The 57,671-nt window shown below is 60.5% G+C and carries 41 protein-coding genes, 4 tRNA genes, 9 pseudogenes and 1 riboswitch (2 of these 55 only partly in view); of the genes and pseudogenes, 35 read left to right on the plus strand and 19 right to left on the minus strand.

Features of this window, described 5'->3' with window-relative positions; genetic code table 11:
- Positions 1–419, minus strand: the 5' end (the start) of a protein-coding gene (gene purM / locus LJU32_12700) for a phosphoribosylformylglycinamidine cyclo-ligase (GenBank protein WKV90878.1). Its footprint begins 640 nt before the window's first position; 419 of the gene's 1,059 nt are visible here — the first part of the coding sequence; its start codon is at positions 417–419; its stop codon lies beyond the left edge, outside the window.
- Between the two features lie 368 nt (positions 420–787).
- Between purM and LJU32_12705 the strand changes: the two genes are divergently transcribed.
- From LJU32_12705 to LJU32_12725, 5 genes and pseudogenes are all read left to right on the plus strand, one after another.
- Entirely contained in the window at positions 788–1,846 is a 1,059-nt protein-coding gene (locus tag LJU32_12705; protein WKV90879.1) for a DUF2066 domain-containing protein, read from the plus strand.
- A 34-nt stretch (positions 1,847–1,880) separates the two neighbouring features.
- Positions 1,881–2,953 (plus strand): annotated as a pseudogene (locus LJU32_12710) (AI-2E family transporter).
- Between the two features lie 204 nt (positions 2,954–3,157).
- Positions 3,158–3,862, plus strand: a complete 705-nt coding sequence (gene hda / locus LJU32_12715; GenBank protein ID WKV90880.1) for a DnaA regulatory inactivator Hda — start codon at positions 3,158–3,160, stop codon at positions 3,860–3,862.
- A 191-nt stretch (positions 3,863–4,053) separates the two neighbouring features.
- A complete protein-coding gene (locus LJU32_12720; protein ID WKV90881.1) occupies positions 4,054–4,671 on the plus strand; it encodes an NlpC/P60 family protein in 618 nt (205 codons plus the stop codon).
- A gap of 215 nt (positions 4,672–4,886) precedes the next feature.
- Positions 4,887–5,422, plus strand: a pseudogene (locus LJU32_12725) (C40 family peptidase).
- A 126-nt stretch (positions 5,423–5,548) separates the two neighbouring features.
- On the opposite strand, the gene LJU32_12730 reads toward LJU32_12725, so the two are convergent.
- Complete coding sequence (locus LJU32_12730) at positions 5,549–6,862, minus strand: sorbosone dehydrogenase family protein (GenBank protein WKV90882.1); 1,314 nt, start codon at positions 6,860–6,862, stop codon at positions 5,549–5,551.
- A 66-nt stretch (positions 6,863–6,928) separates the two neighbouring features.
- Positions 6,929–7,513 (minus strand): hypothetical protein, encoded by a 585-nt coding sequence (locus LJU32_12735; protein WKV90883.1) that lies wholly within the window; start codon positions 7,511–7,513, stop codon positions 6,929–6,931.
- A gap of 164 nt (positions 7,514–7,677) precedes the next feature.
- Positions 7,678–7,907: riboswitch (cobalamin riboswitch) on the plus strand.
- Positions 7,908–8,019: 112 nt separating this feature from the next.
- On the opposite strand from LJU32_12735, the gene cobO reads away from it, so the two are divergent.
- The 13 genes and pseudogenes from cobO to LJU32_12800 all read left to right on the plus strand — a co-directional run bounded on the left by cobO (position 8,020) and on the right by LJU32_12800 (position 19,524).
- The gene (gene cobO / locus LJU32_12740) at positions 8,020–8,598 is read left to right on the plus strand and encodes a cob(I)yrinic acid a,c-diamide adenosyltransferase (protein ID WKV91087.1); all 579 of its coding nucleotides are present in this window, start codon (positions 8,020–8,022) and stop codon (positions 8,596–8,598) included.
- Positions 8,595–9,976 (plus strand): annotated as a pseudogene (locus LJU32_12745) (cobyrinate a,c-diamide synthase). The gene cobO and the pseudogene LJU32_12745 overlap by 4 nt, the downstream one beginning before the upstream one ends.
- Entirely contained in the window at positions 9,973–10,623 is a 651-nt protein-coding gene (bluB, locus tag LJU32_12750) for a 5,6-dimethylbenzimidazole synthase (protein WKV90884.1), read from the plus strand. The pseudogene LJU32_12745 and the gene bluB overlap by 4 nt, the downstream one beginning before the upstream one ends.
- Positions 10,620–11,528, plus strand: coding sequence for an adenosylcobinamide-phosphate synthase CbiB (gene cbiB, locus LJU32_12755; protein ID WKV90885.1), 909 nt, complete (start codon positions 10,620–10,622; stop codon positions 11,526–11,528). Before bluB ends, cbiB begins: the two co-directional genes overlap by 4 nt.
- Complete coding sequence (cobD, locus tag LJU32_12760; protein ID WKV90886.1) at positions 11,521–12,513, plus strand: threonine-phosphate decarboxylase CobD; 993 nt, start codon at positions 11,521–11,523, stop codon at positions 12,511–12,513. Before cbiB ends, cobD begins: the two co-directional genes overlap by 8 nt.
- The gene (locus LJU32_12765) at positions 12,510–13,961 is read left to right on the plus strand and encodes a cobyric acid synthase (GenBank protein ID WKV90887.1); all 1,452 of its coding nucleotides are present in this window, start codon (positions 12,510–12,512) and stop codon (positions 13,959–13,961) included. Before cobD ends, LJU32_12765 begins: the two co-directional genes overlap by 4 nt.
- A gap of 120 nt (positions 13,962–14,081) precedes the next feature.
- Positions 14,082–14,603 carry a bifunctional adenosylcobinamide kinase/adenosylcobinamide-phosphate guanylyltransferase gene (cobU, locus tag LJU32_12770; protein ID WKV90888.1) on the plus strand — a complete coding sequence of 174 codons (522 nt, stop codon included), beginning with the start codon at positions 14,082–14,084 and terminating at the stop codon, positions 14,601–14,603.
- A complete protein-coding gene (cobT, locus tag LJU32_12775; protein WKV90889.1) occupies positions 14,600–15,655 on the plus strand; it encodes a nicotinate-nucleotide--dimethylbenzimidazole phosphoribosyltransferase in 1,056 nt (351 codons plus the stop codon). The genes cobU and cobT overlap by 4 nt, the downstream gene beginning before the upstream one ends.
- Positions 15,652–16,226: pseudogene (locus LJU32_12780) on the plus strand (alpha-ribazole phosphatase family protein). Before cobT ends, LJU32_12780 begins: the two are co-directional and overlap by 4 nt.
- Before the next feature lies 1 nt (position 16,227).
- Positions 16,228–16,950 (plus strand): adenosylcobinamide-GDP ribazoletransferase, encoded by a 723-nt coding sequence (locus LJU32_12785; GenBank protein WKV90890.1) that lies wholly within the window; start codon positions 16,228–16,230, stop codon positions 16,948–16,950.
- Positions 16,951–17,124: 174 nt separating this feature from the next.
- Entirely contained in the window at positions 17,125–17,529 is a 405-nt protein-coding gene (locus tag LJU32_12790; GenBank protein WKV90891.1) for a MarR family transcriptional regulator, read from the plus strand.
- Between the two features lie 52 nt (positions 17,530–17,581).
- A complete protein-coding gene (locus tag LJU32_12795; GenBank protein ID WKV90892.1) occupies positions 17,582–18,790 on the plus strand; it encodes an MFS transporter in 1,209 nt (402 codons plus the stop codon).
- Positions 18,791–18,963: 173 nt separating this feature from the next.
- Positions 18,964–19,524 carry a glutathione peroxidase gene (locus tag LJU32_12800; protein ID WKV90893.1) on the plus strand — a complete coding sequence of 187 codons (561 nt, stop codon included), beginning with the start codon at positions 18,964–18,966 and terminating at the stop codon, positions 19,522–19,524.
- A 209-nt stretch (positions 19,525–19,733) separates the two neighbouring features.
- On the opposite strand, the gene LJU32_12805 is transcribed toward LJU32_12800, so the two are convergent.
- The 3 genes from LJU32_12805 to LJU32_12815 form a co-directional block, all read right to left on the minus strand.
- Complete coding sequence (locus LJU32_12805; protein WKV90894.1) at positions 19,734–21,005, minus strand: outer membrane protein transport protein; 1,272 nt, start codon at positions 21,003–21,005, stop codon at positions 19,734–19,736.
- Between the two features lie 146 nt (positions 21,006–21,151).
- Complete coding sequence (locus LJU32_12810) at positions 21,152–21,634, minus strand: hypothetical protein (GenBank protein ID WKV90895.1); 483 nt, start codon at positions 21,632–21,634, stop codon at positions 21,152–21,154.
- A 270-nt stretch (positions 21,635–21,904) separates the two neighbouring features.
- Positions 21,905–22,129: a hypothetical protein gene (locus tag LJU32_12815; protein ID WKV90896.1), complete on the minus strand. Its 225-nt coding sequence runs from the start codon at positions 22,127–22,129 to the stop codon at positions 21,905–21,907.
- A 911-nt stretch (positions 22,130–23,040) separates the two neighbouring features.
- Here LJU32_12815 and LJU32_12820 point away from each other — a divergent pair.
- Complete coding sequence (locus LJU32_12820) at positions 23,041–23,364, plus strand: sel1 repeat family protein (GenBank protein WKV90897.1); 324 nt, start codon at positions 23,041–23,043, stop codon at positions 23,362–23,364.
- A 175-nt stretch (positions 23,365–23,539) separates the two neighbouring features.
- On the plus strand, positions 23,540–24,904 hold the full coding sequence (gene rmuC / locus LJU32_12825) for a DNA recombination protein RmuC (GenBank protein ID WKV91088.1): 1,365 nt from the start codon (positions 23,540–23,542) through the stop codon (positions 24,902–24,904).
- Between the two features lie 1,528 nt (positions 24,905–26,432).
- Here rmuC and LJU32_12830 read toward each other — a convergent pair.
- Positions 26,433–29,903, minus strand: a complete 3,471-nt coding sequence (locus tag LJU32_12830; GenBank protein ID WKV90898.1) for a PAS-domain containing protein — start codon at positions 29,901–29,903, stop codon at positions 26,433–26,435.
- Positions 29,904–30,125: 222 nt separating this feature from the next.
- On the minus strand, positions 30,126–30,668 hold the full coding sequence (locus LJU32_12835; GenBank protein WKV90899.1) for a TetR/AcrR family transcriptional regulator: 543 nt from the start codon (positions 30,666–30,668) through the stop codon (positions 30,126–30,128).
- Between the two features lie 102 nt (positions 30,669–30,770).
- Between LJU32_12835 and LJU32_12840 the strand changes: the two genes are divergently transcribed.
- The 3 genes and pseudogenes from LJU32_12840 to LJU32_12850 all read left to right on the plus strand — a co-directional run bounded on the left by LJU32_12840 (position 30,771) and on the right by LJU32_12850 (position 35,190).
- Complete coding sequence (locus LJU32_12840) at positions 30,771–31,958, plus strand: MFS transporter (protein WKV91089.1); 1,188 nt, start codon at positions 30,771–30,773, stop codon at positions 31,956–31,958.
- A gap of 120 nt (positions 31,959–32,078) precedes the next feature.
- Entirely contained in the window at positions 32,079–33,224 is a 1,146-nt protein-coding gene (locus LJU32_12845) for a TDT family transporter (GenBank protein ID WKV90900.1), read from the plus strand.
- Between the two features lie 96 nt (positions 33,225–33,320).
- A pseudogene (locus LJU32_12850) lies at positions 33,321–35,190 on the plus strand (MFS transporter).
- 103 nt (positions 35,191–35,293) lie between these two features.
- Here the strand turns inward: LJU32_12850 and sugE are convergent.
- The 3 genes from sugE to rdgC all read right to left on the minus strand — a co-directional run bounded on the left by sugE (position 35,294) and on the right by rdgC (position 37,758).
- Positions 35,294–35,608, minus strand: a complete 315-nt coding sequence (gene sugE, locus LJU32_12855) for a quaternary ammonium compound efflux SMR transporter SugE (GenBank protein ID WKV90901.1) — start codon at positions 35,606–35,608, stop codon at positions 35,294–35,296.
- Between the two features lie 119 nt (positions 35,609–35,727).
- A complete protein-coding gene (locus LJU32_12860; protein WKV90902.1) occupies positions 35,728–36,693 on the minus strand; it encodes a bile acid:sodium symporter family protein in 966 nt (321 codons plus the stop codon).
- Between the two features lie 144 nt (positions 36,694–36,837).
- On the minus strand, positions 36,838–37,758 hold the full coding sequence (gene rdgC, locus LJU32_12865) for a recombination-associated protein RdgC (protein ID WKV90903.1): 921 nt from the start codon (positions 37,756–37,758) through the stop codon (positions 36,838–36,840).
- A gap of 158 nt (positions 37,759–37,916) precedes the next feature.
- Between rdgC and LJU32_12870 the strand changes: the two genes are divergently transcribed.
- The 4 genes from LJU32_12870 (at position 37,917) to LJU32_12885 (ending at position 38,447) form a co-directional block, all read left to right on the plus strand.
- Positions 37,917–37,992: transfer RNA gene (locus LJU32_12870), tRNA-Val, on the plus strand.
- 19 nt (positions 37,993–38,011) lie between these two features.
- A tRNA-Asp gene (locus LJU32_12875) sits at positions 38,012–38,088 on the plus strand.
- Positions 38,089–38,276: 188 nt separating this feature from the next.
- Positions 38,277–38,352, plus strand: a tRNA-Val gene (locus LJU32_12880).
- Positions 38,353–38,371: 19 nt separating this feature from the next.
- A tRNA-Asp gene (locus LJU32_12885) sits at positions 38,372–38,447 on the plus strand.
- Between the two features lie 89 nt (positions 38,448–38,536).
- On the opposite strand, the gene LJU32_12890 is transcribed toward LJU32_12885, so the two are convergent.
- Both LJU32_12890 and LJU32_12895 read right to left on the minus strand, forming a co-directional pair.
- Entirely contained in the window at positions 38,537–39,679 is a 1,143-nt protein-coding gene (locus LJU32_12890; protein WKV91090.1) for a catalase family protein, read from the minus strand.
- Between the two features lie 22 nt (positions 39,680–39,701).
- Positions 39,702–41,511 (minus strand): annotated as a pseudogene (locus LJU32_12895) (cytochrome c).
- A gap of 269 nt (positions 41,512–41,780) precedes the next feature.
- On the opposite strand from LJU32_12895, the gene LJU32_12900 reads away from it, so the two are divergent.
- The 7 genes and pseudogenes from LJU32_12900 to LJU32_12930 all read left to right on the plus strand — a co-directional run bounded on the left by LJU32_12900 (position 41,781) and on the right by LJU32_12930 (position 49,833).
- The gene (locus tag LJU32_12900; GenBank protein WKV90904.1) at positions 41,781–42,497 is read left to right on the plus strand and encodes an FKBP-type peptidyl-prolyl cis-trans isomerase; all 717 of its coding nucleotides are present in this window, start codon (positions 41,781–41,783) and stop codon (positions 42,495–42,497) included.
- 291 nt (positions 42,498–42,788) lie between these two features.
- Positions 42,789–43,244, plus strand: coding sequence for a DUF1232 domain-containing protein (locus LJU32_12905; protein WKV90905.1), 456 nt, complete (start codon positions 42,789–42,791; stop codon positions 43,242–43,244).
- A 112-nt stretch (positions 43,245–43,356) separates the two neighbouring features.
- Positions 43,357–43,698 carry a helix-turn-helix domain-containing protein gene (locus tag LJU32_12910; GenBank protein WKV90906.1) on the plus strand — a complete coding sequence of 114 codons (342 nt, stop codon included), beginning with the start codon at positions 43,357–43,359 and terminating at the stop codon, positions 43,696–43,698.
- Positions 43,695–44,066, plus strand: a complete 372-nt coding sequence (locus LJU32_12915; GenBank protein ID WKV90907.1) for a hypothetical protein — start codon at positions 43,695–43,697, stop codon at positions 44,064–44,066. Before LJU32_12910 ends, LJU32_12915 begins: the two co-directional genes overlap by 4 nt.
- Positions 44,067–44,471, plus strand: a complete 405-nt coding sequence (locus LJU32_12920; protein ID WKV90908.1) for a sel1 repeat family protein — start codon at positions 44,067–44,069, stop codon at positions 44,469–44,471.
- 242 nt (positions 44,472–44,713) lie between these two features.
- Positions 44,714–49,477, plus strand: a pseudogene (locus tag LJU32_12925) (RHS repeat protein).
- Positions 49,477–49,833 (plus strand): hypothetical protein, encoded by a 357-nt coding sequence (locus LJU32_12930; protein WKV90909.1) that lies wholly within the window; start codon positions 49,477–49,479, stop codon positions 49,831–49,833. The pseudogene LJU32_12925 and the gene LJU32_12930 overlap by 1 nt, the downstream one beginning before the upstream one ends.
- A gap of 57 nt (positions 49,834–49,890) precedes the next feature.
- On the opposite strand, the gene LJU32_12935 is transcribed toward LJU32_12930, so the two are convergent.
- Complete coding sequence (locus LJU32_12935; protein WKV90910.1) at positions 49,891–51,669, minus strand: EAL and GGDEF domain-containing protein; 1,779 nt, start codon at positions 51,667–51,669, stop codon at positions 49,891–49,893.
- A gap of 117 nt (positions 51,670–51,786) precedes the next feature.
- Positions 51,787–53,871: a carboxy terminal-processing peptidase gene (locus LJU32_12940; GenBank protein WKV90911.1), complete on the minus strand. Its 2,085-nt coding sequence runs from the start codon at positions 53,869–53,871 to the stop codon at positions 51,787–51,789.
- Positions 53,872–54,009: 138 nt separating this feature from the next.
- On the opposite strand from LJU32_12940, the gene LJU32_12945 reads away from it, so the two are divergent.
- A complete protein-coding gene (locus LJU32_12945) occupies positions 54,010–54,972 on the plus strand; it encodes a zinc-binding dehydrogenase (GenBank protein ID WKV90912.1) in 963 nt (320 codons plus the stop codon).
- Between the two features lie 113 nt (positions 54,973–55,085).
- On the opposite strand, the pseudogene LJU32_12950 reads toward LJU32_12945, so the two are convergent.
- From LJU32_12950 to LJU32_12965, 4 genes and pseudogenes are all read right to left on the minus strand, one after another.
- Positions 55,086–55,738: pseudogene (locus LJU32_12950) on the minus strand (HAD-IB family hydrolase).
- Positions 55,739–55,850: 112 nt separating this feature from the next.
- Entirely contained in the window at positions 55,851–56,840 is a 990-nt protein-coding gene (locus tag LJU32_12955) for an ABC transporter ATP-binding protein (GenBank protein WKV90913.1), read from the minus strand.
- Positions 56,837–57,638: pseudogene (locus tag LJU32_12960) on the minus strand (ABC transporter permease). The gene LJU32_12955 and the pseudogene LJU32_12960 overlap by 4 nt, the downstream one beginning before the upstream one ends.
- Positions 57,625–57,671, minus strand: the 3' end of a protein-coding gene (locus LJU32_12965; GenBank protein ID WKV91091.1) for an ABC transporter permease subunit. The gene runs 790 nt beyond the window's last position; 47 of the gene's 837 nt are visible here — the last part of the coding sequence; its start codon lies off the right edge, out of view; the stop codon is at positions 57,625–57,627. Before LJU32_12965 ends, LJU32_12960 begins: the two are co-directional and overlap by 14 nt.

The raw sequence follows: 57,671 nt of genomic DNA on the forward strand, positions 1-57,671 counted from the left end.
CCGCCAACCAGCGAGCAACCCGACAGTTCGCAGCCAGCGCCGATGCCGGTCACCACCTGGGCAGCGGTGTCGACGTTCAGTTTGCCGGTGGCGTAGTAGTCGAGGAAGAACAGCGGCTCAGCGCCGCACACCACCAGATCGTTGACGCACATGGCGACCAGATCGATGCCGATGCTGTCGTGCTTGTTCAGGTTCAGCGCCAGACGCAGCTTGGTGCCGACGCCGTCGGTACCCGAGACCAGCACTGGCTGCTTGTAGCCGGCCGGGATTTCGCAGAGGGCGCCGAAACCGCCCAGGCCGCCCATGACTTCCGGGCGCGCAGTGCGCTTGGCGACGCTCTTGATGCGTTCGACCAATGCTTCACCGGCGTCGATGTCTACACCGGCGTCCTTGTAGCTCAGGGAGGGTTGCTTGCTCATGATCCAGGCCTTTAGGGAGGGATTCAGGGGTAACGACCGAGTTCAGCGGGAACGTCGAACTCGATGGGCGATCGCCTCACGCGAGTTTCGAGGGCCCGGCTGTTGCCGGTCTGCGAAGGCGCGCGATTTTATCAGGCTTGAGGGGCAGCGGCCATCCTCGCACCGACGGGCAGGGCCATATCGGCGGAAATTTTTTGCAATCGCAGGATATGACTGCCTGTATAAGGTGTGGCGATTAACCGTCTATCGTTAGGACTGTGCAAAAACTTACCGCCACCGTGTGAATGTTTTGCCAGAGCAGGGGTCACAGCCTTGCTCAAACGGTTCACGCGGCGTGTTCCAGCCGCTCCTGTCGACGGGAATTTTCCATGCGTTTTTGTAAATTGTTATTTGTGGGCTGCCTGACACTGGTCAGCCTGGCGAGTCATGCCGAAAACCTCAAAGGCCTGTATCAGGTGCGTCAGCCGGTCAGCGGCCAGGCGCCGGAAGAGCGCGATCGCGCCACGCAGGCGGCGCTCGATACCTTGGTGCTGCGCCTGACCGGCGACCCGAAAGCCGCGCAGAACCCGGGGCTGGCGCCGATTCGCAAGGATCCGCAGCAAATCATCAGTCAGTTCGGTTTCGACGCGGGGCCACCGGAAGTGCTGAAAGTCGACTTCGACCCGGCAACCACCGAGCAGGCCTTGCGCCGGGCCGGATTGCCGGTGTGGGGCGCCAGTCGGCCGTCGATGCTCAGCTGGTGGCTGAACGATTCAACCGAAGGTGCAAGTCTGGTCGGCGACGGTCAGGCCGCGGCCGTAACCTTGCGCACGGCCGCGCAACATCGCGGGTTGCCCCTGCGTTTGCCGCTGGCCGATCTCAGCGAGCAACTGGTGGCCACCGCGCCGGCGCTGGAAAGCGCTGACCCCGCGCCCCTGCGCAGTGCTTCGGACCGCTACAACGCTGACGCCCTGTTGGCCGTGCATGCCCGGGAAGAGGGCGGGCAGTGGCAGGCGAAGTGGCGCTTGTGGCTCGGTGATCAGAAAGAGGCCGGCAGCGTGCAGGGCGCCGATCAGGCCGCCGTTGCCGATGCGGTGATGCTGGCAGTGGCCGAGCGTCTGGCGCCGCGATTTGTCGCCAAGCCCGGCGCATCGGGTCAGCAGATTCTGGAAGTGCAGGGCATGAATCTGGAGCATTATGCGGCGCTGCTGCGGTTACTCGAACCGTTCGGCGTGCGTCTGCAAAGCGTGCAGGGTGATCGCATCATCTACCGGGTCAATGGCAGCGCCGATCAGTTGCGCGCGCAATTGTCGCTGGCGAAGTTGCAGGAGCTGCCTGCCGAAGCACCGGCTCCAGTGGCGCCGGCGCAGCCTGCCGTCGAGGGCGCGCCTGCGATTGCAGCGCCAACCCCGGTAGCGGCGGCACCGTCGTTGCGGTTTCGCTGGTAAGACTTTCCTTATATAGAAGCATCAGGAGTGGTAAATGGCCGATACGCGGCGTTGGTTCTGGCTCGGTGGGGTGGTCCTGCTTTGCGCGTTTGTGTGGTTGCTGCACCCGATCCTCACGCCGTTTCTGGTCGCGTTGTTGCTGGCTTATCTGTTCGATCCGCTGGTGGATCGTCTGGAACGGCTCGGCTTGTCGCGAACCTGGGGGTGATCGCCGTGTTTGCTCTGTTCACCTTGATCGTCACCGCGTTGATGCTGGTGCTGGTGCCGATGCTCGCCAAGCAGTTGCTGCGTTTGTACGAGTTGGCGCCGCAGATGCTCGACTGGTTGCAGCACACCGCTGTGCCGTGGGCGCAAGCGAAGCTCGGCTTGTCGGACGGCTTCTGGAAGTTCGACAAGGTCAAGGCTGCCATCAGCGAGCACATGGGCCAGACCACCGACATTGTTGGCGTGGTGCTGAGTCAGGCGACGGCCTCGAGCCTGGCACTGATCGGCTGGCTGGCAAATCTGGTGCTGATCCCGGTGGTGAGCTTTTACCTGCTGCGCGACTGGGACGTGATGATGGGCAAGATCCGCAGCCTGCTGCCACGCGATCGCGAAGAGCGCGTGGTTGCGCTGGCGGGCGAGTGCCACGAAGTGCTCGGCGCGTTTGTGCGCGGGCAGTTGCTGGTAATGGTTGCGCTGGGGGTGATTTACGCCGCTGGCCTGATGATCGTCGGTCTGGAACTGGGGCTGTTGATCGGGCTGATTGCCGGGCTTGCGGCGATCGTGCCGTACATGGGTTTTGTCATCGGCATTGGCGCCGCGCTGATCGCCGGGTTGTTCCAGTTTGGTGGCGATCTCTACCCGATGGTCGGGATTGTCGCGGTGTTCATGGTCGGACAGGCGCTGGAGGGCATGGTGCTGACGCCGTTGCTGGTGGGCGATCGTATTGGTCTGCACCCGGTGGCGGTGATTTTCGCGATTCTGGCGGGCGGCGAATTGTTCGGTTTCACCGGCGTGCTGCTGGCGCTGCCGGTGGCGGCGGTGATCATGGTGCTGGTGCGGCATGTCCACGACTTGTACAAGGATTCCGAGATCTACAGCGGCGTCGACGAACCCGAGCTGTAATGGCGCGGGCGGCCCGGCGCTTGGCCGGGCTGGCCCGTGTCGTGCGGGCAAGGGCGCCAGAGAATCTGTCAGAAAACCGCTGCGTTAACGCAAACCTTTGATTTTGCTTGGAGTCTGTCGCATTGTGCGCTCAGCCTCACGGGTATAAACTTCGCAAACTTTACACAGAGGCCACTAACGGTTCCTTTGAACTGTTCAGTCAGCATGAAACCGATTCAGCTGCCCCTAGGTGTGCGTCTGCGTGACGACGCCACCTTCATCAACTACTACCCAGGCGCCAATGCCGCTGCACTCGGCTATGTCGAGCGTCTGTGCGAAGCCGACGCCGGGTGGACGGAGAGCCTGATCTATCTGTGGGGCAAGCACGGCGTCGGGCGCACGCATCTGTTGCAGGCGGCGTGCCTGCGCTTCGAGCAGATGGGTGAACCGGCGGTGTATCTGCCGCTGGCCGAGTTGATGGACCGCGGCGTGGAAATCCTCGACAACCTTGAACAGTACGAACTGGTTTGCCTGGATGACTTGCAGGTGATTGCCGGCAAGGCTGACTGGGAAGAGGCGATGTTCCATCTGTTCAACCGACTGCGTGACAGCGGTCGGCGCTTGCTCATCGCTGCGTCCACTTCGCCTCGCGAATTGCCAGTGAAGCTGGCTGACCTGAAATCGCGCCTGACCCTGGCGCTGATCTTCCAGATGCGCCCACTCTCCGATGAAGACAAATTGCGTGCTCTGCAATTGCGCGCTTCGCGTCGTGGTCTGCACCTGACCGATGAAGTGGGGCACTTCATTCTCACTCGCGGCACGCGCAGCATGAGCGCGCTGTTCGATCTGCTTGAGCAGCTTGATCAGGCGTCCCTGCAAGCGCAACGCAAGCTGACCATTCCCTTCCTCAAGGAAACTCTGGGCTGGTAGTAGTGGGCTTTTGCCAGCTTTCAGGCGCCAGAAAACCCGCGTACCTGCGGCGTTTCACCGGCCAAACGAGTTAAGCGCTTAGATGTAAACGCGAAACCGGGAAGTCACATAAAGTTCGATTGAATTTGCAAATGAGGACGATAGCGGGCATAGTCTCGGCTTCTTTACAACTATCAGCCACGGTCGTGCCCATGCTAAAGCGCTTCGCACCCCTCGTGCCTCTCGCACTCGTTACCCTGTTATTCGGTTGTGCTGCTCATTCTCCGGTTCAAGAGCCGCCGCAACAGGTCAAGAATTCTGCTACCGCCCAGTCTTCCGTTATTTACCAGGAAGAGCTGGATACCGAAAAAGAACTCAACCAGTTCAACGGCAGCAAGCCTTATCAGCTGCCTGTGCTGGCTGACAGCATCCTCGAACGCGGCATGTCCCTGATCGGTACTCGTTACCGTTTCGGCGGTACTTCTGAAGCCGGCTTCGATTGCAGCGGTTTCATCGGTTACCTGTTCCGCGAAGAGGCGGGCATGAACCTGCCGCGCTCCACTCGTGAAATGATCAACGTCGATGCGCCGCTGGTTTCGCGCAGCAACCTTGAGCCGGGTGATCTGCTGTTCTTCGCCACCAATGGTCGTCGCGGTCGTGTCAGTCACGCCGGGATCTACCTGGGTGACAACCAGTTCATTCACTCCAGCAGTCGTCGCAGTGGCGGTGTTCGCATCGACAGCCTGGGTGACAGCTACTGGAGCAAGACCTTCATCGAAGCCAAGCGTGCACTCGCCATGGCGCCGACCGTGGTCACCGCTCGCAAGTAACCCCGATGTCGCTGCATTCGCGGCGACAAGACGGCCCGGCAACGGAGTAGACGTAAACTTTACAAGGTGAAGTTAAAGTCTTACTTGAAGTTTGCCGCGTAGCCGCTAGAATCCTGAATCTATATTGATGGCAAACCGCCTGCGTGATGACGCAGGCGGTTTTGTTTCTGTCCATTCGGCAGAGAAAGCCGCAGCCAGATCAGGATGTTCTGCTTATGACGATGTCGGCCCGCCTCACCTTGATTCTTTGCGTCGCGCTGCTCAGCGCCTGCGCCAGCCGTACACCGCCGCCAGCCCCCGTGGTTCGCGCGCCAATCGTGTTCGCACCTACCCAGACTTTTCCCCTGTTGCTGAAGACGTGCTGTTCCGTGCCTTGGGCCTGGTCGGTACGCCGTATCGTTGGGGCGGCAATACGCCGGATTCCGGTTTTGATTGCAGTGGCCTGATCGGTTTCGTCTACCGCGACGCGGCGGGCATCTCGCTGCCGCGCTCGACCCGCGAAATGATCGTCATGCAGGCGCCGAATGTGGGCAAGGAAGGCTTGCAGACCGGCGACCTGATCTTCTTCGCCACCAATGGCGGCTCGCAGGTCAGCCATGCGGGGATTTACGTGGGTGAGGGGCGCTTCGTGCATGCACCTGCCACGGGCGGCACGGTCAAACTCGACAGCCTGTCGAAGGCTTATTGGCAGAAGGCGTATCTGAGCGCCAAGCGGGTGTTGCAGCCGGGACAGTTGGCGCATAACCCATAGTTCGAATGCATAACGAAATGTGGGAGCGAGCCTGCTCGCGAAGGCGGAGTGTCAGCCGACCATGATTTGACTGATAAACCGCTTTCGCGAGCAGGCTTGCTCCCACATTTTTGCGTCGCGCTTAGCTTATTTGCTGGCCGAAACGCGCCACACTTTGTTCCCGACATCATCCGCCACCAGCAAGCCACCTTGCTGATCGATCACCACGCCCACCGGGCGGCCCAGCGCGTTCTCGTCCTTGTCGAGGAAACCGGTCAGCACATCCACCGGCTGCCCGGTCGGTTTGCCGCCAGTGAACGGCACGAAAATCACTTTGTAGCCACTGTGCGGTTTGCGGTTCCACGAGCCGTGCTGGCCGATGAATGCGCCTTCCTTGAATTGCGCCGGCAGGCTGTTGCCCTCGGCGAAGGTCAGGCCCAGCGAAGCCGTGTGCGGGCCGACGGCGTAATCTGGAGCGATGGCCTTGGCCACCAGATCGAGGTTCTGCGGTTTGACCCGTTCATCGACATGTTGTCCGTAGTAGCTGAAGGGCCAGCCATAGAAGCCGCCGTCCTTGACCGAGGTGATGTAGTCCGGCACCAGGTCGCTACCGATTTCGTCACGCTCGTTGACCGCTGTCCACAGCGCGCCGCTGGTGGGTTCCCAGGCGAGGCCGTTGGGATTGCGGATGCCCGAGGCGAAGATGCGGTGATTGCCGGTCGCACGATCCACTTCCCAAATCGCCGCACGGCCTTCTTCCTGATCCAGACCGTTTTCGCCGACGTTACTGTTCGAGCCGACGGTGACGTACAACTTGCTGCCGTCCTTGCTGGCGATGACGTTCTTGGTCCAGTGGTGATTCAGCGTGCCGCCGGGCAAGTCGACGACTTTGATCGGTTGGGTCTTGATCTCGGTGGCACCCGGCTCGTAGTTGAAGCGCAGCAGGCGATCGGTGTCGGCTACGTACAGATCGTTGCCGACCAGCGTCATGCCGAATGGCGAATTGAGGTTCTGCAGAAACACCGTGCGGGTTTCGGCGACGCCATCGTGGTCGGCGTCACGCAGCAGGGTGATGCGGTTCGGGCTCGGCACCCCAGCGCCGGCCTTGCCCATGACTTTCTTCATTACCCAGCCACGAATGCCTTTGCTGTCGTCAGGCTTGGGCGGCGCGTTGGTTTCCGCCACCAGCACGTCGCCGTTGGGCAGCACATAGAGCCAGCGCGGGTGATCGAGGCCTTCGGCAAACGCCGCGACCTGGGTGCCGGCCGCTGCGGTCGGTTTCGTGCCTTGTGGCCAGCCCACCGCCGGGGCGATGTTGACTGTCGGGATCAGCGTCTTGTTCGGTTCGGGCAGTTTCGGCGACGGGCCGGTGCCGTCGGAGACTTGTAGGCTGGAGGTTTCACCGCAGGCGGCGAGCCCGCCAGCGACGGCGATGATAAGAGCGAGTTGGGCCTTGCGCATTGCTGATCTTCCCTATGAATGCATTCCTAAACATAGAGGAGGGCGCAGGCCCGATGGTTCAACTGCTCAGCCGCGGGCTTCCTTGAACAGCATGGCGATGCCCGGATGATAATTGCCCGTGTCGCTGTGCAATTTGCGGTAGGCGTAGGGGAAATACCAGGCTACCGCGCAGGTGTGCTCCTTTTGCAGGTCGTCGACCATGTCCTGCAGTTCTTCGGGGCTGGCGCTGTGCTGGGCTTTTTGCGGAGCGACGAAAAGGCAGCCGAGCTTGAGATCGCTGGCGTAGCTGATGCGTTTGGCATCAACGGTAATGTTGAGCAGCGCCTGGGTCAGGTTGAGGTTGTTGACCCGTGGCCAGCGTTGCGTGGCTTGAATGAACGCGCGGTCTTCGGCGCCGGCAATCAGCAGGTCGGCGCGGGCATTGCGTTCGCCTTCTTCGCTCTGTTTGCGCGTGGCGGTGTCGTTCAGCGTGACCATTTCCGCCATCCACGCCGCTGCCGCGAGCAGGCCCAGATTGGCTTTCTCGTCGTGCCAATACGGCGTGTCGTTGTCGCCGCGAACGGTGTTGTAGCGATCGATACAGTCAAACCAGCGTTCCAGCACCGGGCGCAGGAATTCCAGGCGCGGGTTGCTGATGATCATGCCTTGCATCGTCGTCATCCTTATTGTTGTAGTGGGCTTTTTGGAAAAAAAGCATGGCTCTTTGATATCACTTGTCACAGTCTGGCACAAGATTGCCGCTGCACAATTGATCAGCGGCAGCTATTTGCGCGCAATGCGCCTCTTCAATTGACGCTCCACCCCCAACCCTCTAACCTTCGCCGCTTGTTTCAGGTGCTCTGTGGCCCCGCGTCGACAGAGTGAAACAGGGAAGCCGGTGAGGGTGGTCTTCAAGCGAAGCCACGACGATCCCGGCGCTGCCCCCGCAACGGTAAATGAGTGAAAACTGCGCCTTGAGCCACTGCCTCGAAAGAAGCGGGAAGGCGCGCAGTCCGGCCGATGCCGCTCATGAGCCCGGAGACCGGCCTGATCCATCTCAGCGGCATCACGGTGGGCGATGCCAGGCTTTTTGCCGTCTATTCTTGTGCCTGCCCGCCGTTATCCAGCCTCAACGGAGAGCTCCCTATGACTGATTCCCCGAGCGTGACGAACGCCATCTGGCGCGCATGCAGCGCAAGAAAGCCGTGATCGACGAACGCATCGCCAACTCGCCCGACGAGTGCGGCTTGGTGCTGGTGCTGACCGGCAATGGCAAAGGCAAGAGCAGCTCGGCGTTCGGCATGCTCGCCCGCGCCATGGGCCACGGCATGCAATGCGGCGTGGTGCAGTTCATCAAGGGCCGCAACAGCACCGGCGAAGAATTGTTCTTCCGCCGCTTCCCCGAGCAGGTGCGTTTCCACGTCATGGGCGAAGGCTTCACCTGGGAAACCCAGGATCGCCAACGTGACATCGCCGCGGCGACCGCCGCTTGGGAAGTCTCGCGGGAATTGTTGCGCGACCCTTCGATCGGTCTGGTGGTGCTCGACGAATTGAACATTGCCCTCAAGCACGGCTACCTTGATCTCGATCAGGTGCTCAGCGATTTGCAGGCGCGTCCGCCGATGCAACACGTGGTCGTTACCGGTCGCGGCGCCAAGCCGGAAATGATCGAGATGGGCGACACGGTCACCGAGATGGGCATGCTCAAGCACGCCTTCCAGGCCGGGATCAAAGCGCAGAAAGGCGTCGAACTTTGAAGCAACCACGTCACTGTCCGGCGGTGTTGATTGCCGCGCCGGCCTCCGGTCAGGGCAAGACCACCGTCACCGCCGCACTCGCCCGTTTGCATCGCAACCAGGGGCGCAAGGTGCGCGTGTTCAAGTGCGGGCCGGACTTTCTCGACCCGATGATCCTCGAGCGCGCCAGCGGTGCGCCGGTGTATCAACTGGACATGTGGATGGTCGGCGAGCAGGAAAGTCGCCGTTTGTTGTGGGAAGCTGCCGCCGAGGCCGAGCTGATTCTGATCGAGGGCGTGATGGGCCTGTTCGACGGCACGCCATCCAGCGCTGATCTGGCGCGCCACTTCGGTGTGCCGGTGCTCGGTGTGATCGACGGCACCGCCATGGCGCAGACGTTTGGTGCCTTGGCGCTGGGCCTGGCGAAGTATCAGCCGGACTTGCCGTTCGCTGGCGTGTTGGCCAACCGCGTCGGCACCTTGCGCCATGCGCAATTGCTCGAAGGCAGCCTCACCGAAGGTCTGCGCTGGTACGGCGCGCTGTCTCGCGAGACCGGCATCGAATTGCCGAGCCGCCACCTGGGTCTGGTCCAGGCCAGCGAATTGAATGATCTGGATCTGCGCCTCGATGCCGCCGCCGATGCGCTGGCCAGCAGTTGCCAAGTTGCACTGCCACCGGCCGTTGAGTTCGCCGCGCCTGATGTCATCGAAGCCGAGCCTCTATTAAAAGGTGTGCGCATCGCCGTCGCCCACGACGAAGCCTTTGCCTTCACCTATGGCGCCAGTCTCGATCTGCTGCGGGCGATGGGCGCCGAGCTGCACTTTTTCTCGCCGATCCGCGACACGCAATTGCCCGAGGCGGACAGCCTGTATCTGCCGGGCGGCTATCCAGAGCTGCATCACGTCGCGCTGGCGCAGAACACCTCGATGCTTGCAGCCATCCGCGCGCATCACGCAGCGGGCAAGCCGTTGCTCGCTGAATGTGGCGGCATGCTTTATTTGCTTGATTCGCTGACTGACGTGGAAGGCACCCGTGCTGAGCTGGTCGGTTTGTTGAAAGGTGATGCGGTGATGCAGAAGCGTCTGGCGGCATTGGCGTTGCAGGCGGTTGAATTGCCGGAAGGTTCTTTGCGAGGGCACACGTATCACCATTCGCTGACCACCACCGAGCTGACGCCGATTGCCCGGGGTTGAGCCCCAATGGCGGGCGCGGCGCTGAGGCGGTTTATCGCGAGGGGCGGATGACGGCTTCCTATGTGCACTTTTATTTTCCGTCGAATCCGACTGCGATTGCTGCATTGTTTGCGCCAGACCGTGAGGCCGCCTTCGCGAGCAGGCTCGCACCCACAATGGATCAGCTGAACCCTGTGGGAGCGAGCCTGCTCGCGAAAGGCCCATGACCGACAACACATTCTCCGCAGCCGAACGCGCAGCGGTCTACAAGGCCATCGCCGAACGCCGCGACATGCGCCACTTCACCGGTGGCAGCGTCGAGCCGCAGCTGCTGCGACGTTTATTGGAAGCCGCCCACCAGGCCCCAAGCGTCGGCCTGATGCAGCCCTGGCGCTTCATCCGCATCAGCGATCGTGCCTTGCGCGGGCAGATCCGCGATCTGGTGGAAGAAGAGCGCATCCGCACCGCCGAAGCTCTTGGCGAGCGCAGCGATGAGTTCATGCAACTCAAGGTCGAAGGCATCAACGATTGCGCTGAGGTGCTGGTCGCGGCGCTGATGGACGATCGCGAAAAGCACATTTTCGGTCGGCGCACGTTGCCGGAAATGGACATGGCTTCGCTGTCCTGCGCGATCCAGAATCTGTGGCTGGCCTCCCGCGCTGAAGGTCTGGGCATGGGCTGGGTCTCGCTGTTCGAGCCGCAAGCCTTGGCGGATTTGCTCAAGTTGCCGACCGGTGCCAAGCCGCTGGCGGTGTTGTGTCTGGGCCCGGTCAAGGAATTCTATCCGGCCCCGATGCTGGTGCTCGAAGGCTGGGCGCAGGCGCGGCCGCTGAACGAGTTGCTGTACGAAAATTATTGGGGAGTGAGTCAATGAGTGTGGCGTTGCTGAGTGTCGCCGCGGTAGCGCTGGATGCGCTACTCGGTGAACCGAAACGCTGGCATCCGCTGGTGGCGTTCGGCAATTTGGCCGGGCGCATCGAGCAACGCTTCAACGCCGGCGGCCGTGGCTGGCGCAGCCATGGTGTGACCGCATGGGTGCTCGCGGTGCTGCCGCTGACCTTGCTCGCCACGGCATTTTCCTGGGCGCCGTATGTGGGCTGGATCGTCGAGATTCTCGCGCTGTATTGCGCCCTCGGCATGCGCAGCCTCGGCGAACATGTTGCGCCGGTCGCGGCGGCGTTGCGCGCCGATGATCTGGACGAGGCGCGCAAGCGTGTTGGCTATCTGGTCAGCCGCCAGACCGATGAACTGGACAGCAACGCTGTGGCCCGCGCCGCCACCGAATCGGTATTGGAGAACGGCAGCGATGCGGTGTTTGCCGCGCTGTTCTGGTTTGTCGTCGCCGGTGCGCCGGGCGTGGTCCTGTATCGCCTGAGCAATACCCTCGATGCGATGTGGGGTTATCGCAACGAACGCTTCGAACGTTTCGGCTGGGCCGCGGCGAAAATCGACGACGTATTGAACTACATTCCTGCGCGTCTGGTGGCATTGACCTACGCGCTGCTCGGCAAAACCCGACTCGCACTGAAGTGCTGGCGCACCCAGGCGCCAAAGTGGGACAGCCCCAACGCCGGCCCGGTGATGGCAGCTGGTGCCGGTGCGCTGGGCGTCGAGTTGGGTGGCCCGGCGATCTATCACGGCGAACTGCATGAGCGCCCGCAACTGGGCGAAGGTGCGCCGGCCGATGCCGAATCCATCGACCGTGGCTGGCAATTGGTCCAGCGCGGCGTATGGTTGTGGCTGCTGATGCTTTGCCTGGGGGCGGAATTTTATGCTTGAGCACGGTGGCCGGCTGCGCAAGGCTGCACTCGATTACGGGATTGCCGAGGCCGACTGGCTTGACCTGTCCAGCGGCCTCGCGCCATGGCCGTTCCCGATCCCGGAGATCCCGCTACGCGCCTGGGCGCGCTTGCCGGAAACCGATGACGGACTGGAACAGGCGGCCTGCGATTATTACGGCGCCGCGCAGGTGCTACCGGTCGCCGGCTCGCAAATGTCCATCCAGTTGCTGCCGCGTCTGCGCCGGGCCGGCAAGGTCGGCGTGTTGTCGCCGTGCTATGCCGAGCATGCCGAAGCGTGGCGGCGCAGCGGTTACATCGTCCGTGAAGTGCTCGAGCAGGAAGTCGAGTTCTTTCTCGACAGTCTCGATGTGCTGGTGGTGGTCAATCCGAATAACCCGACCGGCCTGAGCCTGACCCCGGCGCGCCTGCTCGACTGGCATGCGCGGCTGGCGCAACGCGGCGGCTGGCTGGTGGTCGATGAAGCGTTCATGGACAACACGCCGCAACTGAGCCTGGCGCCCTATGCCCATCAGGTCGGGCTGGTGGTGTTGCGTTCGTTCGGCAAGTTTTTCGGCCTGGCCGGGGTGCGCCTCGGTTTCGTTCTGGCCGAGCGCAAGTTGCTCAAACTGCTCGCCGAACAGGTCGGGCCGTGGGCGGTGAGCGGGCCGACGCGGGTGCTCGGTACGGCGTGTCTGCAAGACACCGAGGGTCACACCCGTCAGCGGATTCGCAGCGATGAAGCGAGCGGACGGCTGGTGGCGCTGCTGACCCGTTGCGGTTTTGCACCGCAGGGTGGCTGCGCGCTGTTTCAGTGGCTGATCACCGAGCACGCCGAAGCGCTGCACGAATTCCTCGCCCGGCGCGGCATCCTCCTGCGCCTGTTCAGCCACAACAGCAGTGTGCGTTTCGGCCTGCCTGCCGATGCCGCGCAAGCGCTGCGTCTCGAACAGGCTTTGCAAGCTTTCACCAAGGACAATCCATGACCACTCTGATGGTGCAAGGCACCACGTCCGATGCCGGCAAAAGCACTTTGGTGACGGCGTTGTGCCGCTGGGCCACCCGCCAGGGCGTGGCGGTGGTGCCGTTCAAACCGCAGAACATGGCGCTCAACAGCGCAGTGACCGCTGACGGCGGCGAGATCGGCCGCGCGCAGGCAGTGCAGGCGCAAGCGGCCTTTCTCGAACCCCACACCGACATGAACCCGGTGCTGCTCAAGCCCAACAGCGACACCGGCGCGCAAGTGATCATTCATGGCCGCGCGGTGACGACGATGAACGCCGTTGCCTATCACGATTACAAGGCCATCGCGATGCAAGCGGTGCTCGCCTCGCACGAGCGACTCAGCGCTGCGTATCCGCTGGTCATGGTCGAAGGCGCCGGTTCGCCGGCCGAGATCAATCTGCGCGCCGGCGATATTGCCAACATGGGCTTTGCCGAGGCGGTGGATTGCCCGGTGTTGCTGATCGCCGACATCAATCGCGGCGGCGTGTTTGCGCATCTGGTCGGCACGCTGGAATTGCTTTCGCCGAGTGAGCAGGCGCGGGTCAAAGGCTTCATCATCAACCGTTTTCGCGGCGATATTGCCTTGCTGCAACCGGGCCTCGACTGGCTGGAGCAGCGCACCGGCAAACCGGTGGTTGGCGTGTTGCCCTACGTGATGGACCTGCACCTTGAAGCCGAGGACGGCATCGACCAACGCCAAACCGACAAGGCCGAGCAGGTGTTGAAAGTGGTGGTGCCGGTACTGCCGCGCATCAGCAATCACACCGACTTCGACCCGCTGCGTCTGCATCCGCAGGTGGATCTGCAGTTTGTCGGCCCGGGGCAGGCGATTCCTGCCGCCGATCTGATCATCCTGCCAGGCTCGAAAAGCGTGCGCAGCGATCTGGCTTATCTGCGCGCCAACGGTTGGGACGCAGCAATCAATCGACATCTGCGCTACGGCGGCAAGGTGCTGGGGATTTGCGGCGGTCTGCAGATGCTCGGCGAGCAGGTGCACGACCCGCTTGGGCTGGAAGGCGCTGCCGGCTCCAGTGCCGGCCTGGGTCTGCTGGCGTTCGAAACGCAACTTGAAGCCGAGAAGCAACTGCGCAACGTGCGCGGGCGGCTGGCGCTGGAAAACGCCGCAGTCAGCGGTTATGAAATCCATGCTGGCGTAACCACCGGGCCGGCGCTGGAAAACCCCGCGGTGCATCTGGACGACGGTCGTTGCGATGGTGCGCAAAGTGCCGATCGCCAGGTGTTTGGCACCTATCTGCACGGCTTGTTCGAATCTCCCGAGGCGAGTGCCGCGTTGTTGCGCTGGGCGGGCTTGAGTGATGTGCAAGAGGTCGATTACCACGGCTTGCGCGAGCGCGATATCGAACGATTAGCGGATCTGGTGGAGAAGCATCTGGATACCGATTTGTTGCGTCAGCTCTGTGGGATTTGAGTTGTTCGGGCTGGCCTCTTCGCGAGCAGGCTCGCTCTCACAGGGAACTGCGATCAACTGTGGGAGCGAGCCTGCTCGCGAAGGGGCCGGTTGTCTCACCACACATTTTTGGATGAACCCATGCTCCAACTGATCCTCGGCGGCGCCCGCTCCGGCAAGAGTCGTCTGGCGGAAAAACTCGCCAGCGACAGCCATCTCGCGGTGACCTACATCGCTACCAGCCAGCCGCTGGACGGCGAAATGAACCAGCGCGTCGCCCATCACCGCGCGCGCCGCCCGGCTGAATGGGCGTTGATCGAAGAGCCGCTGGAACTGGCCCGCGTGCTGCGCGAATCCGCCGGCGCCGAGCGCTGCCTGCTGGTCGATTGCCTGACCCTGTGGCTGACCAATCTGCTCATGCTCGACGACGCCGAACGTCTCGCCGCCGAGCGGGAAGCCTTGCTCGATTGCCTGGCGTCGTTGCCGGGTGAAATCATTTTTGTCAGCAACGAGACCGGAATGGGTGTCGTGCCGCTGGGCGAATTGACTCGCCGCTATGTCGATGAAGCCGGTTGGCTGCATCAAGCTCTGGCCGAGCGTTGTCAGCGCGTTGTCCTGACCGTCGCCGGCCTGCCCCTGACTTTGAAAGGACCTGCGTTATGAGCCCGACCTGGTGGCTGAACCCGTGCAAAACAGTGAATGCCGAGATAGTTGCGCAAGCGACCGAGCGCCAGCAGCAGTTGACTAAACCGGCCGGTTCGCTGGGACGCCTTGAATCGGTGGCCGTGCGACTGGCCGGTCTGCAAGGTCAGCTCAAGCCAACGCTGGATCAAGTCTGGATCGCGATTTTCGCTGGCGACCATGGCGTGGTAGCCGAAGGCGTATCGGCTTATCCGCAGGAAGTCACCGGACAAATGCTGCTCAACTTTGTCAGCGGCGGCGCGGCGATCAGCGTGCTGGCGCGTCAGCTCGGCGCGCAGCTGGAAGTGGTCGATCTGGGCACGGTGAATCCGACGCTGAATCTGCCCGGCGTGCGCCATCTGAACATTGGCGCGGGAACGGCGAACTTCGCTCAGGGGGCAGCGATGACTCAGGCGCAGGGCGAACTGGCCCTGCAGGCCGGTCGCGACAGCGTCTTGCGCGCGAAAGCCGCCGGCACGCAGTTATTCATCGGCGGCGAAATGGGCATCGGCAACACCACTGCAGCCAGTGCGCTGGCCTGTGCCTTGCTCGATTGCCCGGTGGCGCACCTGACCGGGCCCGGTACCGGGCTGAATGCCGCTGGCGTCAGCCACAAGGCGCAAGTGATCGAACGCGCGCTGGCGCTGCATGCCGCGCAGCGTGGCGACGCCTTGCAGACGCTGTTCAATCTCGGCGGCTTCGAGATTGCCGCGTTGGTTGGCGCCTATCTGGCCTGCGCGCAGGAAGGCATTGCGGTGCTGGTCGACGGCTTCATCTGCACGGTCGCGGCACTGGTCGCGGTGCGCTTGAATCCGGCCTGTCGCGAGTGGCTGTTGTTCGGCCATCGCGGTGCCGAGCCGGGCCATCGCCATGTGTTGGAAACCTTGAGTGCCGAGCCGCTGCTCGAGCTCGGCCTGCGCTTGGGCGAGGGCAGTGGCGCGGCGTTGGCGGTGCCGTTGTTGCGTCTGGCCTGTGACCTGCACGGGCAAATGGCGACGTTCGCCGAAGCAGCCGTGGCGGATCGCCCGGCATGAGCCTGCGCCTGGACCTGCTGCGCCACGGCGAAACGGAACTCGGCGGCGGCCTGCGCGGCAGCCTCGACGATGCGCTGACTGAAAACGGCTGGACGCAGATGCGTGCAGCGGTGGTCGAAGGCGGGCCGTGGGATCGCATCGTCAGTTCGCCATTGCAGCGCTGCGCGCGCTTCGCTGCTGAACTCGGCGAGCAACTGAACCTGTCCGTGCATCTGGACAAGGATCTGCAAGAGCTGCATTTCGGCGCGTGGGAAGGGCAGAGCGCGGCGGCGTTGATGGAAACGGATGCCGAAGCGCTGGGGCTGTTCTGGGATAATCCTTATGGCTTCACGCCCCGCAAGGCGAGCCGGTCAGCGAGTTTTCCACGCGGGTGTTGGCGGCGGTTGCGCGGTTGCATGCGGCTTACGCCGGCGAACGGATTCTGCTGGTCAGCCACGGCGGTGTGATGCGCTTGGTGCTTGCGCAGGCGCGAGGGCTGCCGCGCGAACAGTTACTCAATGTCGAAGTCGGCCATGGCGCGCTGTTTGCGCTGACGGTCGAGGCTGACGGCGCGCTCAAGGAAGGTCACTGAGATGTTGCCGCTGTGGATCGCCTTGCAGTTTCTCAGCAGCCTGCCGATTCGCCTGCCGGGCATGCCCGAGCCGCAACAGCTTGGCCGTTCGCTGCTGTTTTATCCGTTGGTGGGATTGCTGTTCGGGCTGATCCTCTATGCGTTGAATCTGCTGCTTGCCGGCGCGCCGATGTTGCTGCATGCGGCGCTGTTGTTGACCGTGTGGGTATTGCTCAGCGGCGCGCTGCATCTCGATGGCTTGGCGGACAGCGCCGATGCCTGGCTCGGTGGCTTCGGTGATCGCGAGCGCACGCTGACGATCATGAAAGATCCCCGCAGCGGGCCGATTGCGGTGGTCACGCTGGTGCTCGTGTTGTTGCTCAAATTTGCCGCGCTGCTGGCACTGATCGAACAAGGGCATACCCTGGCGCTGATCATCGTGCCGGTACTGGGGCGAGCGGCGCTGTTGGGGTTGTTTCTGACTACGCCGTATGTGCGTGCGGGTGGCTTGGGCCAGGCACTGGCCGATCATCTGCCGCGCAGAGCGGGGTGGTGGATGCTGGGGTTGAGTGCGCTGGGCTGCGTGTTCATCGCGGGTATTGGCGCGGTGCTGATTTCGCTGGTCGGGTTTGTCTGGCTGCGGCGGTTGATGATGCGGAGGCTGGGCGGGACGACCGGGGATACGGCGGGGGCGTTGCTGGAATTGCTGGAGACGGGGGTGGTGGTTGGGTTGGCCCTCGTCTGAAATATTTGGGTTGGTAATGCCGGCCTTATCGCGAGCAGGCTCACTCCTACAGTTGGAATGCGTACTCCTTGTAGGAGTGAGTGTGCTCGCGATAGCTATCGGTCGGCGCCACAAATGCGTGGATACACTCATCTGTAACTTGATTTAATACACTCGCGGGTATATACACGCATCATGCTTCCTTCTCAGTGTTTGTGCACCAACCTGCGTCGCGCCGCGCGTGGCGTCAGCAGGCATTACGACGGCGCTCTCGACGGCTTCGGGATCAACGTTGCCCAGTATTCTCTGCTGTGCAATCTGCAGCGGCTGGAGCAGCCGAGCATTTCCGAACTGGCCGAGGCCATGGGCCTGGATCGCAGCACTCTCGGGCGCAATCTACGTGTGCTGGAGGGTGAAGGTCTGGTGGCGCTGGCCGAAGGCGAGGACATGCGCAACCGTATCGTCCGGCTCACCGAAACCGGCGTGCAGCGCCTGGCAGCGGCATTGCCGGCGTGGGAAGCGGCGCAACAACGGCTGATCGACCGGCTCGGTGCCGAGAAGCGCGAAACCTTGCTCAAACTGCTCGACGAACTGGCCTGACGCCGGTTTCTTCGCGCTCAAGCGGGTATATACCCGCGACTGGAGAATAACAATGACAACGATGTGGCGGACGTGCGGTTGGGTGTTGCTGGGGAGTGCGCTGATCCTGGCGTTGTCATTGGGCGTGCGCCACGGGTTCGGTCTGTTCCTGTCGCCGATGAGCGCACAGTTCGGCTGGGGTCGCGAAGTGTTCGCCTTCGCCATCGCCCTGCAAAACCTGATCTGGGGCCTGGCGCAGCCATTCACCGGTGCGCTGGCTGACCGCTTCGGTGCAGCGAAAGTGGTGCTGGTCGGCGGCGTGCTTTACGCGCTGGGTCTGGTGTGCATGGGCCTGTCCGACTCGGCGATGACTTTGTCGCTGAGCGCCGGCCTGTTGATCGGCATTGGTTTGTCCGGCACGTCGTTCTCGGTGATCCTCGGCGTGGTCGGTCGCGCTGTCCCGGCCGACAAACGCAGCATGGGCATGGGTATCGCCAGCGCTGCCGGTTCGTTCGGCCAGTTCGCCATGTTGCCGGGCACGCTCGGTTTGATCGGCTGGCTCGGCTGGTCCGCCGCATTGCTGGTGCTGGGTCTGTTGGTGGCGATGATTGTGCCGCTGGTGAGCATGCTGAAAGACAAGCCGCTGCCGGTGCTTGGCCACGAACAATCCCTTGGCGAAGCGCTACGTGAAGCCTGCTCGCACTCCGGTTTCTGGCTGCTGGCGTTCGGCTTTTTTGTCTGCGGTTTTCAGGTGGTGTTCATCGGTGTGCACTTGCCAGCGTATCTGGTCGATCAGCATCTGCCCGCCAGTGTCGGCACTACGGTGCTGGCGTTGATTGGATTGTTCAATATCTTCGGCACTTACACCGCCGGCTGGCTCGGTGGCCGCATGTCCAAACCGCGTCTGTTGACTGCGCTGTATCTGTTGCGCGCAGTGGTGATCGTGCTGTTCCTGTGGTTGCCGGTGACGACCACCACGGCGTATCTGTTCGGCATGGCCATGGGTTTCCTGTGGCTGTCGACGGTGCCGTTGACCAACGGTACGGTGGCGACCTTGTTCGGCGTGCGCAATTTGTCCATGCTCGGCGGCATCGTCTTCCTGTTCCATCAGCTCGGCTCCTTCCTTGGCGGCTGGCTGGGCGGGGTGGTGTACGACCGAACCGGGAGTTATGACTTGATCTGGCAAGTGGCGGTTCTCTTGAGCCTGCTGGCGGCGGCGCTGAACTGGCCGGTGCGCGAGCGTCCGGTGGCGCGCCTGCAAGCCGCTGCGAGCGCAGCATGAGCCGGATCTGCGCGCGATTCGCCATCACCGCAATGGCTGCTGCGCTATTGGTGCTGGTGTGGTGGGGCTGGCAGCGCGGCGGTCTGGCGCTGATGCAGTTGGGCATGAGCATTTGCTAGATCGCAGCGTGGCGAGTAACGTCAAAGCCTGATGACTGCCCAAGGAAGTTCGACATGTTGATGCGCTGGTGTGCTGTTCCCGCGTTGCTGATGGCGTTGACTGGCCTGGCCCAGGCTGCCGACTGCCCTGAGCTGCTGCAAGGCTCGCTGCCGAAGCTGCGCGCCAAGGAATCCATCGATCTGTGCAAGCAGTACGCCGACAAGCCGCTGGTGGTGGTCAATACCGCCAGCTTCTGCGGTTTCGCTCCACAGTTCGAAGGGCTCGAGGCGCTGAACAAACGCTATAAATCTCAAGGCTTGGAGATGCTCGGCGTGCCGTCGAACGATTTCAAGCAGGAGTCCAAGGACAGCGCCGAAACCGCCAAGGTCTGCTACGCCAACTACGGCGTGACCTTCAACATGACCGAGCCGCAGAAAGTTCGCGGCGACGACGCCACGCATCTGTTCCAGGTGCTGGCCGCGCAGAGCAATGCGCCGAAGTGGAATTTCTACAAGTACGTGGTGGACCGGCAAGGCAAGGTCGTGGCGAGTTTTTCCAGCTTGACCAAACCGGATGACCCCGAGTTTATCGCCGCGATCGAAAAGGCCATTGCCTCCGAACCGCTGACTCACTGACTCATGCTTTACCCTGTGGGAGCGAGCCTGCTCGCGAAGCGGTGTGTCAGCCGCAAATCTACATCTGACATACCGCCTTCGCGAGCAGGCTCGCTCCCACAAGGGTGATTTAGTCGTTCCAGTGATAAGTGGCAGGCAAGAAAAAGCCCCGCCTCTGTAAAGAGAGCGGGGCTTTTTAGTGGGCGAGGGGTTAGCCTCGCCATCGAGCATCAGAAGCGGTAAGTCGCGCCGACACCGAAGCCGTTTGCCGAGTTTTCATACTTGGCATCGTAGGTCTGGCCACGAGCGTTTTCGTTGCGGATGTTGACCGACTCTTCTTTCAGGTACGAGTACGCGACATCGATGGTCAGATCGTCGGTCGGGCTCCAGCCGGCACCAATACTGAAGATGGTACGGTCGCCAGTCGGGATACGCGGCGAGCGGTCTTCATTGTTGGTCGGAGACTGATCGAAGGTCAGACCGGTACGCAGTACCCATTCCTTGTTCAACTGGTACGAGGTACCCACGGCGTAGGCCCAGGAGTCATGCCAGTTCTGGTCTTCGTTGATCGAACCGAACTGACCGGCCAGCAGAGGCTGCACGCCGGAGTTCTTCACGGTGATCTTGTCCAGTTGGCTCCAGCGAGTCCAGGTGGTACCGGCGTAGACGTTCCAGCGATCATTGATCGCCTGGGTGACCGAGAAGTCCACGGATTCCGGTGTGGTGATCTTCAGCGAAGCGTCGTACTTCTGGTTGGCGCCGACACCCACGAGCGCCAGCGCGCCGTAGTTGACCTTGGTGTTGCCTTCGAGCTTGTAGTCGACCTTGGAGTGATAGGTCAGGCCCAGGCGGGTAGTGTCAGTGGCCTGGACCAGCAAACCGACGTTGTAGCCCAGCGCGGTGTCGTCACCCTTGATCTTGACCTTGCCATCCGGCAGTGCCTGAGTGATCGACAGGTTGGATTCCAGCGCGCCGTCGATGCGGTTGATGGTCGGGCCGAAACCGATCGACACCTTGTCGTTGAAGGCGTAGCTGACGGTTGGCTGGAAGGTGATGACTTGTACTTCGGACTTGCTGCCGAAGTAACGACCGGCAAAGCCGTTTTCATAATCTGTGATCAGACCGAACGGCACGTACACACCGAGACCGAATGCCCAGTGATCATCGATCGGTTTTACATAGAAGCCCATAGGTACAGCGGTGAAGGGCACCATGTCGCCTTTGTTGCTGCCGCCGTTAGGGCTGGAGCTGGCGTTGCTGATATCGGTGTGTGCATCGACAACGGCGACGCCACCGGTGACCTGTTCGCGCTTGATGCGCGCCATGCCGGCCGGGTTGCCATAAACAGTGCTTGCGTCGTCGGCAGAAGAAGATCGCCCGGCAAAACCAGTCCCCATGCCACTGATGCTTTGTTCGTTGAGGGCAAAACCTGCCGCGAAGATTTGTGTGGAGGCAAGGGTAACGGCGAGGCTAAGGGTGGTTTTGAGCATGACTTTTTTCATTATTAGAACTCCTGGTGATCACCGGGGCGAAAATTACCAACATTTTCGTCCCAGCGCTATAGCCTGTATGCCTTGAGTTAGAGCGGTTTTGTAGGACAATCCGACCAAAATGGCGGCCTGATGCGAGAACTTGTGAAACCGCCTGGTCAGCAAGCGACCTGATTCAGCGGTGAAACACAGGTTTGCCAGGCATAGGTGAAGTCGCGCAGGCGACCTTGCGGTTGAAAGGTCTGGCGCCAGATGCGGGCCATGCCGAGCAGGTCGGTCGGAGCGGGGAGGGTGGGGTTTTGTTCTTCCACCAGTAGCCAGGCGATGGCCGTGGCGTAACGCAGGTTGACGGTCAGTTCCAGATGCGGGCCGCTGAGGAACGCATGCTGACTGGCCAAGCCGCGCACCAGGCTGGCGCGCTCCGGATCGAGCGCCAGATAATCGTCCCAGAGTGCCTGATGGCGATGCTCGGCGATCCGGTAGAGGCCATGGCCACGGCGGTCATGCAGGGCAGACCCGAGGGCGGACTGGCTGGCAGCGATACCCAGCAGCAGGGATTCGGCGGTTGCGCAGTGGCGTCCCAGATAGATCAATGTGGGACGGATCACATAGCGGCACAGTTCGCTGGCAGCGATACCCATAACACCCTCGGTTCTTGTTGTTGAGGGCGAGTCCTGAAGGGCTTTGGCAGCTGTGGATCGACTCAGGCTCGCCGCAAGCGGGTCACGCCGCTTGAGTTGAAGTGTAGTGTCATATTCAGCGTGTAAAGGACTGTTTTTAAAATATTTCCGCCATGGCTTTCCCGGCGTTAGATCGGAACCTGCTTAGAAGCGCAGCGTTAACAGTGAAATATCAGGCAATAAAAAGCCCCGCTTTTCAGCAGGGCTTTGCTTTTGCAGCCTGTCCGGCTTTCAGGCAACCAGTGCCTGCCGGGTACGCTCGATCACGGCCTGCAGCGGTTCGGCGCTGGAGTATTGATCGGGGTACAAACGCTCGCTGTGACGAGCGATGCCGTGTTCATTGACCACGGTGAAGCTGAAGCAGCCTTTGCGAGCGGCCATGATCAGGCAGTTCATTGGAGCAAAAGCGTTGGTTAGGGTGCGAATGGCATCCTGAGTCTGGATTTGAGTAGACATAGTTATTAGGTGTTCCTACAAATGACACGGATAAGAACCGTGCAACGTTAAAACGTTCCAGTAACGTTGATCACCATTGATCGAACGAAGAACCCGACTGGAACAAAGCAGCCAGTTTGAAGCGCTGATAAGTAAGCGCGCTTGGGCTGGCAGGTAGGTACTTAGGAGGACAGGCATCACAGCGAGGGCAAAGGTTCTGGGCCCGGGGTGAAGATCCTGATCAATTTGCAGGTTGGTTCGGTCAGAGTAAGTGTTCTTCGCAACGCCCTTTGCTTTCATTCAAAGGCAGCGTCGTCGCAAGATTTACCTGGAAACCATCGAGGGGTCGTTCCCGCTTTTTTCGGCAGTAGCTTCTTGTTTGGAAGTTGACCGTGGGGGGATGTTCGACCGGAATTGACTTTCAGCTTGGTACTAACGCCGCGGATAGTAACGGATCCGTTCGAGGGAAGCAAACCCCACGACCAAAAAAAGGATCACAGGGAAAGGTCGTGTCGCACCGTCCGTCGGCGTGCATGCTTTTCGCAGAGCCTTTCGGTCGCTCGCAGCTGCGCAAAATGACCCGAAAAAGCGCACGCATATAACCGGCTCACAGGTACTTGTGCACATTAGTTGCGCAGAGCGTAACGCAACTGTCACATCGATCCTGACTCCAGTCGCTGCCTGTATCAAAAGTTTAAGTCAATGAAAAATATCGTCTTTTTTTGTTGGTGAAAAAATCGTCAGTTTGACTGCGAGCCCCATTCCATAAGGCTTTGCGAGGATCAGAGAGCGGTTGTCCACTGACTTATCCACAGCTTCTGTGGATTGTCCCTAGCGCTTGCTCTAGGACGGGCGTGCCGGGTTTTTTCGACTTTACCTGTAAGAAAAAGAGAGTAAAGTGGCGCGCCTTCCGATCTGTCCCGCAGTGCTTTATGAAGTTTCGCTCAGTATCAGACTCTGTTACCTCCAACCCGACCTCCGTGACCGCTCCCAAGCGTTTTTCCGTGCGCGTGGCTGAATGGCTGCTCGATGCGCCGCGCCTGAGCGACAGTCCCAGCGCCAAGCACCTGGCCGGCCGTCTGCTCAAGCAACCGGCCCGTGAAGGTGTGGTCGCTGCACAGAGCCGTCTCGGCCAATTGATTTGCCGGGAGTGCGGCAATGCCCGTGACCGGCGTATCGGTCAGGAGCTGCTGCGTCAGGCCGCCCGCGCCGGTGACCGTCGCGCGCAGCAGGAACTCGGTCTGATCGAAGACTGAGCTGTCCAAGCCCTGACACCTTGGTTAACCTTCAGGCTTTATCCGATTGGCAGGAGTCGCTATGGCTATGGACTTGACCAGCGTATTGCTCGGTCTTGCGGCAGCAGGGTTGCCGCTGCTGGCACTGGCCTGGCAGCTGCAACGCCGGGCCAGCAACGCCCAGGCTAATCTGGCCTTGCTCGAAGAGCGCCTGGCCATGGCGCAACTGGCTCAGGATGGCCTCACCGCGCAGCTTGAAGCCAGCCGCGATGAGATCGCCGATCTCGGCCAGGCCAATGCCGCCAAACAGGCAGACCTCGCCGCCCTGCGCCGCGAAGTGGAATTGCTGCAGATGGAGCGCGATGACGCCCGCGACGCCTCCCACGCCTGGAACCTCGAACGCGCCAACAAGGATGCCGAGTTGCGCCGCCTCGACGCCCATGCCGCCTCGCTGAGTGCCGAGCTGCGCGAACAACAGGAAAGCCATCAACAACGTCTCAACGACCTGCAAGGCTCGCGCGACGAACTGCGCGCGCAATTCGCCGAGCTGGCCGGCAAGATCTTCGATGAGCGTGAGCAGCGCTTTGCCGAAACCAGCCAGCAGCGGCTCGGGCAGTTACTCGATCCATTGAAAGAACGCATCCAGTCCTTTGAAAAACGCGTTGAAGAAAGCTATCAGGCCGAAGCCCGCGAGCGCTTTTCGCTGGCCAAGGAGCTGGAGCGTTTGCAGGCGTTGAACCTGCGTCTGAGCGACGAAGCGACCAATCTGACTCGCGCGCTCAAGGGCCAGAAAACCCAGGGCAATTGGGGCGAACTGATCCTCGAGCGCGTTCTTGAGCACGCGGGTCTGGAGAAGGGCCGCGAATATCAGACCCAAGTCAATCTCAAGGGCCCGGACGGTGAGCGCTTCCAGCCCGATGTGATCATTTATCTGCCCGGCGACAAGCAGGTAGTGGTCGACTCGAAAGTCAGCCTCACGGCCTATCAACAATATGTTGCGGCTGATGACGACACGTTGGGGCAGATCGCGATCAAGCAGCATGTGTTGTCGCTGCGCAATCATGTCAAAGGTCTGGCCGGCAAGGATTACAAGCGTCTGGAAGGCTTGCACAGCCTCGATTTCGTTTTGCTGTTCGTACCGATCGAAGCAGCGTTTTCTGCGGCATTGCAGGCTGAGCCGTCGCTGTTTCAGGACGCTTTTGACCGCAATATCGTGATTGTCAGCCCTACCACGCTGTTGGCTACGTTGCGGGTGATCGACAGTCTGTGGAAGCAGGAACGGCAGAGCCAGAACGCCCGGGAAATCGCCGAGCGCGCGGGTTGGCTGTATGACAAGTTCGTGCTGTTTATTCAGGATCTGGACGAAGTGGGCAATCGTCTGCAGCAACTGGACAAGGCTTACAGCTCGGCGCGTAACAAGCTCACAGAAGGGCGCGGTAATCTGGTCAGCCGCAGTGAGCAGTTGAAGTTGCTCGGTGCGCGGGCGAGCAAGAGCTTGCCGGCGGATTTGCTGGAGCGGGCGATGACGGACGTTGATGGGTTGGTTGAGTTGCCTGAGTAAAGGCTTTGTTTGGCTGATTGGGGGCATATCCCTTGCTGCGGTGATGCGGCTGGCGGTTTCGCCCTTACGGCGACTCACTTTTTTACAAACGCCTAAAAAAAGTAAGCAAAAAAACGCTTGCTCCTGCGTTCGGCCCTCGCAGGCTCGGGTTCCTTCGCTGCGGGATCGATCCGGGCGCAGCGGCTACGGTTTGCTTCGCTGCACCTCCTTGCGCTGTGTCTGGCTGCGCCAGACGGTCGCTGCGCTCCCACCCCGGATCAATCCCTCCACTCAGCCTTCCGACGTCGCCGGTGGATCAAAAGCAAGATCAAAAGCACTCGAGCTAACGCTCATTGTTGAGTGGGGCGGCTTCGCCGCGGGCAGCTTCGCCGCGGGCAGCTTCGCTGCTTTGCTTTTGCTTTTGCTTTTGTGGGAGCGAGCTTGCTCGCGAAAGCGGCCTGACAGCCGACCTGTTCCTTGCGGTTGTACCCAATCCCAAATGTGGGAGCGGGCTTGCTCGCAAAGCAGCCTGACAGCCGACCTGTTCCTTGCGGTTGTACCCAATCCCAAATGTGGGAGCGGGCTTGCTCGCAAAGCAGCCTGACAGCCGACCTGTTCCTTGCGGTTGTACCCAAATCCAAATGTGGGAGCGAGCTTGCTCGAGAAAGCGGCCTGACAGCCGACCTGTTCCTTGCGGTTGTACCCAAATCCAAATGTGGGAGCGAGCTTGCTCGAGAAAGCGGCCTGACAGCCGACCTGTTCCTTGCGGTTGTACCCAAATCCAAATGTGGGAGCGGGCTTGCTCGCAAAGCAGCCTGACAGCCGACCTGTTCCTTGCGGTTGTACCCAAATCCAAATGTGGGAGCGAGCTTGCTCGAGAAAGCGGCCTGACAGCCGACCTGTTCCTTGCGGTTGTACCCAAATCCAAATGTGGGAGCGAGCTTGCTCGAGAAAGCGGCCTGACAGCCGACCTGTTCCTTGCGGTTGTACCCAAATCCAAATGTGGGAGCGGGCTTGCTCGCGAAAGCGGCCTGACAGCCGACCTGTTCCTTGCGGTTGTACCCAATCCCAAATGTGGGAGCGGGCTTGCTCGCGAAAGCAGCCTGACAGCCGACCTGTTACTTGCGGTTGTACCCAATCCCAAATGTGGGAGCGGGCTTGCTCGCGAAAGCGGCCTGACAGCCGACCTGTTACTTGCGGTTTTACTCAAATCCAAATGTGGGAGCGAGCCTGCTCGCGAAGGCGGCCTGACAGCCGACCTGTTCCTTGCGGTTGTACCCAAATCCAAATGTGGGAGCGAGCTTGCTCGCGAAGGCGGCCTGACAGCCGACCTGTTCCTTGCGGTTGTACCCAATCCCAAATGTGGGAGCGGGCTTGCTCGCGAAGGCGGCCTGACAGCCGACCTGTTCCTTGCGGTTGTACCCAATCCCAAATGTGGGAGCGGGCTTGCTCGCGAAAGCGGCCTGACAGCCGACCTGTTACTTGCGGTTGTACTCAAATCCAAATGTGGGAGCGAGCCTGCTCGCGATAACGTCTGCAAGGTCACCTTCTACAGAGGCAAATACCGACTCAAAAGCGCCCGCAACGCCGCCGGCTTCACCGGTTTGGCCAGGTAATCCAGGCCCGCCGCATGCACTTGCGCGACGGTCTCCGTGCGTCCATCCGCGCTGATGACCACGCCGGGCACCGGTTCGCCCAGGCGCGTGCGCAACCACGCCATCAGCTCTGTGCCGGTATCGCCGTGGTCGAGGTGATAGTCGACCAGCGCCAGTTGCGGCCGCACACCTTCATTCAATATCGCTGCGCATTCTTCGCGATTGCGCGCTGTCCACACCTGGCAGCCCCAACGGCTCAACAGACTGTTCATGCCGATCAAAATGCTGTCTTCGTTATCGATGCACAGTACCTGCGCGCCGCTGAGCAGTTTGCCGTTCAGTTCCACCGTGGCGCTAACTGCAGGCGCTTGCGCGCGGGCGATCGGCACCGTCACGCTGAACACACTGCCGCGCCCCGGCCATGAACGCACGCGCAAGGTATGCCCGAGCACGCGGCACAGGCCGTCGGCGATCGCCAGACCCAGGCCCAGGCCTTTCTCGGCGCGGGTCTGGTGGCTGTCGAGGCGTTTGAATTCCTCGAAGATCACTTGCTGCTTGTCTTCCGGAATGCCCGGTCCGCGATCCCAGACTTCCAGACATAACTCACCACCGCGTCGACGCACGCCCAGCAGCACCGGACCTTTGGCGTAGCGGAAAGCGTTGGTGAGGAAGTTCTGCAGAATTCGCCGCAGCAGTTTGATGTCGCTGTCGATGCGCAACTGACTGCCACGCACCCGGAACGTGAGCTTTTGCTCTTGCGCCAGCGCCTTGAATTCCGCGCCGAGGGTGTCGAACAGTTCGTTGACGGCAAAGGCCTTGCGATCCGGGTTGATCTTGCCGTTTTCCAGGCGCGAGATGTCCAGCAAATCGCTGATCAGGTCTTCCGCCGAACGCAGTGAGCTGTCGAGGTGGTGCACCAGCTGCTGCGCCTCTGGGCTCAGACCTTCGTTCTGGTGGGAGAGGGCAGCGGAGAAAAGCCGTGCGGCATTAAGCGGCTGCATCAAATCGTGGCTGACGGCGGCGAGGAAGCGGGTTTTCGACTGGTTCGCCGCCTCGGCGTTGCCCTTGGCTTCGGTGAGCGCGACGTTGAGTTGCGACAGTTCCTGGGTGCGCTCGCTGACCCGTTGTTCCAGCCCTTCGTTGGCCTCGGTCAGTGCCTGTTCGGCTTCGCGGAACGCGGTAATGTCGGTGAAACTCATGACGAAGCCGCCGCCGGGCATCGGGTTGCCGATCAGCTCGATCACCCGGCCATTGGGGAACAGCCGCTCGGAGGTATGCGCGCGGCCCTGACGCATCCAGTGCAAGCGTCGTGCAACGTGCACTTCCGCTTCGCCGGGGCCGCACAAACCGCGTTCGGCGTTGTAGCGAATGATGTCGGCGATCGGGCGGCCGACGCTGATCAGGCCGTCGGGGTAGTTGAACAACTCCAGATAACGCCGGTTCCATGCCACCAGTTTCAGCGATTGGTCGACCACGCTGATGCCCTGGGTGATGTTTTCGATCGCGCCTTGCAGCAGCGCACGGTTGAATTGCAGCACTTCCGAGGCTTCGTCAGCGATACGGACTACGTCCTCCAACTGCATTTCCCGACCTTCGATGGCAGCCTTTACTACGGCGCGTGTCGAAGAAGCGCCAAGGACACCGGCCAGCAAGCGTTCGGTATGCGCGATCCATTCACTGTCGGCGTTCTGGTTGGGGTTGAAACCTTTGCCCTGGCGGTAGGCGAAACGAATGAAGCTCTGCCGCGCGCGTTCTTCGCCAACGAAACGCGCCGCCAGTTGCAGCAGGTCGTCGATCTGCACTGCCAGCATCGAGCGTCCGTTCGGGCGGGCGCTGATTTCCTGACCGATGAAACGCCCGGCCTGCCAGTGCTCGGAAACTCGCGTGCGCGACAGCACCGAGACCCAGGCGAACACGGTGAAGTTACCGGCCAGCGACAGCACCACGCCCTGGGTCAACGGCGTGATCGGCAGGTTCAGCGGATTGCTGTGCAGCCACGCCAGGCCCGGAAAACTCGCCAGCGACCAGCCGAGACTGTGCGCGGCAATCGGCAACACCAGTGTGTAGAACCAGAGGAAAGTGCCGGTGGCGAGACCGGCGAACACGCCGCGACGGTTGGCCTGTTTCCAGTACAGCGCGCCGAGCATCGCCGGCGCCAGTTGCGTTACCGCCGCAAAGGCGATCTGGCCGATGGTCGCCAGGCTCGCGGTCGAGCCAAGCAAGCGATAGCTGACGTAGGCCAGCAGCAGAATCACCACGATGCTCACCCGGCGCACCGAGAGCATCCACTGGCGGAACACTTCGAACGGGCGCTCGGCGTTGTTGCGGCGCAACAGCCACGGCAACAGCATGTCGTTGGAAACCATGGTCGACAGCGCGACGCTGGCGACAATCACCATGCCGGTCGCTGCCGAGGCACCACCGATGAACGCCAGCATCGCCAGCGCCGGATGGGCCTGGGCCAGCGGCAGGCTGATCACGAACGAGTCGGGCAGCACGTGACTGGGCAGCATCATCTGACCGGCGAGGGCGATCGGGACTACAAACAATGCGGCCAAAGCCAGATAGGCAGGGAACACCCATTTCGCCAGACGCAGATCCTGCGGGTCGATGTTCTCTACCACGGTGACATGAAATTGCCGGGGCAGGCAAATGATCGCCATCATCGCCACGCCGGTCTGCACCACCATCGATGGCCAGTTGATGGTTTCCTTCCAGTACGCCTCAAGGCGCGGGGCGAGCATCGCCTGATTGAACAGGTCATCGAAACCGTCATACAGGCCGTACGTGACGAAGGCGCCGACGGCGAGAAAGGCGAACAGCTTGACCAGCGATTCGAACGCGATCGCTAGCACCATGCCACGGTGGTGTTCGGTGGCATCGAGGTTGCGCGTGCCGAAAACGATGGTGAACAACGCCAGCACCAGCGACACGATCAGCGCCGTGTCCTGAGCGCGGGTGCCCATGGCATCGGCGCCGGCGCCAATCAACAGGTTCACGCCGAGGACAATGCCTTTAAGTTGCAGGGCAATATAGGGCAAGACGCCGACCAGACAAATCAGCGCCACCACCACCGCCAGCGATTGCGATTTGCCGTAGCGCGCGGCGATGAAGTCGGCGATGGAGGTGATGTTCTCCTGTTTGCTGATCATCACCATTTTTTGCAGGACCCACGGCGCGCCGACCAGCAGCAGAATCGGCCCGAGGTAGATCGGCAGGAATGACCACAGTTGTTCCGCCGCCTGACCGACCGCGCCGAAAAACGTCCAGCTGGTGCAGTAAACCGCCAGCGACAGGCTGTATACCCAGGCACGCACCCGCGGCGGCAACGGTGTGCTGCGACGGTCGCCGTAGAAGGCGATGGCGAACATGATGGCCATGTAGGCCAGGGCAACGACGGCGATCAGCCCGGTGGACAACGACATGCAGCACTCCCGACAAAAGACTCCCCGGCACTCCTGCCCGGGCGGACAGTCTCGCACGGGCGCGGCGGTTAGTCAGTGTCGACCAAGGTCGTGGCGTGGCGGGGTGTCGCAGGCGGGGTACCGGGTGGTTTTTGTGGTGACCGGGCGGGCCTCTTCGCGAGCAGGCTTGCTCCCACAGTTGGAATGCATTCCCTTGTGGGAGCGAGCCTGCTCGCGAAGGCGTCAGTCCTGCCGCAATGCAATATCGATCAACCGATGCAACTCATCCACCTCCAGCGCCGCCGCCGAAAACAGAATCCGGAACACCACCGGCGCCACCACCAGATTGATCAAGCGATCCACACTCGGCGTTTTCTCATGCGGATAGCGATCGACAATGGTCTGCAACTGCGCACCGATGATCGTCACGCAATAGCCAGGCGTCGCACTCGCCTGCACGTCACGCAGCATGTTGCGCCCGACCTCCGAGCTCATCTCGTCCAGATATTGCTCGGCCCACGCACGGATATCGCCGCGCAGGCTGCCCGTCTCTGCCGGTTCGCTGTCGGGACGCATGCGGGCGAGGGCGACGTCGGCGAGCAATGCCGCCAGATCGCCCCAGCGCCGATAGATCGTCGACGGCGTGACCCCCGCACGGGCGGCAATTTGCGGGACGGTCACGGTGGAACGTTCCTGCTCTTGCAGCAGCGCATTGACCGCCGAATGAATCGACTCTTGCACCCGGGCACTGCGGCCACCGGGGCGTAAACCTTCTCTAATAGCCATGCGGCAGACCTTAACACAAAGAATTTGCTTTAAGCGCGAGGCGGTAGCACACTCCGCAAAAGCAAAAATTAGCTTTTGCGGAGTATGCCCATGACAAGCCCCTTGAATAGTGTCGCTTCCCACCGGTCCAGCTTGTGGTTTCTGGCGATCACCTTACTCAGTTTTCTCGCCGCTTCCACCGCGCCGACGCCGTTGTATCACTTGTATCAGGATCAACTGCATTTCTCGGCAGCGATATTGACGCTGATCTTCGCCGTTTATGCTTTCAGTCTGTTGGCAGCGTTGCTGACGGTCGGTTCGCTTTCTGACCATCTCGGACGCAAACCGGTGATCTTCGCCGCCGTGTTGCTCAATTCGCTGGCCATGTTGCTGTTCATCTATGCCGATAGCGTGGCTTGGTTGATCAGCGCACGGGTGTTGCAGGGTTTTGCCACCGGCATGGCCACTGCCGTATTGAGCGCAACGCTGCTCGACACCGACCGTCAGCAGGGGCCGCTGATCAACAGTGTTGCGCCGTTACTGGGGATGGCGCTGGGCGGTTTGGGTTGTGGCTTGCTGGCAGAATTCGCGCCGGCGCCGTTGCAGTTGACTTACTGGTTACTGTTGGCGCTGTTCGTGTTGCAGGGCGTGTATGTCTGGCGCCTGCCGGAGAGTGTCTCGCGGCAAGGTGGGGCGCTGGCGTCGTTGCGACCGACCCTGCACGTGCCGGTGCAAGCGCGTTCAACGTTGTGGCGAGTGCTGCCGCTGAACACCGCAACCTGGGCGCTCGGTGGTTTTTATGCCTCGCTGGCACCGTCATTGGTGCGCACGGCCACGGGCTCTACCTCCAATCTGATCGGCGGTGCGACGGTCGCGGCGCTCACCGTGACCGGTGCGTTGATGATTTTCATGATGCGCAATCGTCCGGCCGCTCAGGCGCTGCGGCTGGGTGCGAGCTTGCTGCCGGTTGGGCTAGTGCTGATTCTGCTCGGCGTGCATGGCGCCAGTCTGTCGTTGTTTTTCTTCGGCACACTGGTCGCCGGTTGCGGCTTTGGTTCGGGCTTTCTCGGAGCGGTGCGCAGCCTGGTACCTCTGGCTTTGCCGCATGAACGAGCCGGGTTGATGTCGGCGTATTACGTGCTCAGTTATCTGGCGTTCTGTTTGCCGGCGTTGCTTGCCGGGCACTTGGCGCGCAGTTTCGGGTTGCTGGCGACCACTGATGGTTACGGCGTTGTGTTGATCGTGCTGGCCTTGGCTGCGCTGCTGCTCAGTCTGCGTCCGCAGACAGGCAGAGTTTGCAGCGCTCCTTGAGCGCATGTAGAGACTTATCTGCAAAACAGATAACAGTTAGAGATATTACCCGTTATATCGATATTCGATTCGGATCTACCATGGGCTCAACCTCACCAGAGGACAGGAGTTCATGATGATTTGCCCCAACAGCGTCACCCCGGCTACAAACCTTTCAGCCAGCTTCAACATCCGCGTGAAGTGATCCGCCAATTCACCCCGAACTGGTTCGCCGCGACCATGGGTACCGGTGTGCTGGCGCTGGCCTTGGCGCAATTGCCACTGGCGATACCCGAATTGCGCGCCGTGGCCGAGGGGCTGTGGCTGTTCAACATTCTCTTGTTCAGCCTGTTTACCGCTGCCTACGCCGCGCGCTGGATTTTGTTCTTTGACGAGGCGCGGCGGATTTTCGGTCATTCCACCGTATCGATGTTCTTCGGCACCATCCCCATGGGCCTGGCGACGATCATTAACGGCTTTATACAGTTCGGCCTGCCGCGCTGGGGCGACGGTGTCATCCAGCTTGTTGAAGTGTTGTGGTGGATCGATGTAGCGATGTCGCTGGCCTGCGGTGTGCTGATTCCGTACATGATGTTTACCCGCCAGGAACACAGCATCGATCAGATGACGGCGGTCTGGTTGCTGCCGGTGGTGGCGGCGGAAGTGGCAGCAGCCAGTGGCGGTTTGCTCGCCCCGCATCTGACTGACGCCCATGCGCAACTCATCGTACTGACCACCAGCTATGTGCTTTGGGCCTTTTCCCTGCCGGTGGCGTTCAGCATTCTGACCATCCTGTTGTTGCGCATGGCCTTGCACAAACTGCCCCACGAAAACATGGCCGCGTCGAGCTGGCTGGCCCTCGGTCCGATCGGCACCGGTGCGCTGGGCATGCTGCTGTTGGGCGGTGAGGCGCCAGCGATTTTTGCCGTGAATGGCCTGCCCGGCGTCGGTGAAATCGCTTCGGGCTTGGGGCTGGTGGCAGGGATCACCCTGTGGGGCTTCGGTCTGTGGTGGATGTTGATGGCGCTGTTGATCACTGTGCGTTATCTGCGTGACGGCATCCCCTTCAACCTTGGCTGGTGGGGCTTCACTTTTCCATTGGGCGTTTATTCGCTGGCAACGCTGAAACTGGCGAGCATTCTCGGTCTGACGTTTTTCAGCGTGTTCGGAACCGCGCTGGTGATCCTGCTCGCAGCGATGTGGCTGATTGTCGGCAAGCGCACCGTGCAGGGCGCGTGGCGTGGCGAGCTGTTTGTCTCGCCGTGTATTGCAGGTTTGAAGAAATAATCTGCAAAGTTTAGGTAAGGTGTGGCCTGGATCGCGGTGCGGCATTCCAATAACAAGCACCCAGGCCTCTCTACCTAACATCAGGAAACACGGAAGATGAGTCACCCCTCACAGTTCAACCTGTTGCGCACCCGGCGCTTTTTGCCCTTCTTTATTACCCAGTCGCTCGGCGCGTTCAACGACAATGTGTTCAAGCAGTCGTTGATCCTTGCCATCCTCTATCGGCTCACCATCGAGGGCGACCGCTCGATCTGGGTCAACCTTTGCGCGCTGCTGTTTATCCTGCCGTTTTTCCTGTTCTCGGCGCTGGCGGGGCAGTTCGGGGAAAAATTCGCCAAGGACGCGCTGATCCGTCTGATCAAACTCGCGGAAATCGCGATCATGGCCGTAGGATCGATCGGCTTCCTCTTCGATCACCTGTCGCTGATGCTGGTGGCGCTGTTTGCCATGGGCACGCACTCGGCGCTGTTCGGCCCGGTGAAGTATTCGATCCTGCCGCAGGCCTTGCGCGACGATGAACTGGTCGGCGGCAACGGTCTGGTGGAAATGGGCACGTTTCTGGCAATTCTCGCCGGCACCATCGGTGCCGGGATCATGATGTCGACCGAGCACTACGCGCCGGTAGTCTCCGCAGCGATCGTCGGCATTGCCGTGCTGGGTTATCTGGCCAGCCGCAGCATTCCGCGCGCGGCGGCCTCGTCGCCGGAGATGCGTCTGAACTGGAACATTTTCAGTCAATCCTGGGCGACCCTGAAACTCGGTCTGGGCCAGACGCCAGCGGTGTCACGCTCGATTGTCGGCAACTCGTGGTTCTGGTTCGTCGGGGCGATTTACCTGACGCAGATCCCGGCCTACGCCAAGGAATGGATGCACGGTGACGAAACCGTGGTTACGTTGATTTTGACGGTGTTCTCGGTAGGGATCGCACTGGGTTCGATGCTCTGCGAGAAGCTCTCCGGGCGCAAAGTCGAGATCGGCCTGGTGCCGTTTGGCTCGTTTGGCCTGACCGTGTTCGGCCTGTTGCTGTGGTGGCATTCCGGGGAATCCCGGACAGCGTCACCGGCCATAGCTGGGTTGCCGTGTTGGGCTTCGTGCACACCTGGGCGGTGTTGATCGACATCCTTGGCCTCGGCATTTTCGGTGGCTTCTACATTGTGCCGCTGTACGCGCTGATTCAGTCGCGCACGGCTGAAAACGAACGGGCGCGGGTGATTGCCGCCAACAACATTCTCAACGCGCTGTTTATGGTGGTGTCGGCGATTGTTTCGATCGTCTTGTTGAGCGTCGCCAAACTGTCGATCCCGCAACTGTTCCTGGTGGTGTCGCTGCTGAACATCGGCGTCAACGCTTACATCTTCAAGATCGTTCCGGAATTCAGCATGCGCTTCATGATCTGGCTGCTCAGCCATTCCATGTACCGCGTCGAACACCGCAACCTTGAAGCGATCCCGGACGAAGGCGCGGCGCTGCTGGTGTGCAACCACGTGTCGTTTGTTGACGCCTTGCTCATCGGCGGTGCCGTGCGTAGGCCAATTCGCTTTGTCATGTACTACAAGATCTACAACCTGCCGGTGTTGAACTTTATCTTCCGCACGGCGGGCGCTATCCCGATTGCCGGGCGTCAGGAAGATATCCAGATCTACGAAAAAGCCTTCGCCCGCATCGCTCAGTATCTGAAGGACGGTGAGCTGGTGTGCATTTTCCCGGAGGGCAAATTGACCGCCGATGGCGAGATCAATGAGTTTCGCGGCGGCGTGACGCGGATTCTCGAAGAGACCCCGGTGCCGGTGATTCCGCTGGCGCTGCAAGGATTGTGGGGAGTTTCTTCAGTCGCGATCCGAACAAGGGCTTGTTCCATCGCTTGTGGTCGCGGGTGACGCTGGTGGCGGGGCCGGCGATTACCGAAGGGACCGAGCCGGCGAAGTTGCAGGTGTTGGTGGGGGAATTGCGCGGATCCGTTAGATAGTCGTTGACTGGACGGCCCTCATCGCTGGCAAGCCAGCTCCCACAGGTTCGATGGTGTACACCCATCTTGTGGGAGCTGGCTTGCCAGCGATGGGGCCGGTGGCCTAAGCGCTGACCTTGAGCCCGATCAACCCGGTAACGATCAACGCCACACTTACCAGCCGAATCAACGCCATCGATTCACCAAACAAAATGATCCCGGCGATCACCGTGCCCACGGCACCGACACCGGTCCAGATCGCATACGCCGTACCCAACGGCAATTCCTTCATCGCCAGACCGAGCAAACCAAGGCTGATGGCCATGGCGGCAACGGTGAGGGCGGTGGGGAGCGGGCGGGTGAAGCCGTCGGTGTATTTCAGGCCGACGGCCCAGCCGACTTCGAACAGGCCGGCGCAAAACAGAATGATCCAGGACATGCACAACCTCCATCGATTGACGGGGTCGTCCCCAGATTAATGACTCGATCGAGCCGCAGGGTCGTCCCCGCGTTGCGCAATATAGTGACGAGCATTAACCCGAGGATCAAGTTTTCAGCTCAGTCGGCAGCGCGTTGCGCGAGGTTGTCGCGGTCTTCCTTCTCGCTCATGCGCCGGAAGTACGTCGACAGCAGCGCCCCGGAAATGTTGTGCCAGACGCTGAACAGCGCACTCGGCACTGCCGCCAGCGGCGAGAAGTGCGCACTGGCCAATGCCGCGCCCAAGCCCGAATTCTGCATGCCGACTTCCAGTGCCAGCGACTTGCGCTGAGCCAGCGGCAGGCCGAACAGGCGCCCGGTAAAGTAGCCGAGCAGATAACCGAAGCTGTTGTGCAGCATGACCACGGCCATGATCAATAGGCCGGACTCGGCGATTTTCGCCTGACTCGCCGCGACCACGGCGGTGACGATAATCACGATGCTGACCACCGACACCAGCGGCAACACATCCACCGCATGCCGCACCTTGTCGCCGAGCAAACGCTGCGCGACCACGCCGAGAACGATCGGCAGCAGCACCACTTGCAGGATTGACCAGAACAGCTCCATGAACGACACCGGCAACCACGCCGAGGCCAGCAGCCAGATCAGTGCCGGGGTCAGCAGCGGAGCGAGGAGGGTGGTGACAGCGGCAATCGCCACGGAAAGCGCCAGATCACCGCGCGCCAGCCAAGTCATCACGTTTGACGAGGTGCCGCTCGGGCAGCAGCCGACCAGAATCACCCCGACGGCGATTTCCGGCGGCAGGTGGAACACCTGGCAGAGTAACCAGGCCACACCGGGCATGATCACGAAATGAGCAATCACGCCCAGCGCCACCCGCCACGGATGGCGGGCAACGGCGGCGAAATCGTCGAGTTTGAGGGTCAGGCCCATGCCGAACATCACCAGACCCAGCAGCGGTACGATCGCGCTTTTCAGGCCGATGAACCACGCCGGTTGCAGGAAGGCCACGACGGCGAATATCAGAACCCAGTAAGCGAAGGTATTGCCGACAAAGCGGCTGAGTGCAGCCAATGCGCGCATGGCTTGATCCTTATTTTTGGTTACACCACAAAACATTGTGGGAGCGAGCCTGCTCGCGAATGCGGTGAGCCAGACACATTAATGTTGACTGGCACACCGCATTCGCAAGCAGGCTCGCTCCCACAGGTTAAATACTCGTCAGAGTCAGATCCCCTGCGGCATCTCTTCCCCACCCAACGCTTCAACCAGCGCCGGCAGGAAATCGCCGAAGGTCAGCATCATCAGCGTGAAGCTGGCATCCAGTTGGCCCAGGGCTTCGTCGCCGCCGTCCTGTTCCGCCTGATCCTGCAACAGATCCTCGAACTTCAGGCGCTTGACGGTCATCTTGTCGTCGAGCATGAACGACAGTTTGTCCTGCCAGGCCAGCGACAGCTGAGTGACGACTTTGCCGGTGCTCAGGTGCAGCTGGATTTCCTCGCTGGTCAGGTCCTGGCGCTTGCAGCGGACGATGCCGCCGTCTTCGTGGGTGTCGCGCAGTTCACACTCATCCAGCACATAAAAATCGTCGGCGGCTTTCTGTGTGGTGACCCACTCGGTCATCACCGCAGTCGGTGCCATTTTCACGGTCAATGGGCGCACGGGCAGGGTGCCGATCACTTCGCGCAGGGTCGACAGCAGGTCTTCGGCGCGTTTCGGGCTGGCCGAGTTGACCAGGATCAGGCCCTGTTTCGGCGCGATGGCGGCGAAGGTCGACGAACGACGAATGAACGCGCGCGGCAGGAACGCCTGGATGATTTCATCCTTGATCTGATCGCGCTCCTTCTTATAGACCTTGCGCATCTGCTCGGCTTCGATCTCTTCGACCTTTTCCTTGACGGCGTCACGCACGACGCTGCCCGGCAGAATACGTTCTTCCTTGCGCGCAGAGATCAGCAGGAAATCGCCGCTGACGTGCACCAGCGGCGCATCTTCGCCCTTGCCGAAGGGTGCGACGAAACCGTAAGTGGTCAGCTCCTGGCTTGCACACGGCCGCGCCAGTTTGGTCGCCAGTGCAGTTTCCAGCGCCTCGGCATCGACAGGCAGGTCTTGGGTCAGGCGATAGATCAGCAGGTTCTTGAACCACATGGGGCGAGTCACTCCTTTATACAAAGGGGGCATTATTGTCTTCGCCGGGGCATAGGCCAACCCTTCTCTAAGCCTTTGGAAGGCCTCGGAAAATTATTTAAAAAAGTGCTTGCCAGAGGTTGGGGTGCTCCGTAGAATGCGCGCCACACCGAAGCGAAGGGTGATTAGCTCAGCTGGGAGAGCGTCTGCCTTACAAGCAGAATGTCGGCGGTTCGATCCCGTCATCACCCACCATTCGTTTCAAGTGTTTAGCGCAGCGGTAGTTCAGTCGGTTAGAATACCGGCCTGTCACGCCGGGGGTCGCGGGTTCGAGTCCCGTCCGCTGCGCCATATTCGGTAACCTGGACCACTGAACGCCAGGTCGCCACGGAAAAACCCGCTGAAGCGGGTTTTTTCTGTCTCAAGGTTGTACCCGCGGGATGTATCGTTTCACCGGTTTTCAGATTTTTTGAAAAATATTCAATTAAATCAACACTTTACGAAAACATGTGGCATAATGCGCCCCGTAACGAAGCAAAGGGTGATTAGCTCAGCTGGGAGAGCGTCTGCCTTACAAGCAGAATGTCGGCGGTTCGATCCCGTCATCACCCACCATTCGTTTCAAGCGTTTCGCGCAGCGGTAGTTCAGTCGGTTAGAATACCGGCCTGTCACGCCGGGGTCGCGGGTTCGAGTCCCGTCCGCTGCGCCATATTCGGTATCTGGAACTGAACGCCAGACACCAACGGAAAGCCCGCCTTGTGCGGGCTTTTTGCTGTCTGCGATTTATAAATCGTCGCGCTACTGCGCCGCATTGCGGGCATGCCGATAATCGCTCACCGCCTCATACACCGCCCTGCGCAAGCGATTGATCCCGCCAATCGGCCGATGCGCCTCGATGCCGAACCACGGATTGAACGACAGGTTGTCGCATTGCACATTTAGCGCCGGCGTGTCGAAGTCCTGCGCGGGCAGGGTGATCCGCGCCACGGTTTCAAACGGTGCATCCTGCTCACGCCACTCAATGCTGGTGTCCTCGATCGGCATGTAGTTGTTCGCGTCCTGGCGCTGGATCTGCAGGGCGAAGCACGCCGGCACCCGATCCGTCGACAACTGCTGATTCAGTGCGCTGCGCAGGAAATTCGGCAAGTCGTGATTCTGTTTGGGCAGCATATACGCCGGGCAACGCTCCGGATCCGGCACGACGCGGAACTTGGCATTGGCCTCACCGAATTTGTAAGGCGATACCGAGAAGTAGGTCGTCGCGGTCGGGCTGTCCGGCGGTGCTGACAGGGTTGCCAGCGCAATGAATAGATGACGGACCTGCCAAGTGCGCGGATCCCATGTCGGAAAAAACGCCATGACCTTCTTGCCATCAGCCTGCGCCGCCACATTCTGACGGTACTCGGCGACATCGCTGACAAAGAAATTCGGATGGCTGAACATCACGAAATCCTGTTCATGCTGGTCCTGGCGACTGCCGAGCAGTTGCGTGCCAGGAACCTCAAGCAACTTGATCGCCATCCCGCGCGCGTCGCGAATGCTGTCGAATTGCGGATAGGCATTGCCGTTGGACAACCGGATCAGCGCTTGCCAGGTCTTGCCCGGCTCGCTGAACACACCCTGTCGCAGCGATTGCGCCAGTTCCGGTAACACCTGCACTTGCGCCTTCACGCAGCCATGCGCCTTGGCGTGAGCATCGCGCAGATAACGCGTGGGTTCGCGGTGCTGGTCGACGATGCGCACTGCGGTTTGGATGACGTCCTGGGTCATCGCCGCTTCGCCTGCTGGAATCTGTTCCTGCGCCGACACCGGCCCGCGATGCTGCCAGGCAAACCACGCGGTGGCGATGGCCCAGCCGAGCAGGGTTATGATCAGCAGGATCAGCAGCGTCTTGCCAAGCAAGCGTCCCAGCCAAAGCCAGAAACGCGCGAGTGGCGGCAGTTCCTTTTGAATGTCGGCATGATCATGGCAACTGCGCCTCCAGTGGTCCGCCCAATACTTTCAGATATTCGAGCAACGCCCAGCGCTCCTGGGGTTGCAAGAGTCGGCCGATCACCCCGTTGCCGCGTGCGCCGGCGCGGAATTCGTGGCCGCTGTTGCGGTTGCCGCTGACGCGCGTGTCGAACAGAAAACCGTTGGTGAACGCCTCGGTGCGATAGCCGAGATGGCGCGGGTCGTATTCGACCGTGCCTTTATAGAAGGTCGTCGCACGCTCGTCCTGCGGTGACAGCAACTGATAGATGCTCGGCACTGAACCGTTGTGCAGAAACGGCGCAGTCGCCCACACGCCCGCCAGCGGCCGGGCTTTGTAAGCGACTTTTTCGCGCACCCCGATCGGCAGGCCGAAACCATCCATGCGCGATTTTTCTTCCGGCGTGATCTTCGCTTCTTGATAGGCACGGTTTTCCACGAACGCGGTGACGTAAGCCAGGCCCTTGGCCACCGACAATTGGCTCAGATCAAGCGGCGCTTTAGGTTCGGGGTGCAGTCTGACGTCCATCTTTTCCAGCTCTTTGACCTCCCATTGCAGGGCGGTGAGGTCGAAACGGTGGCTGGCGATGTTGTTGGCCGCGTTCGGATCTGTGCCGATCATCTCCAAGGGAATCATGTGCAAGTGCTGCACCCAGCGTTCGCCTTCCTGGGATTGACGCGGGACATGACAGCCGGCGCAGTTTTCCGCGAACAGCGCGCGGCCTTTGGCGGCCAGCGGCTTGTCGATCGCACCGAACAGATCTTCCGGCCAGGTTGGCGGCTTCAGCTGTTGCAAGGTTTCTTCGATGGCGTGCAGATCACGCACGCGCACGCTGGAGGGTAGCGCTCAGCGCCTTGCAGCGGTTGGCCGTTGCCATCGAAAAAGTTCAGCGTGGCACCGACGCCGAGCGCCTCGCCGATATTTCGTGCCATTGGCTGCTGGGCCGAGCCGTTCCACTGCACCCAGTCGAACGTCCACATGTCCCACAGTTGCGGATAATCCACCGGGGCATCGGCTACGCGGTAGTTGGCAGGGAAATCGCATCGCCGAAGGTGGCGTTGGCAATCCGGCCGAACGCATCGGTGCGCCCCGGGCCTTCCTCGGTCGGATAGAGGCCGCGATGCGTGTCGTTCCAGGCCACTTTGACGAAGGTGTTCAGTGAGGTCTTGAACTCGCTGCGCAATTGTTCGCGGCGCGCTTCGTAATCATCTCCGAGCACCTGACGGGCGAAGCGCTCGAATTTCCATGGGTTGTAGTAAGTCGAGGCGAGACTGGCGACCAGGGCCTGTCCGAAGCTGCCACCGCGCAACGTAGGAACGCTGGAAGGCAATACGTGTTGCGCGGCACCGCCATCGATGCGCACGACCTGACCTTTGAAGCGCAACTCGCCGGTGTGGCAAGCGGCGCACGTGATGTCCAGATAGTGCTCGGAAGCGTTGACGGGATTCTGGTGCCGGGCAAAACCGACGGGGAGGTTGCCGGGGTTGTTCGCGCTCGCTTTCTGCTGCGGGTCGACCAGAAAACCGAAGCGGGCGAGGTATTCGGAGGAGGCGAAGCGCTGTTCGGAGAAGGGCAATTCCAGTGCCTGAAACCACTCGTAGCGCAGGCCTTTGACTTGCGTGCCCTGCGGCGTGAAGTAGTAAGTCTGGCGTTGCGCTTCGCTCCACTGATCCAGGTAGCGCACCTGCTGGGGTGGGGTGTAGAAGGGCAGTTTCGGGTTGGCGACGTAATAGACGATCACTGCAAGAGCGATTACCGCCAGCACGATCACCACAGCGAGAACGCGGGATAAGAGGCGCAAGTTGAACATCCTTGTCGAATTGTTGCGCTGTTATGCCTGAGCCGTGCGGGCTGGGCAAGTGGCCATTACGCCAGATGTTGAGCCGTGAGCCGATAAGCCTTGTCGTCCACGGATGACAGAAGCTTCATCCAGCCGCTGCCCAAATGCGTTTTAATCCCTGAACTTATCGGAAGATTCCTGCTCTCATGCCGGTAGCCATTGGTCGTGGCGGCCTGATAAGCTCGCGGCTTTACTCGATTGCCCATTCGGCGCATGAACAAGGAAATAGCATGAAACAGCATCGGTTGGCGGCGGCGGTAGCCCTGGTTAGCCTGGTACTCGCGGGTTGTGACTCGCAGACCAGCGTAGAGCTGAAAACCCCGGCGCAAAAAGCTTCCTACGGCATCGGCCTGAACATGGGCAAAAGCCTTGCCCAGGAAGGCATGGATGATCTGGACTCCAAAGCGGTAGCCCAGGGCATCGAAGATGCCGTTGGCAAGAAAGAACAGAAGCTGAAAGATGAAGAGCTGGTCGAAGCCTTCGCCTCGCTGCAAAAGCGTGCTGAAGAGCGCATGGCCAAGATGAGCGAAGAGTCGGCAGCCGCCGGCAAGAAATTCCTCGAAGAGAATGGCAAGAAAGCCGGTGTAACCACCACCGCTTCGGGCCTGCAGTACGAAGTAGTGAAGAAAGCCGATGGCCCACAGCCTAAGCCGACCGACGTCGTCACTGTTCACTACACCGGCAAGCTGACCAACGGCACCGTATTCGACAGCTCCGTCGAGCGCGGCAGCCCGATCGATTTGCCAGTCAGTGGCGTGATCCCGGGTTGGGTTGAAGGTCTGCAACTGATGCACGTTGGCGAGAAGTACAAACTGTACATCCCTAGCGATCTGGCTTACGGCGCACAGTCGCCAAGCCCGGCAATCCCGGCCAACTCGGTTCTGGTTTTCGACCTGGAACTGCTGGCCATCAAGGATCCAGCCAAAGAAGACGCCGCTGCCAAGTAACACGCAACGGCTCGAAAACAACGCCTCGCTTATGCGGGGCGTTGTTGCATCTGCAGGTCAGGGAAGGTAAACAGAGCGAACTGACGCCGTTCAACACAGTCATAGCTTTGAGGCTGCCCGCACTAGACGCCCTGAGCCGCCAAGTCAATGAAATATTGGGCTTTTTATGTGAGTAAAAAACGCCCGATCTAAGCGCAGCCCTTATGAAACGGGGCTCTCAGCGTTGAAAAGCAGCTCTGTTCACAAGGTTATCCACAATTTGTGTGGATAACATTTCAACAGGAAGAATAGATGAAAGCTCCATGGAATTTCGCTCGATTCCTGCCGTTGGCCGGTCGCCTGCTGGCCCGTGGACGCCTGCCGACCCTATTGTTTGCCGTGGCCAGCAAAGGCGCCGCGCAAGGCAATCGTCTGGGCAAACTCAAGGATGACCTGCGCTTGCTGCAGTCGCTGTGCCTGGCCTACTGGCGTGGCGAGTACCGCGCGATCAGTGCCAAATCGCTGATTTCGGTGGTGGCGGGCCTGATGTATTTCCTCAGCCCGGTGGATGCCATTCCGGATTTCATTCCCATGTTCGGCATGCTCGATGACATCGCGGTCCTCGCCTGGCTGATGAAAACCCTCGATGACGAGCTCAACGCCTTCCGCCTGTGGCGCAAGCGTCAGCAACCCGAGAAGCTGGCGGTGGTTGAACGCCTCCCTGATACCCCTGAACAATTGCAGCTGCAAGGCCCGAAAAAGCCCTGACTGACCAAGACTGCCTACAGATAGATACCACTCGCGACCTTAGCCGCTGTTAGGATTACACTTCTAGGGAAAAGTGCCGACTCGCTAAGTGGTGTTGTCCTACGGGGTAGTCATGGATATTCAGATAATTGCACGCGATGGCGAACCCGAATACGCGGTTCTGCCGTGGGCTCAATATCAGGCTCTACTGAAAGCAGCAGGGATCAACGCAACACCGGCGCCGCAGCCAGCAGCGCCGCTCGCCGCCTCGCCGGAGCCGATTCTTCCGGCTCTGGATCAATTACGCAGTTTGCGCGAAGGGAAGGGCATCGCCATCGAGGCGCTGGCCCGCACGGTAGGCATCAGCCCGTCTTATCTGGCCATGATCGAAAGTGGTGAGCGTCAGCCCGACGCCGCGATTCGCCGCAGCCTGGCCTGGGAACTGACGGTGCCAGGTTGGAGGGATGAATCGTGAGCGTACGCATCAGCCGTCAACATTGGGACGGATTGCTGGGGGAACTGGATCAGGCGCGCCGTCAGCGCCATCTTCTGACTTATCGAGCTCTGCTCGAGCGTTTGCAACTGCCGACTCCGGCGATGCAGACGCTTACGGCTGCGCTTGAGCATCTGGCCGCACTGGATGCCAAAGCCGAACAGCCGTTGCGCAGTTCGCTGGTCATCAGTCAGGGCGCGAGTCGTTTGCCGCGTACCGGGTTCTTTGAATGTGTCGAGCGTCTGGGGCGCTTTTCCGGGCCGTCGGACGGCGTTGCAGCGGCGTCCTGGCATGCGTCCGAAGTGGTCCGCGTCTTCGAATACGAATACCCTGAATCGGCGGAGGCCTGAGTGTTTCTGCGCCTCAAGGCGCGAGCCGGTTACTGGCTGGCGCGCAGACTGTTTCATTGGTCGTGGTTCGTCCGCCAGCCGCGTGGCTGGCGCTGGCTCGAAGGCCGGTTTGCGCGCATGGCCAACCTCGGCGATGTCGGTGCGCAAAGCTTTTATGGGCACATTCTGACTTTTCGCGGCGTCGGGCTAGGCGCGCATGAAGAAGGCGTGCGTTTACTACGCCTGGCGGCGCTGGCTGGCGACGGCAAAGCGGCGTATCAAGTCGGCGTCATTTGCCTTGCAGGTACCCCGAGCAAGGCGTCGGATCCCGCTGAAGCCGCTCGTTGGTGGAGCATGGCCGCCAGGGCCGGGCATCCGTTGGCCGAGCTGAAGCTGCAACAGCTGAAGGCTGGTGATTCAACGTAGTAATTCCATATATGTCTTCTAAGTAAACGCGGCGTGAGGTTTTCCTCGCGCCGCGTTTACGTTTCTGCCTGCACGTTTTTCGCTTGAAGCTCGATTGCAGATTAGTCCTACATCCTTTGCCTACTCGCCTGACTTCTTTCCTTTCTGATCCCCCGCACAGTTCCCGCGACTAATTTCTTGCGCGAGGGACCGCTCATGCTTCAGCCCGTTTTTCAGCCCACCATGTTTGCTCGCGTGTGTTGATGGAAGCCATCGCGCGCATCGAGCAGGAACTCGACAGCTTTCCGCAAACCCTCAGCCTCTACCGCAAACAGCTTGATCACTGGCTGAGTCGCAGGGCCGATCAAGTCAGCGAGGCAGCAGACCTGCCGTCGCTGGTGGGCATGGAGCGGATCATTCGCTTTGGTGATCGCAGCTCGGCGGTCAGCAGCAGCGACGACGAATTTTCCTCCAGTGTCGTTCAATGCCCGCAGGGCGGGCTGATGCAGATCGAGAGCAAGTTCGAATCGGTCTATGACATCCCGCTGGGCAACATCAAAGTCGATGTGGTCGACGTGGCGGGCGGCAAGACCACTCCGGTCACCCTTGATCAGCAGGGCAGGGGTGAATTCAGAGGCGAACCGGGCAAGTTCTACCGCGTGCATGTTCATGGCGCAGTCACCTCCGATCAAATCGCCGAGCTGTTCGAATCCTATGACGGTTTGATCGGCGAACTTGAACGCTGGCTGCGTAGCGAGTGGCAAGGTTTCAAGCCGCAGTGGTCACAGTCGGTGGCAACCGCAGCCAGCAACGGCATGCTCGCCGGTAGTTGGGCGGCCATCGAGGGGTATGGGACAGCCTCGGTCTGCTCTCGGAAATTCTTCAGGATCCCGGCAAGTTTGCCGAGCGTCTGGGCAGTGGCGCGGCTGACCTGATCAAGCTGGCGCAGACCGCGCCGGATCTCATGGAAAAGCTGCAGTTGCTGGCCAGTGACGAAGCGGCGATGTGCTTGCTGCTGAGGTCGGCAAGCCTGTGGCTGGACATGCTGCCGCCCAGCGAGATTGCCGGCAAGTCTGCTGAAGTGGCGTCGATGATGATCGTGCAACTGATCATCGATGTACTGATCAGCGTGGTGCTGACGTTTATCGGAGCGGGGCGGGAATCGTTTATCTGACGCTGCGTCTGGCTGACCGCGCAACGCAGCTGTTCAACGTCGCCAAGCGTCTGGTCAAGGCGCTGTTCAGCATCGTCAACGCCTTTATTGAATACGTCGACCGCTACAAAGCCGTTGCCGCGCGGGGTATCGCCGCCGGAGTGAAAAAGGGCCGGATGCAATTGCGCTGGGATGCCAAGCGCAACGCCATGTTGAAGAAAGACGAGCCCCACGACGACGCCCCCGACCAGGCGAAAAACCCCAACGGCGACGCCGCCGACTGCGTGCCCAACACCTGTACCAACGGCTGCCCGGTGTCGATGGTCACCGGCGAAGAACTGCTGACCCTGACCGACGCCGTGCTCGACGGCGTGCTTCCGTTCGAGTTCACCCGTTTGTACCGCAGCAGCGCGGTCGAGATCGACATCGGCCTGGGTTTTGGCTGGAGCCATACGCTCGCGCATCGGCTGGCCTTCGATGGCGATGGCGTGACCTGGATCGACCACGAGAACCGCCGCACCCGCTTTCCCTGCCCAATGTCGTGCGCCCGGCGATCCACAACAGTCTGTCGCGGGCGGCGATCTTTCTCGGTGATGAACCGGAAGAACTGATCCTTGCTCTGGCCGGCGACAGCGCGCGGTTTTATCACTTTCGCGCCGGCCGGCTCACGGCAATCAGCGATGTCTACGGCAATCGTCTGACCCTGCAACGCGATCGCTCCGACCGCATCCAGCGTCTGGACAACGGCGCCGGCCGCGCCCTGCTGTTGCGTTATGACCGCACGCAACTGGTGGCAGTCGACTATCAGGTGTTCGCTCAGGGCGAGTGGATCACCGAACAAAACCTCGCCACCTACAGCTTCGATGCCCGCCAACGCCTGCTGGTCGCGACCAACGCGGTCGGCGACAGCGAGCGCTACGACTATGACGACCACCACGTCATCCTCCAGCGCCAGCTGACCGGCGGCGCGAGCTTCTTCTGGGAATGGCAGCGCGAGGGCAAAGCCGCCCGCTGCGTGCGGCACTGGGCGTCGTTCTCGCAGATGAACACCCGTTACGTCTGGAACGATGACGACGCCAGCGTGACCGTGCATTACGTCGACGGCACCGAAGAGGTCTACGTCCACGACGAACGTGCGCGTCTGGTGCGCCAGGTCGCGGCCGATGGCGGCGAGCAGCTCAAGGCATATGACGGGCAAGGCCGGTTGATCGCCGAGCAGGATGCTCTGGGCGCGGTCACCGAATACCGCTACGACGAAGTCGGACGGCTGATCGCGCTGATTCCGCCGGACGATGCGCCAACGTCCTACGAGTACCGCAACGGTTTTCTCTACAAACGTTGCCGTGGTGATGCGGTGTGGATCTATCGGCGCAACGCTGAAGGCGCCGTCACCGAAGCGGTCGATCCCGACGGCCAGGTAACGCATTACTACTACAACCTGCGCGGCCAGTTGCTGTCGCTGCGTTATCCGGACAGCAGCCGCCATCGCTGGGTGTGGAACGAGCTCGGCCAGCTCATCGAAGAAACCCTGCCTGATGGTGGCGTGCGGCGTTTTTCCTACGACGCGCTGGGTCGGCGGATTACCACCCAGGACGAATTTGGTGTTGTCAGCCGGCAGCAGTGGGACGCGGCCGGCCGACTGATCCTGACGACTTCTCCTACGGGCAGCACCCGTGCCTACAGCTACGGCGCCTACGGGCAAGTCACTGCTGAGCGCGACGAGCTCGGTCGTATCACCCGTTACGAATATGACGACGACCTGCACCTGGTCTCGCGACGGATCAACCCCGACGGCACCCGCGTGCAGTATCGCTATGACCATGCGCGGCTGTTGCTGACCGAGATTGAAAACGAATCGGGCGAAAAATACCGACTGGATTACACGCCGACCGGATTGATCCGACAGGAAACCGGGTTTGATGGGCGGCGCACGGCCTACGCCTACGATCTCAACGGGCACCTGCTGGAAAAGACCGAGTTTGGTGATTTCGGTCCCAGTCTGGTCACCCGCTACGAGCGAGACAGGGCCGGCCGTTTACTCGTCAAAACCCTGCCCGATGGGAGCAAAGTTCGCTACGACTATGATCGCCTCGGTCGGTTGATCGCTGTCGATGACGGCCAGAACCATCCGCTGGCCTTCGAGTACGACCGTCAGGACCGCTTGATCACCGAGCACCAGGGCTGGGGCACTCTGCGCTACGCCTATGACGCCTGCGGTCAGCTCAAACGCCTGCGCCTGCCGGACAACAGCAAGCTCGATTATCACTACGCCAAGGGCGGTGCGCTGAGCGCCATCGACCTCAACGGCACGCCGCTGACCCGCCACGTCTATCAATCCGGTCGCGAGCAGCAGCGTCAGCAAGGTCTGCTGCTCAGCGAATATGCCTACGACGACCAGGGCCGCTTGCTCGCCCACGCCGTAGGCCATCGCCATTCCTCGCTGTACCGCCGCGATTATGCCTACAGCGCCAACGGCAATCTCGAGCACATCGCCGACAGCCGACACGGCCAGCGCACCTACGGCTACGACGCCCTTGATCGGTTGATTCGGGTACGCCACTCGCGCGACGAACTGCCCGAATCCTTCGCCCACGACCCGGCCGGCAACCTGCTGATGCAGGACCGCCCCGGCGCTGCGCAGATCAAGGGCAATCGCCTGCTGATGCAGGGTGACCGTCATTACGACTACGACGCCTTTGGCAACCTGATCCGCGAACGCCGCGGCCATGGCCAGACCCTCATCACCGAATACCGCTACGACTGCCAGCACCGCCTGATCGGCCTGACCCGCCCGGACGGCCAGACCGCCACGTATCAATACGACGCCTTCGGCCGGCGCATCCGCAAAACCGTCGACGACGCCGTCACCGAATTCTTCTGGCAAGGCGACCAGCTCGTCGCCGAAAGCAGCGCCAGCCAATACCGCAGCTTTCTCTACGAACCCGGCACCTTCCGCCCACTCGCGATGCTGGATGGCAAAGGCCCGAAAAAGGCCTGCCCGTTCTACTACCAACTCGACCACCTCGGCACCCCGCAGGAACTCACCGACTACAGCGGCGAAATCGTCTGGTCCGCGCAATACGACGCCTACGGCAAAGTCGCCGCCGTCACCCTCGCTGGCGAGGATTACCTCGATCAACCACTGCGCTTTCAGGGGCAGTACTTCGATGTTGAAAGTGGGCTGCATTACAACCGCCATCGGTATTACGACCCGAGATTGGGACGGTACCTGACGCCGGATCCGGTGAAGCTCGCGGGTGGGTTGAACCAGTACCAGTACGTGCCGAATCCGACGGGGTGGGTGGATCCGTTGGGGTTGACGTCCAATTGCCCGCCGCCGAATAAGCCTGGGTGTGAGGTGCCGGGTGGGATTGGCGGGGCTAACGTGGATGATGGTGAACCTGCGCTGCCGAAGATGACGGCTCAGGAGCGTCGGGCGAGGATTGATGAATTAGCTGAAGAAAACGCATACCGACGACTGCATGAAATGGAGAATCCACAAAATGGAGAGCATTTTCTGGAAAAGCACGGCGCCCAAACAACACTACGGTCGCAATTTGAAAGGATTATGACAGGAAAAAATCCAACGACTGGCGTTATAGAGACCTACACCGGTGGATCACTCCATGGACAACCAAAGATTCCAAGCGCGGCTACTCATTTTTTCAGCCATAGAGATCAGCTGAACGCTATCTATAGAGCAAAACTTATATTTCGTCAGACTAATCTTCAAACATCTAGAAGGCCTATGGACATGGGAAAGATAATTGGGGAAGGTTATACCAGAGACGGCATTTATGGGCAGCAGAGGAAAGCTGTGGTTATTCTGAGAGCTAATGGCGATACCGTGACTTCATATGCGGATTTTGAATGATGAAAAAAACGTATGAAATTGTAGATATAAAAAACTTATTGTTTGTTTTTGATATAGAAAATACTACTGATGTCGAAAGGGAGCGATTAATAGTTGAAAAAAATGTAAACGATTCGCGTCAGTTAAAAGAACTTTTCGATACTGTGTTAAGGCCTGAATTTTATGAATACACAGATGCAGAACAAGAATCGCTCATAAATACTGTCGAACATTTTTTGGACAGAAACGACAATTTCGACCTTGTATTTGACCGAATGACAACTTATTTTGACGAAGAAATTACCGATAGGTCCAGTTTTATGAGACTTCTATTGGAGTGCTTAACAAAGTATCGGGATGAAACGGGCTGTGGCTAAAAATCTGCATTCTGGAGTGGCGCCTGGCAAGTAAGCACGCACTCAACTACGTCGAGTTTAACCGACTAACTGAGATGCATTTGGAGACGCCGAAGGATCGAGCAAATACACACTAAACCCCACAACCCCCTTAGCATGATGCTTAGCCTGCGAAGCCATCTCTGCAAGCTGGCTGGCATCAAGCGTTGCGCAAGCCTCAGGTCGCAGATGCACTACCCCAATCGATAACGACAACAACGCAAACTCCTGCCGCACACCCTGTCGGTTTGGTGCTACAAAACAACCGGCTTCCAAATGCTCAGGCCGGTAGAACCGGCGGCATTGGTTTTGGAAGTCGTCGAGCAGTTGATTTAGGCGTTTGCGCCAGTCTTCGGGGCCGAGGACGAGGAGGAAGTCGTCGCCGCCGATGTGGCCGACGAAGTCGCGGGTGGGGTCGATGCGTTCGTTGAGGCATTGGGCGAGGCAGAGCAGGACTTCGTCGCCACGGCCGTAGCCGTAGATGTCGTTGAAGGGTTTGAAGCTGTCGATGTCGACGTAGCAGATGATTGACTCGCGGGCCTGTTGCAGCAGGCGGGTGAGGCATTGCTGGATCGGTACGTTGCCCGGCAGCAGGGTGAGGGGATTGGCGTAGCGCGCCTGCTGGATTTTCAGTTCGGTGATCAGTTTGAGCACGTCGATGACCCTGCCGAGCCCCAGGTAGCTGCCGTTGAGGGTGATGATGAAATCTTCTTCGATGCGCTGGCGGGCGCGGCTGGTGATCAGGCGGCTGACTTGCTGGAGTGACTGGCTGATTTCCACGGCGAGGAAATCATCGTTCATCAGGCGGCTGATCGGTTTGCGCGCGAACAGATCGGTGGCAAACGGTTTGAGCAGTGCGTCCGACAGCGAGTGGCGATGGACGATGCCGCAGGGCTGGCCTTGTTCGTCGAGCACCGCCAGCGAATTAAGGTTGGCCTGGCGGCGAAAGGCCTCCAGCACGGTGGCGGTAGGTGTTTCACGGTGCACGGCGGGTTGGTCGTTGAGCAGTGCGCTGAGGTCACTGCCTTCGTCGTTCAGCGCGACGGCGCTGCTGTCGTGTTTGGGCATCATCGCGCGAGCGTCGCGGGGTGGATGTTCCTGAGGGCGGCCGAGCAGGTAACCCTGGACCAGATCGACGCCCATTTCAGTCAGTACCGCGAGTTCTTCCGGTAGCTCGATGCCCTCGGCAATGACTTGCGCGCGCGAGGCTTTGGCGATTTGCAGAATCGAGCCGACAAACTCTCGTTTCAACGCATCCTGATGAATGCCATCGATGAAGTGCCGATCGATCTTTACGTAATCCGGACGCAATTCCGACCACAGGCGCAGGCTCGAATACCCCGCGCCCAGATCGTCGAGCGCAATGGAAAAACCCATCGCCCGGTAGTGATGCAGGGCGGTTTGCAGCAACTGGAAGTCATCGATCGGGGTCTGCTCGGTGAGCTCGATGACCACTTGGCTCGGCGCAATGCCCAAGTCCTGCAGCAGTTGCAACGTACGCCCGGGTTGGTGCGCGGCTTCGAGCAAGGATTCTGGAGACACGTTAAGGAACAGCTTGCCCGGCAGTTGCTGCTCATTGAACCGGCGGCAGGCGCTTTGCCGGCAGGCGATCTCCAGTTCGCTCAATCGGCCAGCCTGTCGCGCCACGGCGAACAGGGCAATCGGCGAGTGAAGAGGGCTGTTGGACGGGCCACGGGTCAGGGCTTCGTAACCGAGAATGCGGCGTTCGGAAAGACAGATGATCGGCTGGAACAAGCTGTGTAAACCGCTTTGAGTCAGGATCGAGCTCAAGGCGCTCAGCTGTTCGGTCGTGGTCATGGCAGTCTCTGGCGATAAAAAGGACCGGGAGCGCTTGCTCCCGGTCGCTTTATTGCACGACAGAATGATGACTGTTTGATGACGATCCGGGGATCGTCAGCACTAAATTGCCATCACTTACTTCTTGGCCACCTGATTGCTCAGTTTCAGGTAATCCAGCAGCACGCGCCCGGTTTCGCTCAGGTAGGCATCGTCTTCTGGTTTGACCTTGTCCGGCTCGGCAGCGGCCAGTGCGTCTTCGTCTTCTTTCTTCAGCTCTTTGAGCGGTTCTTCGCCTTTGGCCTTGCGACGGATGTTCTCCATCGCCAGCTGCTTGGCGTCGATGTCGGCGTGCTGGGCACGACGATCGGCTTCGTTGAGGCTGACGGTTTTTTCTTCCATCAGTTTCTGCGCCAGGGCCAGCTTGTCGCGGATGAACACGAACTCGGCATCCTTGTTGGTGCGCGCGTCATGTTCGGACTTCAACTGGGCGAGGAACGGCTTGAACGGATCGGCCGCCGGTTTGATCGCCGCGCGGATGGTGTCCCACGGCATGGCTTCCGGCAGGGCGCTTTCGCCGATTTCCTTGGTGTCGATCAGCGACGGGTAGTCGATGTCCGGCAGCACGCCCTGATGCTGGGTGCTCTGACCGGAGACGCGGTAGAACTTGGCCAGGGTCAGTTTCAGTTCGCCATGGTTCAGCGGTTGAATGGTCTGCACGGTGCCTTTGCCGAAGGTCTGGCCACCGATGATCAGAGCGCGGTGGTAGTCCTGCATGGCGCCGGCGAAGATTTCCGAAGCCGAGGCGGACAGGCGGTTGACCAGCAGCGCCATCGGGCCTTTGTAGAACGCGCCCGGGTTTTCATCCTCAAGCACGTCGACACGGCCATCGGCATTACGCACCAGCACGGTCGGGCCCTTATCGATGAACAGGCTGGTCAGCTCGGTGGCTTCCTGCAAAGAGCCGCCGCCATTATTGCGCAGGTCGATGACCACGCCGTCGACTTTGTCCTTCTGCAGCTCGGTCAGCAGCTTCTTGACGTCGCGGGTGGTGCTCTTGTAATCCGGATCGCCGGCACGGAAGGCCTTGAAGTCGAGGTAGAAGGCCGGGATCTCGATCACGCCGAGTTTGTAGTCCTTGCCGTCCTGTTTCAGGCTGAGAATCGACTTTTTCACGGCCTGGTCTTCGAGCTTCACCGCTTCACGGGTGATCGGCACGATCTTGGTGGTCTGGTCGTTCGGCGCATTGCTCGCCGGAATGACTTCCAGACGCACCACGGTGCCTTTCGGACCGCGAATCAGTTTGACCACTTCGTCCAGACGCCAGCCGACCACGTCGACCATTTCCTTGTTGCCTTGGGCAACGCCGATGATCTTGTCGGCCGGGGCGACTTGCTTGGTCTTGTCAGCCGGGCCTGCTGGCACCAGACGCACGACTTTCACTTGATCGTTGTCGCTCTGCAACACGGCGCCGATACCTTCGAGGGACAGGCTCATGTTGATGTCGAAGTTTTCCGCGTTATCTGGCGACAGATAATTGGTGTGCAGGTCGTAGGACATGGCAAAGGTGTTGATGTACGCCTGGAAGATATCCTCGGCACGGGTCTGGTCCAGACGTGCCAACTGATTCTTGTAGCGCTTGGTCAGTGTTTCCTGGATCTGCTTCGGCTCTTTGCCGGCGATCTTCTGGCGCAGTACTTCGTCCTTGACGCGTTTGCGCCACAGGTCGTCGAGTTCTGCGGTGGACTTGAGCCAAGGCGCGTCCTTGCGGTCGATCAGCAAGGTCTCCTTGGTGTTGAAGTCCATCTTGTCCACGCCTTTGTTCAGCTCGGCGAGGGCGAAGTCCAGACGCGCTTTGACGCGGTCCAGATAGCGCTTGTAGATGGTGAACCCGGCGTTGAGGTCGCCGCTCTTGAGGAAGTCGTCGAACTGCGTCTTCCACTTGTCGAATTCGGCGATGTCGCTGGCCATGAAATAGCTGCGCGACGGGTCGAGCAGCTTGATGTAGCTGTCGTAGATGATCACCGAGCGCGCATCGTCGAGCGGCGGCTTGCTGTAGTGGTGACGCTTGAGCAACTCGACGACGTTCAGACTGGCGATGACTTCATCGCGATCAGGCTGCAACTTGTCCCAGCTGTTGGCTGCGAATGTGGTGCCCGACACCGGCAACAGACCGATACCGATGAAAAGAGCGAGGGCGGTGCTGGGGAGCAGATGCTTCATGCTGATTCGACGCGGGGACAATTGATAACGCATATTAGGCCGTCTTTGAAGTCGCCGGTTCTTTGAGAGCCGGTCGCATAATGCAAAAAGCCCGGCGCTACAGCTTCGGGCTCAGTCCAGACTCACTATGGAGGCAGTGTGAAGGCATTGCAAGGCGTTGAAGGTCAAGTGGCATGGCTTGAAGAGCCGAGTCCTACATGTGATGTAGGACAAGTACGCATCCGTGTAGCGGCCGCGGGCCTCAATCGCGCCGATTTATTACAGAAGGCAGGGCTTTATCCGCCGCCGCCAGGCGCCAGCCCAGTGCTCGGTCTTGAGTGTTCCGGCGTGATCAGCGAGGTCGGCGCGGGCTCGTCCTGGCAAGTCGGCGATCGGGTTTGCGCCCTGCTGGCCGGGGGCGGCATGGCTGAAGAGGTGGTCGTCGACGGACGGCACGTGCTGCCGGTGCCGGAGGGCGTTTCGCTGATCGAGGCGGCGGCATTGCCCGAGGTGTACGCCACCGTCTGGCTGAATGTGTTTCAACTTGCAGCGCTGAAACCCGGTGAGAAAATTCTCCTGCACGCCGGCGCAAGTGGAATCGGTTCAGCCGCCATTCAGCTGTGTAAAGCCTTCGGTAACCCGTGCTGGGTCAGCGTCGGTTCCGCCGAGCGCCTGGCTTACTGCGAAGCGCTGGGTGCCCAGGGCGGCGTGGTGCGTACCGATGATCTGGAGAGCCTGCGCGACTTCGGGCCGTTCGATGTGATCCTCGATCCGGTGGGTGGCGATTATTCGGCGCTCAATCTCAGGCTGATGGCGCTGGACGGCCGTTGGGTGTTGATCGGTTTGATGGGCGGGCGCGAGGCGAAGCTGGATCTGGCGCAGGTGCTCGGCAAGCGCGTGCAGTTGCTCGGTTCGACTTTGCGCAGCCGCAGTGATCAGTTCAAAGCGGATCTGCTGAGTGACTTGGGCCAGCATGTGTGGCCACTGTTTGCCGAGGGCCGCTTGCGTCCGCAACTGGCCAAAGCGTTTGCAGTGAAGGATGCTGAAGCGGCATTTGCCGAACTGGCGAGCAATACGGTGGCGGGGAAGTTGGTGTTGGTGATTGACGACAGTCTTAGCTGACACAACAGGTTCCTGTAGGAGTGAGCATGCTCGCGATGGCGGCGTGTCAGCCAATATCAATGTTGACTGGAGCACCGCCATCGCGAGCAGGCTCACTCCTACTTAAATCTTCGTCATTTCCAGAGATGGATCGGCCAGCCGGCCTTTTCGGCGTGCTCAAGCAGCACCGGATCCGGATTGACCACGTGCGGGAAGTCCACCTTAAGCAACAGCGGCAGATCGTTACGCGAATCGGAATAAAAACTCGCGCCTTCGAGGTTTTCTTCTTCGGCATCCAGCCATTCCAGCAAGCGGGTGATCTTGCCTTCGCGGTAAGTCAAGGTTCCGACGGTGTTGCCGCTGTACACGCCATGGGCGACTTCCAGTTCGATGGCCAATATCTCGTCGATGCCCAGACGATCGGCGATCGGGCGAACCAGGTGCGCGCCGGATGCCGAAATCACCAGAATCCGGTCGCCGGCCTTGCGGTGGGCGGCGATGGTTTTGGTCGCGTCGCTGAAGATGATCGGCTCAATGAAATCTTCCACCCACGGGCCAACCAAGTGCTCGATTTCCTCAGGGTGCGGCCTATCAATGGTTCGAGACTGAAGGCCATATAGTCTTCCATCGCCAGATGTCCGCGGCCGTAGGCATCCATCAGTTCCTTGTCGCGCTGCATGAACGACTCGCCATCGACCCAGCCAAGGCGGACCATCTGCTCACTCCATAGCGAGGAGCAGTCGCCGTGGATCAACGTTTCGTCCAGATCAAAAATTGCCAAAGCCATCGGGTTCTCTCCGAGAACAGCTGCAAGCTACGAGCTAATAGCTGCAAGAATTAAAATCAGGTGCACCGCAGTCTACAACCTGAAGCTTGTAGCTCGAAGCTTGCAGCTGCTTTTAAGCTACTTCGCACAAGGCCGTTGGATCGATGGAAAGTGCCAGGCGCTGTCCGTCGGGATGCAGATCGGCGGCGGAGCGGTTGAGCACATCGACCACCAGTTCCACGCCGCGTGCTTCGACGCGATAGCGAATGACGTTGCCGAGCAGGCTGTGGCTGCGGATCTGCGCGTCGAGTTCGCCGTCAAGGCTCAGTTCGATGGCTTCCGGGCGGATGGCGATGCGGTGGTTGATCGGTCGTTGCAACAGCTTCGACGCAGCCTCGGCGTCGAGCAGGTTGTAGTTGCCGATGAAGCCGGCGGCGAATACATCGACCGGCGCGGTGTAGAGGGTTTCGGCATCGCCACTCTGGACGATCTTTCCCTGATTCATCAGGAAAATCCGGTCCGACATGGTCAGCGCTTCTTCCTGATCGTGGGTGACGAAGATCGTGGTCAGGCCGAGCTCGCGCTGGATCTGACGGATCTGTTCGCGCAAGTGCTTGCGAATCCGAGCATCGAGCGCCGACAGCGGCTCATCCAGCAGCAACAAGCGCGGGCGGGTTACCAGCGAACGGGCGAGGGCGACGCGTTGGCACTGACCACCGGACAGTTGATGCGGATAGCGGCTGGCGAAGTCGTGCAGTTCGACCAGTTTCAACACTTCAGAGACGCGCTTGTGGCTGTCATCGGCGTTGACCTTTTGCATGCGCAGGCCGAAGGCGACGTTCTGTTCGACGGTCATGTTGGGGAATAGCGCGTAGCTTTGAAAGACCATACCGATGCCACGTTTCTGTGGGCTCAACGGCACGAGGTCGACACCGTCGAGGAGGATCTTGCCGCCATCCACCGGGGTCAGCCCGGCGATGCAGCGCAGCAAAGTCGACTTGCCGCACCCGGACGGGCCGAGCAGGGTGACGAACTCGCCTTTGTTGATTTCGCAATCGATGTCGCTGAACACCGTGGTGCCGGCGTAACTTTTCTGCAGGTGTTGGACGCTGACGTAGCTCATTCGCTTTTGTCCTTGTTCAAGATGTTGGCGATCCAGGTCAGGACCAGCACGAAAAAGAAATACGAAATGACCAGCGCACTGGTGAAGTGGCCGCTGCTGTTGCGCATGTTGTTCAGGTACACCTGCAGGGTTTCGTAGCGCGTGCCGACGAGGATGTTGGCGAACACAAACTCACCGAACAGGAACGAGAACGACAGCAGCAGCGCCACCATCAGGCCCTTGCGCAGATTCGGCAGTACCACCAGAAATGCCGCTTGAAACGTGCTGGCGCCAAGCAGCTGCGCGGCGTCCATCAGGTCGCGCAGGTTGATCGCTTGCAGGTTGTTGGTGATCGCCCGGTACATGAACGGCAGCGCCACGGTTGAAGTAGCAGCCGATCAGAATCCACGGCGTACCGACCATCGCCATCGGCCCGGAACCGTAGAGCTGCAACAGCCCCACCGAGGACACCACCGGCGGTACCGCGAAGGGCAGCAGGATGAGGATGTTCATCAGCGCATCGAGCTTTGGAAAGTAGTAATGCACGACAAACAGCAACGGCAGGATCAGCACCACCGACAGCACCAGCGCGCCAACACAGACGATCAGCGACTGGCCGAAGGCGTGGAGAAAACGCGGATCGCTCCACAGCTCTATGTACCACTTAAAGGTGAAGCCGCTGGGCAGAATCGTCGCCGACCAGCTGCTGGCGATCGAATAGACCAGCGTGCCCAGCAGCGGCAACAGCAGAATGGCGAACAGCAGATAAACCACGACGCGGTGGTAGAGGCCGGCCGGGCCGGATTCAGCGCGAGACATGGTAGCTCCTCTTCAACAGCAATTGATGCACGA

The sequence above is a fragment of the Pseudomonas sp. B21_DOA genome, from assembly GCA_030544685.1.
GTDB classification, from domain to species: Bacteria; Pseudomonadota; Gammaproteobacteria; order Pseudomonadales; family Pseudomonadaceae; genus Aquipseudomonas; species Aquipseudomonas fluorescens_AO.

Bases quoted from the DNA above. Each gene is read 5' to 3' on its own strand.
- LJU32_12790 (WKV90891.1), top strand. From the start codon at position 17,125: ATGCTTCCTTCTCAGTGTTTGTGCACCAACCTGCGTCGCGCCGCGCGT.
- cobU (WKV90888.1), top strand. From the start codon at position 14,082: ATGCTCCAACTGATCCTCGGCGGCGCCCGCTCCGGCAAGAGTCGTCTG.
- bluB (WKV90884.1), top strand. From the start codon at position 9,973: ATGACCGACAACACATTCTCCGCAGCCGAACGCGCAGCGGTCTACAAG.
- rdgC (WKV90903.1), bottom strand. From the start codon at position 37,758: ATGTGGTTCAAGAACCTGCTGATCTATCGCCTGACCCAAGACCTGCCT.
- LJU32_12805 (WKV90894.1), bottom strand. From the start codon at position 21,005: ATGAAAAAAGTCATGCTCAAAACCACCCTTAGCCTCGCCGTTACCCTT.
- LJU32_12815 (WKV90896.1), bottom strand. From the start codon at position 22,129: ATGTCTACTCAAATCCAGACTCAGGATGCCATTCGCACCCTAACCAAC.
- LJU32_12705 (WKV90879.1), top strand. From the start codon at position 788: ATGCGTTTTTGTAAATTGTTATTTGTGGGCTGCCTGACACTGGTCAGC.
- LJU32_12835 (WKV90899.1), bottom strand. From the start codon at position 30,668: ATGGCTATTAGAGAAGGTTTACGCCCCGGTGGCCGCAGTGCCCGGGTG.
- LJU32_12900 (WKV90904.1), top strand. From the start codon at position 41,781: ATGAAACAGCATCGGTTGGCGGCGGCGGTAGCCCTGGTTAGCCTGGTA.
- LJU32_12905 (WKV90905.1), top strand. From the start codon at position 42,789: ATGAAAGCTCCATGGAATTTCGCTCGATTCCTGCCGTTGGCCGGTCGC.
- LJU32_12955 (WKV90913.1), bottom strand. From the start codon at position 56,840: ATGAGCTACGTCAGCGTCCAACACCTGCAGAAAAGTTACGCCGGCACC.
- cobT (WKV90889.1), top strand. From the start codon at position 14,600: ATGAGCCCGACCTGGTGGCTGAACCCGTGCAAAACAGTGAATGCCGAG.
- LJU32_12720 (WKV90881.1), top strand. From the start codon at position 4,054: ATGCTAAAGCGCTTCGCACCCCTCGTGCCTCTCGCACTCGTTACCCTG.
- LJU32_12810 (WKV90895.1), bottom strand. From the start codon at position 21,634: ATGGGTATCGCTGCCAGCGAACTGTGCCGCTATGTGATCCGTCCCACA.
- LJU32_12935 (WKV90910.1), bottom strand. From the start codon at position 51,669: ATGACCACGACCGAACAGCTGAGCGCCTTGAGCTCGATCCTGACTCAA.
- cbiB (WKV90885.1), top strand. From the start codon at position 10,620: ATGAGTGTGGCGTTGCTGAGTGTCGCCGCGGTAGCGCTGGATGCGCTA.
- LJU32_12830 (WKV90898.1), bottom strand. From the start codon at position 29,903: ATGTCGTTGTCCACCGGGCTGATCGCCGTCGTTGCCCTGGCCTACATG.
- LJU32_12785 (WKV90890.1), top strand. From the start codon at position 16,228: ATGTTGCCGCTGTGGATCGCCTTGCAGTTTCTCAGCAGCCTGCCGATT.
- LJU32_12910 (WKV90906.1), top strand. From the start codon at position 43,357: ATGGATATTCAGATAATTGCACGCGATGGCGAACCCGAATACGCGGTT.
- LJU32_12860 (WKV90902.1), bottom strand. From the start codon at position 36,693: ATGCGCGCATTGGCTGCACTCAGCCGCTTTGTCGGCAATACCTTCGCT.
- hda (WKV90880.1), top strand. From the start codon at position 3,158: ATGAAACCGATTCAGCTGCCCCTAGGTGTGCGTCTGCGTGACGACGCC.
- sugE (WKV90901.1), bottom strand. From the start codon at position 35,608: ATGTCCTGGATCATTCTGTTTTGCGCCGGCCTGTTCGAAGTCGGCTGG.
- LJU32_12940 (WKV90911.1), bottom strand. From the start codon at position 53,871: ATGAAGCATCTGCTCCCCAGCACCGCCCTCGCTCTTTTCATCGGTATC.
- LJU32_12930 (WKV90909.1), top strand. From the start codon at position 49,477: ATGAAAAAAACGTATGAAATTGTAGATATAAAAAACTTATTGTTTGTT.
- LJU32_12800 (WKV90893.1), top strand. From the start codon at position 18,964: ATGTTGATGCGCTGGTGTGCTGTTCCCGCGTTGCTGATGGCGTTGACT.
- LJU32_12795 (WKV90892.1), top strand. From the start codon at position 17,582: ATGACAACGATGTGGCGGACGTGCGGTTGGGTGTTGCTGGGGAGTGCG.
- LJU32_12730 (WKV90882.1), bottom strand. From the start codon at position 6,862: ATGCGCAAGGCCCAACTCGCTCTTATCATCGCCGTCGCTGGCGGGCTC.
- cobD (WKV90886.1), top strand. From the start codon at position 11,521: ATGCTTGAGCACGGTGGCCGGCTGCGCAAGGCTGCACTCGATTACGGG.
- LJU32_12765 (WKV90887.1), top strand. From the start codon at position 12,510: ATGACCACTCTGATGGTGCAAGGCACCACGTCCGATGCCGGCAAAAGC.
- LJU32_12820 (WKV90897.1), top strand. From the start codon at position 23,041: ATGAAGTTTCGCTCAGTATCAGACTCTGTTACCTCCAACCCGACCTCC.
- LJU32_12735 (WKV90883.1), bottom strand. From the start codon at position 7,513: ATGCAAGGCATGATCATCAGCAACCCGCGCCTGGAATTCCTGCGCCCG.